The 57,671-nt window shown below is 34.3% G+C and carries 45 protein-coding genes and 1 tRNA gene (1 of these 46 running past the window's edge); 19 read left to right on the top strand and 27 right to left on the bottom strand.

The window, feature by feature from the left end; translation table 11 throughout:
• On the top strand, positions 1-1,674 hold the 3' portion of the coding sequence (locus BMW63_RS16650; RefSeq protein WP_074724594.1) for an OmpA family protein. Its footprint begins 456 nt before the window's first position; only the last 1,674 of its 2,130 coding nucleotides appear in the window; its start codon lies beyond the left edge, outside the window; the stop codon is at positions 1,672-1,674.
• Positions 1,675-1,760: 86 nt separating this feature from the next.
• Here BMW63_RS16650 and miaE read toward each other — a convergent pair whose 3' ends face one another.
• Positions 1,761-2,342, bottom strand: coding sequence for a MiaE family protein (miaE, locus tag BMW63_RS16645; RefSeq protein WP_016990606.1), 582 nt, complete (start codon positions 2,340-2,342; stop codon positions 1,761-1,763).
• A 110-nt stretch (positions 2,343-2,452) separates the two neighbouring features.
• Between miaE and BMW63_RS16640 the strand changes: the two genes are divergently transcribed.
• On the top strand, positions 2,453-3,700 hold the full coding sequence (locus BMW63_RS16640; RefSeq protein WP_074724588.1) for a glycosyltransferase: 1,248 nt from the start codon (positions 2,453-2,455) through the stop codon (positions 3,698-3,700).
• A 228-nt stretch (positions 3,701-3,928) separates the two neighbouring features.
• On the opposite strand, the gene BMW63_RS16635 is transcribed toward BMW63_RS16640, so the two are convergent.
• The 6 genes from BMW63_RS16635 to porU all read right to left on the bottom strand — a co-directional run bounded on the left by BMW63_RS16635 (position 3,929) and on the right by porU (position 13,644).
• Entirely contained in the window at positions 3,929-4,813 is an 885-nt protein-coding gene (locus tag BMW63_RS16635; RefSeq protein ID WP_074724587.1) for a hypothetical protein, read from the bottom strand.
• 430 nt (positions 4,814-5,243) lie between these two features.
• Positions 5,244-6,896, bottom strand: a complete 1,653-nt coding sequence (locus BMW63_RS16630; protein WP_074724586.1) for a pyruvate dehydrogenase complex dihydrolipoamide acetyltransferase — start codon at positions 6,894-6,896, stop codon at positions 5,244-5,246.
• A gap of 7 nt (positions 6,897-6,903) precedes the next feature.
• Entirely contained in the window at positions 6,904-7,902 is a 999-nt protein-coding gene (gene pdhA, locus BMW63_RS16625) for a pyruvate dehydrogenase (acetyl-transferring) E1 component subunit alpha (protein ID WP_074724585.1), read from the bottom strand.
• A gap of 144 nt (positions 7,903-8,046) precedes the next feature.
• Positions 8,047-8,529, bottom strand: a complete 483-nt coding sequence (cdd, locus tag BMW63_RS16620; RefSeq protein WP_074724584.1) for a cytidine deaminase — start codon at positions 8,527-8,529, stop codon at positions 8,047-8,049.
• Between the two features lie 73 nt (positions 8,530-8,602).
• Entirely contained in the window at positions 8,603-9,766 is a 1,164-nt protein-coding gene (gene porV / locus BMW63_RS16615) for a type IX secretion system outer membrane channel protein PorV (protein ID WP_074724593.1), read from the bottom strand.
• Positions 9,767-9,804: 38 nt separating this feature from the next.
• Positions 9,805-13,644 (bottom strand): type IX secretion system sortase PorU, encoded by a 3,840-nt coding sequence (porU, locus tag BMW63_RS16610; RefSeq protein ID WP_074724583.1) that lies wholly within the window; start codon positions 13,642-13,644, stop codon positions 9,805-9,807.
• Positions 13,645-13,835: 191 nt separating this feature from the next.
• On the opposite strand from porU, the gene gldJ reads away from it, so the two are divergent.
• The 3 genes from gldJ to BMW63_RS16595 all read left to right on the top strand — a co-directional run bounded on the left by gldJ (position 13,836) and on the right by BMW63_RS16595 (position 18,490).
• Positions 13,836-15,521 carry a gliding motility lipoprotein GldJ gene (gene gldJ, locus BMW63_RS16605; protein ID WP_074724582.1) on the top strand — a complete coding sequence of 562 codons (1,686 nt, stop codon included), beginning with the start codon at positions 13,836-13,838 and terminating at the stop codon, positions 15,519-15,521.
• A gap of 61 nt (positions 15,522-15,582) precedes the next feature.
• Entirely contained in the window at positions 15,583-16,869 is a 1,287-nt protein-coding gene (locus BMW63_RS16600) for a UDP-N-acetylmuramoyl-tripeptide--D-alanyl-D-alanine ligase (protein ID WP_074724581.1), read from the top strand.
• Between the two features lie 160 nt (positions 16,870-17,029).
• Complete coding sequence (locus BMW63_RS16595; protein WP_074724580.1) at positions 17,030-18,490, top strand: glycoside hydrolase family 30 protein; 1,461 nt, start codon at positions 17,030-17,032, stop codon at positions 18,488-18,490.
• Between the two features lie 836 nt (positions 18,491-19,326).
• On the opposite strand, the gene BMW63_RS16590 is transcribed toward BMW63_RS16595, so the two are convergent.
• The 8 genes from BMW63_RS16590 to BMW63_RS16555 form a co-directional block, all read right to left on the bottom strand.
• Positions 19,327-19,401, bottom strand: a tRNA-Val gene (locus BMW63_RS16590).
• 86 nt (positions 19,402-19,487) lie between these two features.
• Complete coding sequence (locus BMW63_RS16585) at positions 19,488-20,708, bottom strand: bifunctional folylpolyglutamate synthase/dihydrofolate synthase (RefSeq protein WP_074724579.1); 1,221 nt, start codon at positions 20,706-20,708, stop codon at positions 19,488-19,490.
• A gap of 173 nt (positions 20,709-20,881) precedes the next feature.
• Entirely contained in the window at positions 20,882-21,679 is a 798-nt protein-coding gene (locus tag BMW63_RS16580) for an energy transducer TonB (RefSeq protein ID WP_074724578.1), read from the bottom strand.
• Positions 21,680-21,713: 34 nt separating this feature from the next.
• Positions 21,714-22,106 carry an ExbD/TolR family protein gene (locus BMW63_RS16575; protein WP_074724577.1) on the bottom strand — a complete coding sequence of 131 codons (393 nt, stop codon included), beginning with the start codon at positions 22,104-22,106 and terminating at the stop codon, positions 21,714-21,716.
• A 2-nt stretch (positions 22,107-22,108) separates the two neighbouring features.
• On the bottom strand, positions 22,109-22,813 hold the full coding sequence (locus BMW63_RS16570; RefSeq protein WP_074724576.1) for a MotA/TolQ/ExbB proton channel family protein: 705 nt from the start codon (positions 22,811-22,813) through the stop codon (positions 22,109-22,111).
• A gap of 239 nt (positions 22,814-23,052) precedes the next feature.
• On the bottom strand, positions 23,053-24,279 hold the full coding sequence (locus BMW63_RS16565; protein WP_074724575.1) for a Glu/Leu/Phe/Val dehydrogenase dimerization domain-containing protein: 1,227 nt from the start codon (positions 24,277-24,279) through the stop codon (positions 23,053-23,055).
• An 89-nt stretch (positions 24,280-24,368) separates the two neighbouring features.
• Positions 24,369-24,953, bottom strand: a complete 585-nt coding sequence (locus tag BMW63_RS16560) for a chalcone isomerase family protein (protein ID WP_074724574.1) — start codon at positions 24,951-24,953, stop codon at positions 24,369-24,371.
• Between the two features lie 145 nt (positions 24,954-25,098).
• Positions 25,099-26,166 (bottom strand): anhydro-N-acetylmuramic acid kinase, encoded by a 1,068-nt coding sequence (locus BMW63_RS16555; RefSeq protein ID WP_074724573.1) that lies wholly within the window; start codon positions 26,164-26,166, stop codon positions 25,099-25,101.
• A gap of 221 nt (positions 26,167-26,387) precedes the next feature.
• Here BMW63_RS16555 and BMW63_RS16550 point away from each other — a divergent pair, with 221 nt between their 5' ends.
• The 7 genes from BMW63_RS16550 (at position 26,388) to BMW63_RS16515 (ending at position 32,047) form a co-directional block, all read left to right on the top strand.
• Positions 26,388-27,527: an acyl-CoA dehydrogenase family protein gene (locus tag BMW63_RS16550; protein ID WP_074724592.1), complete on the top strand. Its 1,140-nt coding sequence runs from the start codon at positions 26,388-26,390 to the stop codon at positions 27,525-27,527.
• 135 nt (positions 27,528-27,662) lie between these two features.
• Positions 27,663-28,340, top strand: coding sequence for a Crp/Fnr family transcriptional regulator (locus BMW63_RS16545; protein ID WP_074724572.1), 678 nt, complete (start codon positions 27,663-27,665; stop codon positions 28,338-28,340).
• 80 nt (positions 28,341-28,420) lie between these two features.
• Entirely contained in the window at positions 28,421-29,017 is a 597-nt protein-coding gene (locus BMW63_RS16540; protein WP_074724571.1) for a peroxiredoxin-like family protein, read from the top strand.
• A gap of 162 nt (positions 29,018-29,179) precedes the next feature.
• On the top strand, positions 29,180-29,668 hold the full coding sequence (locus BMW63_RS16530; protein WP_074724570.1) for a hypothetical protein: 489 nt from the start codon (positions 29,180-29,182) through the stop codon (positions 29,666-29,668).
• Positions 29,656-30,366: an NRDE family protein gene (locus BMW63_RS16525; protein WP_074724569.1), complete on the top strand. Its 711-nt coding sequence runs from the start codon at positions 29,656-29,658 to the stop codon at positions 30,364-30,366. Before BMW63_RS16530 ends, BMW63_RS16525 begins: the two co-directional genes overlap by 13 nt.
• A gap of 9 nt (positions 30,367-30,375) precedes the next feature.
• Positions 30,376-31,410 (top strand): D-alanine--D-alanine ligase, encoded by a 1,035-nt coding sequence (locus BMW63_RS16520; RefSeq protein ID WP_074724568.1) that lies wholly within the window; start codon positions 30,376-30,378, stop codon positions 31,408-31,410.
• 4 nt (positions 31,411-31,414) lie between these two features.
• Positions 31,415-32,047 (top strand): hypothetical protein, encoded by a 633-nt coding sequence (locus BMW63_RS16515; protein WP_074724567.1) that lies wholly within the window; start codon positions 31,415-31,417, stop codon positions 32,045-32,047.
• Here the strand turns inward: BMW63_RS16515 and BMW63_RS16510 are convergent.
• On the bottom strand, positions 32,040-32,609 hold the full coding sequence (locus BMW63_RS16510) for a GNAT family N-acetyltransferase (protein ID WP_083380542.1): 570 nt from the start codon (positions 32,607-32,609) through the stop codon (positions 32,040-32,042). The genes BMW63_RS16515 and BMW63_RS16510 overlap by 8 nt on opposite strands.
• 132 nt (positions 32,610-32,741) lie before the next feature.
• Here BMW63_RS16510 and BMW63_RS16505 point away from each other — a divergent pair, with 132 nt between their 5' ends.
• From BMW63_RS16505 to BMW63_RS16490, 4 genes are all read left to right on the top strand, one after another.
• Positions 32,742-33,419 (top strand): SDR family NAD(P)-dependent oxidoreductase, encoded by a 678-nt coding sequence (locus BMW63_RS16505; RefSeq protein ID WP_074724566.1) that lies wholly within the window; start codon positions 32,742-32,744, stop codon positions 33,417-33,419.
• Between the two features lie 47 nt (positions 33,420-33,466).
• Positions 33,467-34,078, top strand: coding sequence for a SprT-like domain-containing protein (locus BMW63_RS16500; RefSeq protein ID WP_074724565.1), 612 nt, complete (start codon positions 33,467-33,469; stop codon positions 34,076-34,078).
• A 171-nt stretch (positions 34,079-34,249) separates the two neighbouring features.
• Positions 34,250-34,612 carry a hypothetical protein gene (locus BMW63_RS16495; RefSeq protein WP_074724564.1) on the top strand — a complete coding sequence of 121 codons (363 nt, stop codon included), beginning with the start codon at positions 34,250-34,252 and terminating at the stop codon, positions 34,610-34,612.
• A gap of 799 nt (positions 34,613-35,411) precedes the next feature.
• The gene (locus BMW63_RS16490) at positions 35,412-36,179 is read left to right on the top strand and encodes a lipocalin family protein (RefSeq protein ID WP_074724563.1); all 768 of its coding nucleotides are present in this window, start codon (positions 35,412-35,414) and stop codon (positions 36,177-36,179) included.
• A 364-nt stretch (positions 36,180-36,543) separates the two neighbouring features.
• Here the strand turns inward: BMW63_RS16490 and BMW63_RS16485 are convergent, their stop codons facing one another.
• The 8 genes from BMW63_RS16485 to gcvP form a co-directional block, all read right to left on the bottom strand.
• Complete coding sequence (locus BMW63_RS16485) at positions 36,544-37,305, bottom strand: ABC transporter ATP-binding protein (protein WP_074724562.1); 762 nt, start codon at positions 37,303-37,305, stop codon at positions 36,544-36,546.
• Entirely contained in the window at positions 37,302-38,051 is a 750-nt protein-coding gene (locus BMW63_RS16480) for an MlaE family ABC transporter permease (protein WP_074724561.1), read from the bottom strand. The genes BMW63_RS16485 and BMW63_RS16480 overlap by 4 nt, the downstream gene beginning before the upstream one ends.
• A gap of 87 nt (positions 38,052-38,138) precedes the next feature.
• The gene (locus tag BMW63_RS16475; RefSeq protein ID WP_074724560.1) at positions 38,139-38,990 is read right to left on the bottom strand and encodes a glycosyltransferase family 2 protein; all 852 of its coding nucleotides are present in this window, start codon (positions 38,988-38,990) and stop codon (positions 38,139-38,141) included.
• Positions 38,991-39,102: 112 nt separating this feature from the next.
• Positions 39,103-39,624, bottom strand: a complete 522-nt coding sequence (locus BMW63_RS16470; RefSeq protein ID WP_074724559.1) for a methyltransferase domain-containing protein — start codon at positions 39,622-39,624, stop codon at positions 39,103-39,105.
• Positions 39,625-39,806: 182 nt separating this feature from the next.
• Complete coding sequence (locus BMW63_RS16465; RefSeq protein WP_074724558.1) at positions 39,807-40,865, bottom strand: 3-oxoacyl-ACP synthase III family protein; 1,059 nt, start codon at positions 40,863-40,865, stop codon at positions 39,807-39,809.
• A 436-nt stretch (positions 40,866-41,301) separates the two neighbouring features.
• Positions 41,302-42,843, bottom strand: a complete 1,542-nt coding sequence (locus tag BMW63_RS16460) for a DUF6770 family protein (RefSeq protein WP_074724557.1) — start codon at positions 42,841-42,843, stop codon at positions 41,302-41,304.
• A gap of 19 nt (positions 42,844-42,862) precedes the next feature.
• On the bottom strand, positions 42,863-44,209 hold the full coding sequence (locus BMW63_RS16455) for a M48 family metallopeptidase (protein ID WP_175460305.1): 1,347 nt from the start codon (positions 44,207-44,209) through the stop codon (positions 42,863-42,865).
• A gap of 100 nt (positions 44,210-44,309) precedes the next feature.
• Entirely contained in the window at positions 44,310-47,153 is a 2,844-nt protein-coding gene (gene gcvP / locus BMW63_RS16450) for an aminomethyl-transferring glycine dehydrogenase (protein ID WP_074724555.1), read from the bottom strand.
• Between the two features lie 135 nt (positions 47,154-47,288).
• Between gcvP and BMW63_RS16445 the strand changes: the two genes are divergently transcribed.
• On the top strand, positions 47,289-48,101 hold the full coding sequence (locus tag BMW63_RS16445; RefSeq protein WP_074724554.1) for a hypothetical protein: 813 nt from the start codon (positions 47,289-47,291) through the stop codon (positions 48,099-48,101).
• Between the two features lie 109 nt (positions 48,102-48,210).
• On the opposite strand, the gene BMW63_RS16440 is transcribed toward BMW63_RS16445, so the two are convergent.
• Positions 48,211-50,238 (bottom strand): M3 family metallopeptidase, encoded by a 2,028-nt coding sequence (locus BMW63_RS16440; RefSeq protein WP_074724553.1) that lies wholly within the window; start codon positions 50,236-50,238, stop codon positions 48,211-48,213.
• Between the two features lie 223 nt (positions 50,239-50,461).
• Between BMW63_RS16440 and BMW63_RS16435 the strand changes: the two genes are divergently transcribed.
• Positions 50,462-51,130: a hypothetical protein gene (locus BMW63_RS16435; protein WP_074724552.1), complete on the top strand. Its 669-nt coding sequence runs from the start codon at positions 50,462-50,464 to the stop codon at positions 51,128-51,130.
• Between the two features lie 77 nt (positions 51,131-51,207).
• Here BMW63_RS16435 and purE read toward each other — a convergent pair whose 3' ends face one another.
• Entirely contained in the window at positions 51,208-51,696 is a 489-nt protein-coding gene (purE, locus tag BMW63_RS16430) for a 5-(carboxyamino)imidazole ribonucleotide mutase (RefSeq protein ID WP_074724551.1), read from the bottom strand.
• 49 nt (positions 51,697-51,745) lie between these two features.
• Complete coding sequence (locus BMW63_RS16425) at positions 51,746-52,903, bottom strand: 5-(carboxyamino)imidazole ribonucleotide synthase (protein WP_074724550.1); 1,158 nt, start codon at positions 52,901-52,903, stop codon at positions 51,746-51,748.
• 1,263 nt (positions 52,904-54,166) lie between these two features.
• Here BMW63_RS16425 and BMW63_RS16420 point away from each other — a divergent pair.
• Positions 54,167-57,577, top strand: coding sequence for a T9SS type A sorting domain-containing protein (locus BMW63_RS16420; protein WP_083380539.1), 3,411 nt, complete (start codon positions 54,167-54,169; stop codon positions 57,575-57,577).
• Positions 57,578-57,671: the final 94 nt, after the last annotated feature.

Raw genomic sequence — 57,671 nt, 5'->3', positions numbered from 1 at the left:
ACGGTTAATTCTGAATTTGGAGCTGTTGAACAAGGTGAAAGCTTAATTTTTTCTGGGGTCAAAACGAAGCATGGTTTGTTTGATAAAGTATACAAGTGGAATAACGAACAGTACCTTGAGTTGATGAAAATCCCTTTAATTAATATCAATTCTAGTGATTCTATTGTAGATTATTTTTCTAAGGAATTAAATACCTCTATGCATGAATCAAATCCTGTTTTTACTAAAGATGGAAATACAATATATTTTACTAGAAATAATTATAAAAAAGGGAGAAGAGGTAAAAACAAAGATAAAGTATCAAATCTTCAAATTTTTAAGGCTGAACTGGTGGATAATAAATGGACAAATGTAGTTTCACTTCCTTTTAATAGTGATGATTATTCGGTGGAACATCCAGCACTTAGTAGTGACGAAAAAATATTGTATTTTGCTTCAGATATGCCTGGTACGTTAGGCTCTTTTGATATTTTTAGCGTTGCTATCAATGGTGAGGACTATGGAGTTCCAATAAACTTGGGGGTTAAAATTAATACCAGTAAAAAAGAGCAGTTTCCTTTCATATCAAAAGATAGCAAATTGTATTTTTCTTCTAATGGACATGCTGGATTTGGATCATTGGATGTCTTTGTGTCGGAAATACAGTCGAATGAGTTTTCTAAACCATTAAATGTAGGTTTGCCGGTAAATTCCGGTTATGATGATTTTTCTTTTACTATTGATTCCGATAATAAAGAGGGTTATTTCTCTTCTAACAGGATTGGTGGAAAAGGGAACGATGATATATATCAGCTGAAAGAAATAAAACCACTACTTATCGAAGATTGTATGCAGTTTATTGCAGGAATTATAACTGATGTGGATACAAATCTTCCTTTAGGCAATACTTTAGTTCGTTTACAAAATGGCGATAAGATCGAAATTGAATACTTTACAACAGCAAAAGACGGAAAATTCAGTTTCACGGTGACTTGTGAAACAGCCTACTTTGTATTAGCATCTAAAGAAGATTATACAAAGGATTCAAAGTTTTTTCAACTTCAAAAAGAACGAAAGAAAACAAATGATGCTTCGATGTCTTTAAAATCTATGGAAGCGATAAGAAAAGAGGAGCATTTTGCGCTTGAAGAGAAGGAAAAGCAGCATCTAGTTTTGCTTGAGCAAAAGAAAAAAGAAGAAGTAGCGTTAGTTGAAAAAGTTAAGAAAGACAAACAAATTGCAGCTGAAAAAGCAATTGTAGATGCCCAAAATAAGAAGAAAGAAAAACTGGATAATATAATTGCGACCGAAAAAGATGTGGTAAAAGATAATGGTCGTTTAATAGTGAAAACGGATCCCATCTATTTCGATTATGATTTATGGTATATTCGTAGAGAATCAAAACCAATCTTAAATCGCGTGATTGAATTAATGAAGAAATATCCTGATATGGTTATAGAGATTGGTTCGCATACGGATAACCGCGGAAATAATCATTATAACTTGAAGCTTTCATCCAATAGAGCGCAATCAACAAAAGAATATTTCGTAAGCCAAGGAATTTCCAGTAAGAGAATTATTGCCAAAGGATACGGTGAAAGTGTTCAAATTAATAAATGCGAGCCGAGTGAATCTTGTACGGAAGAACAGCATGAGTTGAATAGGCGCAGTGAATTTGTAATTAAAAATTTATAGGAGTTTATAATAAAGAAAACAAATCATAAAATTATGATCGAACAAAAAAAAGGGATTATCGATAGATATCCCTTTTTTTATATTGACTATCCGTGAACAGATTCGTTTTTGCCGTAGTTTACAATAATAGATGTTTCAAAATCAATCCATTCTTGCCAACGTTTGTCTACATCAACATTGTCAGCATATTTTCGGGCAAAGCCTAAGAAAGTGGTGTAATGCCCTGCTTCAGAAATCATTAAATCTCTATAGAATTTTGCTAATTCAGGGTCTTTTATATTTTCTGACAGTACCTTGAATCGCTCACAGCTTCGGGCTTCAATCATCGCCGAAAATAGTAAACGGTCGCATAAAGCATCTTTTCTACTGCCGTCTTTTTTCATAAATTTAAAAAGTTCATTTACATAATGGTCTTTGCGCTCTCTACCTAGCGTCAGACCTTTGCTTTTTATTAAATCATGTACCATTTGGAGATGTTCTAGCTCTTCACGGGCAATAACTAATAGCTCGGTTACTAACTCTTCTAATTCTGAATTATAAGTAACAAGGCTTATTGCATTTGAAGCTGCTTTTTGTTCACACCAGGCATGGTCTGTCAATATCTCTTCAATATTTGATTCGACTATATTTACCCATCTCGGGTCTGTTGCTAATTTTAATCCTAACATGGTATATTATTTAATTAATACAAAATTAGTGTTTTCTTTCTGATTTCTTGGTTAAATGATAGTTTAGAGCTCTAAATTGTATTATTTTGTAACTGAAATTAAATACAAAGATGGATAAGGTTAAAAAGCTCTTAATAATAGGCAGTGTGTGGCCAGAACCTAATTCTTCTGCCGCGGGAACTAGAATGTTACAGTTGATTTCTCTTTTTAAAGTGGAGGAATATGCTATAACATTTGCAAGTCCTGCGATGGATAGTGATTTTATGGTTAACCTTGAATTAGTAGGAGTAGATAAAAAAACGATTACTTTAAATTGCTCGAGTTTTGATGGCTTCGTAAAAGACCTAAATCCATCGGTGGTGTTGTTTGATCGGTTTATGATGGAAGAGCAGTTTGGTTGGCGTGTAAACGAAAACTGTCCAGAAGCCTTACGCTTATTAGATACTGAAGATTTTCATTGTTTACGAGTAGCACGTCAGAAAGCATTTAAAGAGAAAAGACCTTTTGTGGAAGCTGATTTGTTTGTGGAAGCTGTAGCCAAAAGAGAAATAGCTAGTATATTGCGTTGCGATTTGTCTTTGATTATTTCAGAATATGAAATGCAATTGCTTACAGAAATATTTAAAATTGATAGTTCGCTATTGTTGTATTTGCCTTTTTTATTGGAAGAAATATCTAATGCTGACATAGATAAATTGCCTTTATTTGATGAAAGGAATAATTTTGTTTTCATTGGTAATTTTCTCCATGAACCTAATTGGAATGCGGTTCAATATTTAAAAGAAACGATATGGCCTCTTATAAAAAAGCAGTTGCCTGAGGCTGTTGTACATATTTATGGCGCTTATCCGTCGCAAAAAGTGTTGCAACTCAATAATGTCAAGGAAGGTTTTTTAGTAAAGGGGCGCGCTGCTAATGCGAGTGCCGTGGTACAAGAAGCTCGAGTAGTGCTGGCGCCTTTGCGTTTTGGGGCTGGTATAAAGGGAAAACTATTAGAAGCGATGCACTGTGGAACTCCTAGCGTTACTACCTTTATTGGAGCAGAATCGATGCATGGCGATTTGGATTGGAATGGTTTTATAGCGGATAATCCTGAAATTTTTGCAAATGAAGCGGTACTGTTATATCAAGATGAAAAACTTTGGCTTCAAGCTCAAAAAAACGGAGTTGAAATAATAAATCACCGGTATTTAAGAGGATTGTTTGAGGGTGATTTTATGAAGAAAATAAAATGGCTACAAGCTAATTTACAAGAGCATCGTGTGAATAATTTTATGGGGTCATTGCTGCAACATCATACTCTGAAAAGTACGATGTACATGTCCAAGTGGATTGAGGAGAAGAATAGAAAGAAATAATTATAAATTTGCCACCACGATTAGTGCAAATAATAGCCCGTTTTAACGATTTGTATTCTTCGAATAACTCCTTCACTTAGATAAGCAAATTTTGATTGATTGTTGTAATAATTTTGTTTGTCGCAGAGCCTAGGAGTCGATGAGTCCCAGTCAGTAGTACTTCCTTGCAATTGCGTCTATAACTATTGACCTGTATTAGTTACTAAAGGTTAATAAGTTTAGTGAGTATTAATGATCCGGAACGGCGCTGTTTTTATAGGAGTTATGTATGATGAGGATGAGTAACCCAAAAAGTACGGCGCCAACGATTAATACGTTATTTACTAGTCCTTCCATCGAAAAGGATAATTTTATTAACATAGTAGAAATTACAAATCCCGAATTTCTTATGATTTGGTGAAACTTGTCAGAGTGAAAGAATGAGAATAACAGTAGTAGTACATCAATCATGATTAATAACATGAAAAAATTATCAAAGAATATATTATTGATGTTTTTAAAGGAGTTTACTGGAGCGACGTTCTGTTCCATTGAAGCGATCAACCAGTTACTAAACGAGTACAAAGCCATAATAATCAATACGGGAATAAGAGTAGTTGCTATGGTTTTTTTTAATTTGATGAATTTTTCCATTCGGATTTTCTCTTTAGCCGTTCTTGTAGTGTCATCGCTTTCTTGTTTTTTTATTTTTTTATAAAATAGTTGAATTAAAAAAAACAAAAGTATTGTGGTAATAACGTCATAAAGGAACTGCAAGTCATTTTCGAGCTTAAACCATCCTGTGGACACTTCGATGTGACCAATATCTTTGAAGATTCTTCGTATTACAATCAGTGTTATGATTTCATACTGCTTCCCTATGTATTTTGAGGTGGAACTTGGTAGGTAAAAAACAAGTAAAAACACTTCATAAACTAGAATGAACGAAAATGGTGTATAAACGGCAGAGATGGGATTTTTTGTCAGTTTGCTAGCAATGTGAATAATGTCTTGGTTTACTAGAAAAATAATCAGTAGATGTATTAAATAGCTGATTATCGCAATGCCTATTATTATACGTTCTGTTTGTTCCCTGAACGTTTCGGATAAAAACTTGTCAAATAACTTTTTCATAAGTTTTGTAATTGAGTATAGTTAATATGCATTAAAATCAACAACATGGATTGTAGATTGTTTTACATTCAATCAGTAGCGGCAGTGTGATGAATGTAAGAGGACTCGCAATCTTCAGCATTTATAGTTTTACAAAAAAGCACAAAAGAGAATTCTTGAAAAGAACCGTTTCGTAAAGAAAAGGATATTTTAATAGCCTATTTTTGGTTGTATTTTTTTGTAGTTTTTCTTATTCCTATTTAAATTCAAATTTACATAAAAAATGATTTAATCCTACTTTTATTATTATAACTAACATATTTTCAGTTAATTAAGCTGCTGTTTTGGGTGTTTAATGTGATCGGTCATGGGTTTTACTTTGGTGTTATAAAAACAAAAAACCCGTCAAGTGCTAAACTAGACGGGTTTTGGTTTTATATAAAATCAGTAATTAGGCAAGCATCGTAACTGGGTTTTCTATGTATTGTTTTAATGTTTGTAAGAACTGTGCTCCAGTTGCTCCATCGATAGTACGGTGGTCACAAGCTAGAGATAACATCATGGTGTTTCCTACGACGATTTGGCCATTTTTAACCACTGGTTTCTCTACAATAGCTCCTACTGATAGGATAGCAGAATTAGGTTGGTTGATGATAGAATTGAATTCTACAATACCAAACATTCCTAAGTTAGAAACAGTAAAAGTACTTCCTTCCATTTCGGTTGGTAGTAGTTTTTTGTTTTTGGCTCTTCCGGCAAGATCTCTTACGCTTCCGCCAATTTGAGATAAACTCATTGCATCTGTAAATTTCAATACAGGAACAACTAATCCATCTTCTACAGCTACAGCAACACCAATATTAACATGATGGTTGATTGTAATTGCTTCTTCTTTCCACTGAGAGTTCACCTTTGGATGTTTTTTTAATGCCATAGCACATGCTTTGATGACCATGTCATTAAAAGAAACTTTTGTATCAGGAATACTATTGATTATAGCTCTAGATTTCATTGCATCATCCATTGTAACTTCGATAGTTAAGTTGTAATGAGGCGCTGTAAATAAAGACTCTGCCAATCGCTTGGCTATGATTTTTCGCATTTGCGAATTCTTAATCTCTTCTGTAAATACTTCTCCCGCAGGAACAAATACTTTTGGCGCAGCGGCAACGGTAGTTGGTGCTTTTGCAGTCACAGAAGTTTCAGCAGTTACTGTGCTAGTTGGTGCAGCTGGAGTGAAATTTTCAATATCACTTTTCACGATACGTCCGTTTTCACCTGAACCTTTCACTTGATTTAATTGAATTCCTTTGTCACTTGCAATTTTCTTTGCTAATGGCGATGCTAAAATTCGTTGTCCATCAGTTGAAGCTTCTTGAGTAACTGTTGTTACCGCATCAGCTGGTGCCGATTTAGTTTCTTCAGTTGGTTCTGTAGATTTAGCCTGACCTTCATTACTGTAGTTTTCAGCAATACCGGTTATGTCTGTTCCTTCAGGGCCTATAATAGCCAGTAAACTGTCTACAGGAGCTGCGTTTCCTTCTTGAATACCTATATATAATAAAGTACCTTCATTGAAAGATTCAAATTCCATAGTTGCTTTATCGGTCTCGATTTCAGCAAGGATATCACCTTCACTAACTTTGTCGCCCACCTTTTTTAACCAAGTAGCTACAGTACCTTCGGTCATGGTATCGCTTAAACGTGGCATGGTAACAACAACAACTCCTTTTGGTAAAGAGGCTGTTACTGGGGGGGTATCTTTTTCTTCCTTTATAGTTTCAGTGGGAGCTGAATCATTTTCAGTTTTAACTACTTCTGTGTTAGGGGCTGATTGTTCTGCTATTAAAGCAGCGACATCTTCACCTTCTTTTCCTATAATAGCAAGTAAAGAATCTACGGGTGCTGATTCTCCTGCTGGGATTCCTATATATAATAGAGTACCTTCATTAAAGGATTCAAATTCCATTGTTGCTTTGTCGGTTTCAATTTCAGCTAGGATATCTCCTTCACTAATTTTATCTCCTACTTTTTTAAGCCAAGTCGCTACCGTTCCTTCCGTCATAGTATCGCTCAAACGAGGCATTGTAATAATTGTTGCCATAATTGATTTATAGTTTATGAGGTATGAATGGATAATTTTCTTGTTCGTATACTACATCGTAAAGTTGTTGCACTGGTGGGTAATCAGATTCTTCAGCAAAATCAACACACTCTTGAACTAAATCTTTTACCCTTTGATCAATTGCTGCAATTTCTTCTTCTGTAGCATAATTTTGATCTTTTATTAAGTCTAAAACTTGGGTAATTGGATCAATTTTTTTATACTCTTCTACTTCGTCTTTAGAACGGTATAGTTGAGCGTCAGACATTGAGTGTCCTCTGTAACGATATGTTTTCATTTCTAGAAATGTTGGTCCATCTCCACGTCTTGCTCGATCGATAGCTTCTGTCATTGCTTCCGCTACTTTTACAGGATTCATTCCGTCAACAGGACCGCAAGGCATCTCGTAGCCTAAGCCTAGTTTCCATATATCCGTGTGGTTGGCTGTTCTTTCTACAGAAGTTCCCATTGCATAACCGTTATTTTCAACGATAAAAACAACTGGTAATTTCCACAACATGGCCATGTTAAAAGCTTCGTGAAGTGACCCTTGTCGAGCAGCTCCATCACCAAAATAGGTCATGGTTACTCCGCCTGTTTCAAAATATTTATCTGCAAAAGCTAATCCTGCTCCTACAGGAATTTGTCCACCTACAATTCCGTGTCCACCATAAAAACGGTGTTCTTTTGAAAAAATGTGCATAGAGCCACCCATTCCTTTAGATGTTCCAGTAACTTTTCCTAAAAGTTCAGCCATTACACGTCTTGGGTCTACACCCATTCCGATTGGTTGAACGTGATTTCTGTATGCAGTAATCATTTTATCTTTTGTCAAGTCCATTGCGTGCAATGCACCAGCAAGTACGGCTTCTTGACCGTTGTATAGATGCAAAAATCCTCTGACTTTTTGTTGTATGTATAATGCTGCGAGTTTGTCTTCAAACTTTCTCCAAAGGAGCATATCTTCATACCACTTTAAATAAACCTCTTTTGTAACTTCTTTCATCTCAATTGTTCTTTTGCTAAAGTTTTTATTGTGTTATCAACTAGTACCTATAACGCAAAATAGTCTCCTCACACGAATTTGCGAATCGCAAAAATAAGACATTCCATCTAAGGAGTAAAATTAAAAGGCTTCTTTTTGTTTTTTTTACAAGAATTTTTTGTCGAACATAAAAGGTAGCAAGTTTTTTAGCGAGTCTGATTTGTAGATATCACCTGTTTCTCCCATAAAATAAATTTCTATTGGATTTTCTTGCCGAATTTCATACTCTGCTATTGATTGCCTGCAAGCACCACAAGGAGGTATTGGGGCTATTGTTTTATTTGAATCTGAAGCTGCGGTAATCGCCATTTTTAAAATTTTTGCTTCAGGATAAATGGCTCCTGCATGAAAAATAGCAACACGTTCAGCGCATAGGCCTGACGGGTAGGCTGCATTCTCTTGGTTTGAACCTAAAACAGTTTGTCCATTGTCTAATAATAGCGCGGCACCGACGCGAAATTTTGAATAGGGCGCATAGGCATTTTTTCTAACGCCCACCGCTTGTTCCATTAAATTCTGGATGTCACTTGGTAATTCTTGAAGTGAGTTATAAGCCGAAAATTGGCTGGTAATAGTAATTTTTTTCATTGTTTTTTGAGGAAAAAAAATCCAAATTTCATGGTTTTGAAGTTTGGATTGTTAATTTAGATTTTATATATAGCTAATATTCATCGTATTTATCTCCAAAATTAAAAGTTAGAGAGAAACGTAATGTATTTTCTAAAGGATTTTTAACTTTTGAAGCTGAAAACAGGTAAGAGACATCTACTTTAACGACATTGTATTTAAAGCCTGCTCCCATAGAGAAATATTTTCTAGCACCTTTTAGGGGACTTTCATGGAAGTAACCTAAACGCATAGCAAAAGAGTCCTGATATGAATATTCAGCTCCTACAGCATAAGTCACTTCTTTGGTTTCTTCGCTAAGACCGTCTGGCGCATCTCCAAATGATTTAAACACACCGGAAACCCAGCCAATAGAACGATAATTATCTGTGTTTTGCGCTCTTTCTTCAGGAGTAATCGTACCGTCCCCATTTAAATCTGGGTTTTGAGGAGTAGGAACTAATAGTTTATTGAATTCAACATTGACTGCTACTTTATTGTAGTCGTCCAAAATAAAGTCAAATCCCGTTCCGAGTTTTAAATTTGCCGGCAAAAAATTAGTGCTTATATTGTCGTTGTCATAACTAATTTTTGGGCCTAAATTCTGAATGTTAAATCCAGCTCTCCATCTTCCATTAAACTCACTGTATGCTATTTCTTCTGATTGATAAAATCCTGCCACATCGATTGCAAATGAACTCGCTGCTGAGGCATCTGCGTTATCGGTAGCCACTTTTAAATTTGAACGAATATATCTTCCGGCAACTGCCATTGAGAATTTTTCGCTTAATTTCAAGGAATAAGAACCGTCAATAGCAAATTCGTTTGGAGAAACTATTCTCGCAGGGTCATTTGGATTGTCACGTAATTCGATTTCACCAAAACCAAAATAGCGAATACTTGCTGCAAAAGCATTTCGATCACTTATTTTATTGTAATATGTTAATTGACCTAAAGAGATGTCATTTGCTAGATCTGTAAGATAGGGAGTAAAACTTACGGAAACTCCTTGTTTGTCAGTTGCAAAGGCATACTTTGCTGGATTCCATTGTTGCGAAAAAGCATCTGCCGAAGTTGCGACTCCTATATCTGCCATACCTGCGGCTCTCGCATCGGCCGAGACTAATAGAAAGGGAACAGCAGTGGTAATTACCCTATCTTGAGCGTTTGCATAAGAAAAAACGAGTATGCAGCTTGTGAAAAGTATTAATTTTTTCATTTTTTCATTAAAATTCATTGAACAAATATAGTATTTTATTAAAGTATTACAAGTTTTTCAAACTTTTCTGCTCTTTTATTGGTCATGGTAGATTTGACGGTTAGTTTGTAGATATATACTCCTTTTCCGATTTTATTTCCAAAATCATCTTTACCATCCCATGTAATCTCTTTTGACAAAAAACCTTCGGTTGAAATGATTTGATTTTTTGTCCAAACTACTTTACCTGTTATTGTCATAACTTGTATTTGCACCATTAAAGGTTCATAAGGCCTGTTATGTGTAAACCAAAATTCAGTATAATTAACAAATGGATTAGGATAATTTAGTACATGTGTTAAAGTTATTGTTTCGTCGCCAACAACCACGAACTGGATTTCAATAGTTATAGGATTGTTATATACGTCCCATGCCTTAAATGTAATAGTATGCAGGCCAATGGCTAAATTACGAAGAGGAAAGCGAAGGCTTCCCTTAGTATAATCGTCAAGATTGGTTTGATAATAATCATTTAAAACATACGGATTGCTTATATTTCCGTCTAAAATTGCTACAATATCATGTCCTATTCCGCTAGCTGTATTGATTCCATTTTCATCTTCGAGAAAAGCAAGTAGAAACGGGGATGCATTTGTTGTTCCGCCAGAAACAAATGTTTCGTCATTCATATATAACTTCACTTTTGGGCTAATATTGTCTTGCGCCGCATTTTCATTAATTCCGCCTATTTGAATGGTACTATCAAAGCCGGTTTCATTTTCTAATGTCTGCTCCTTTTTAGCATAAAAACTTATTTTTCCATTAGCTACAGGAATTCGAATATCTCGAGGGACTACAAAACTGAATTCAAACAAACCGTTTGTTATAGAAGCATTTCCTCTAAAAATAGTTTCGCCAATGGTGTTAAAATTTATTGAGGGACTATTATTGTCATTATTTAATGTTGTCCTTGGAATAATTTTATCAAATATGGTAGAGGACAGTGTGCCATTATAATTAGCTAGAAGCACATCATTTTCATCGGTTATTTCACCACTCACTTTCATGCGAGCCAATGATTTGAATTCATCTGTAGTTTGCGACACTGGAATGTCATTTACTTTTGTAAGTTTTATTTTTGGCTTTGGTATCGCTAGAATTAATGCGGGATCACCTAAATAGAAAACCACATTTGTGGCGCTATTTGGATTGCTGTTTTTTGATATCCGTAGAGCCTCGGCGATTGAGGTGTATTGGCTTGAGCCAAATGAGAATAGCTTCTCAGATAATACATCATTGAAATTTTCAGCGCTAAATTGACCTATTGATCGAATTGTTGTGATCATAGCAATAGCACCACCTTTTGGATTCCAATAGGTATATTCACCGGCTGTAGGTCTCGACGGATTGTCAAAACGGGAGAATTCGCAGGTGATTGTTATGAATAAGGGGTATTTGTATTGGTTGTTTAAATTTTGTCCATCCGATTTTTCCCAAATTCTTTCAGATGATAAACCGTCTTCGCCTCCATGTCCCAAATAATTGAAAACCAAAGCGCCTTTTTCGAATGCATTAAATAGATCTGTTCTTGCTTTTGGATATCGGAAACCTCCTGCAGATGCTTCTTGAACATAGGAATCCAAAAGGATTTTATTAATGTTAAAAAAGGGTTTTTGAGTTGTGATTATATCGGCTAATTTATTTTGTCTACTTTGTAAATTGGAATCAGAGGTTATGTCTGAATCATCGCTAATCATTACGAAATTGTTTCTCCAACTTCCAAATGATTTTATATCATGGTATTCAATGACTTTGTTTACCATTTCTTCTGCCTGCTGCGGATTGTTTACAATCATTCTTCCAACAGCAATATCAATACCGCCAAAAAAAGAGATGATATTTCCTTCGGTACTATCCATCAAGCCGTAAAAATCATCGGATGCAAATGAAGCTTCTCCTGTTGTTTGGCTATTAAGGGCATGATATATAGGTATAATGTTAGTGTTGTTTGCGATTCGGTTTTTATAATCATAGGAAGCGTCCCCAAACAAATTCACGTACTTTATTCTTTTTTCCGTGGTAGAGGCATTTTCATAAATATATTTGATGCAGTTTCTAATGGCTGCTATATCTTGCTTTCCAGAGGAAAATTCGGGGTATATTGATTCGGTCGTAATTACTTTGACATTCAGTTTGGAGTAGATTCGGTGGAAATTGGCTAATTTTTCAGCTTGAATGTATAAAGAATTAGGAGTGATAATTACATAGTCAATATCTTCAAATTGAGCTTGTTTGTTTTTGAAAATAGAACCTTTAATGTTTTGATTAGCGACTTTAGGTTTGCTATCTTTTAATGGTGTGTAATAATCTGAGGCATCGATTGCGACATATTTTCGGAGTTCGCCTAAATTTGCTTTGAAAGAAAAAGTGGGTTGATTTGTGTTCTCAAATTTGCTTACATTATATAGGTCTGTAATATCCCACACCTGACTAATTTTTTCTGCGCTAGACAGAATGTAATTTACAATGCCGAAGTTAGCAATTGAAGCATCATATTGAAAGTTAAATTGTTTTCCATATCCTTGAAGTTTTCTTTTGGCTATGAGTTCGATTTTGTCCAAAAAACCCTTTGAACCCGGTACGCCATTGTTATTATAGCTTAATTTTATTTTTACAGTTTCGGATCCATTAAAGGAGGTGTTGCCAGGTAGAGAGCCAACATTAAATTCAGTGTCTGAATTAGTATTTATTGCAGGAAAGGATATGGAGCCAATAGTTTGGCCGTTAGAAGTAATCTGAAAAGAAGTTAAGGTGTAAGCTGCAGAAGCGGCTGTCGCTTTTATTTTGACAGGTGTTGTGATGTCTATGTTTGGAAAATTAAATTCAAATTCTTGATCTTGGCTGATGTTAAATGATTCTCCAAACCACTGTCTGCCTAGGTTTGCAATATTTTTTAAATCTTTTTCATGGAACTGATGGTCGTCAAAAGTATTTAAATTTAATGTGCTGCTGCCCTTGGGCTCACTCAGTTCTGTAATTCTTTTTCCGTCTACTCCTGAAGTATTGATGTAGTAAAACGACTTAGTATCGTATAGATTATTATAGGTCTGACTTTCGATATTATAGGTATCAAGACCTTCAGCGTAGAATAAAATATAATCTTCGTTGTCAAAGTTTCCGTCGTTTTCTCCAATAATTTGTATTGCATTTTCGGTTAAATCGGAAGGATAATAAATATTGTTTGACAGGGGGAGCATTTTCCCTCCATTTCCATAAATTTTTATTTTTTTAGGATCGATGGCATTCAAGTTAATGCCTAAGTCTTGTAAAAAACTTTTGGATATTTTATAAACGCCAGATTTTTCAATGTAAAAACGATACCAATCTCCTATGGCTAAAACGGAGTTGGAAATAGAAGTTGTGGCTTTATTTGATTTTAATATCTTTGAGGTTGAGTTAATGATGTTATAAGAAAAGGATTTTATTCTTTTATAACCGAATTCATCTTTGACTATAGGAGACAAGCTGAGAAACGATTGAGAGATGCCTCTTGATTGCGTATTTCTTAGTGAGGATTCTATTTTTTTTGGTATGTTTTTAATGGCTAAATCCCCAAGTTGAGACGGAGCGATTGATTCATAGGTTACATTGGTAATTTGGATACTGGTTTGGTCGTTTAGAGCAGGCGTTGTTAGTTCTTGGGTGTATGTTATTTTTTTTTCGGACGGGTCATAATGGTAATTGTTGCCAGTAAAGTGCGGGATATTGATTTTATATGTTCCAAAAGAAACTGCCGTTTTTTCAATCCAGTCAATAGTTACGTCACCTGCAGTCTGTGCATTTGATAGATAAGGAAGTAGTAATAAACTATAAAATAGTAGTTTTTGCTTAAATTGCATGAATAGTAAATGTTTTATAAAGTAAAAATATATCTTTTAGTATGAAAATAAATAATAAATAGTATAAATTTGCGTTTGATTTGTATAATTCATTTTATATGAATCATCACAATAAATTTATTCAAAACGGTGTTGCGGGTTAATTGTTAATTATTATATTGCGTCACTTAAATTATTACCTTTAAACGAGTATGAAAGTAAATAAAATTATAGCCTTGCGATTGATGCTATCAGTAACAATGATTGTGGGTTTTGCTAGTTGTAGTAAAAAATCTAGTTCAAAAAATGCATCAAGGGCCACGGGTTGGAATGTAGATAGTAAAAATGCTTCTAGTAGTAAAAAACAAGTTGCAGGACCTGGATTAGTTTTTGTTGAGGGTGGAACTTTTACTATGGGTAAAGTGCAAGATGATGTTATGCATGATTGGAACAATACTCCAACACAACAGCATGTACAGTCGTTTTATATGGATGAAACTGAGGTTACCAACTTCATGTATTTGGAATATTTAGATTGGTTGAAAAATGTGTTTCCACCTAGTGAAGAAAGTTACAAATATATTTATGAAGGGGCTTCGCCTGATACTTTGGTCTGGAGAAATAGATTAGGTTATAATGAAACGATGACCAATAACTATCTAAGACACCCTGCTTATGCAAATTATCCAGTAGTTGGTGTAAATTGGATTCAAGCTGTAGAGTTTAGTCAGTGGAGAACAGATCGTGTAAATGAAGCTATTCTAGAGCAAAACGGATATTTGAAGAAGAATGCTAAAACAAATGATGTTTCTGCAGAAAGTTCTTTCAGCACTGAGACATATTTGAAAGCTCCAACAATGACTTACGGAGGAAACGAAGAAATCGTTTTAAAAGGAGGAAAAGGAGCTAGAAAAAGTCCTAAAGCTGGAAAAGATGGAATCGTAGCTGAACAAAAAAATGTATATGCACAACGTTCATCAGGCCTTATATTGCCAGAATATAGACTGCCTACAGAGGCAGAATGGGAATACGCAGCTGCAGCTGATGTGGGGCAGAGAGAGTACAATATTTACAAAGGGCAGAAAAAATATCCTTGGTCTGGTAGTTATACTCGTTCAGGGAAAAGACAAAGTAAGGGAGATCAATTAGCTAACTTTAAGCAAGGTAATGGAGATTACGGTGGAATTGCAGGCTGGTCTGATGATGGAGCTGACATAACTAATGCAGTTAAGAAATATCCAGCAAATGATTTTGGATTGTATGATATGGCAGGAAATGTAGCCGAATGGGTAGCCGATGTTTATAGACCTATTATAGATAATGAAGCAAATGATTTTAATTATTTTAGAGGAAACCGATACACTAAAAATAAAATTGGTCCAGATGGTAAAGTAGAAATTGTCACTTTAGAGACAATGAAAAAAGATACTCTAAGTAATGGAAAAGTTATAGTAAGAAGTTTTCCAGGTCAAATTGCTCAGGTTCCTGTTGATGAGAATGAGACTTATTTAAGACAAAATTTTGATAAGAGTAATAATATTAATTATAGAGATGGTGATAAACAATCTTCTAAATATTATGATTTTGGATCTTCTGAGTCTGATACCGACAAAGAAAAAGGAGATAAATCAATGTATAATTCGCCTAAGCACAATGTAACAACAGATAGTTTGGGATCGATGGTTAGAAAATATGATAGGTCAAGTAAAAGAACAACTTTGATAAATGATGACGTAAGAGTTTATAAAGGGGGTTCTTGGAGAGATAGAGCATACTGGTTAGATCCTGCTCAAAGAAGATATTTTCCACAAGATATGGCGACTGATTATATCGGATTTAGATGTGCAATGTCTAGAGTTGGTCCAAAATCAGATAAAAAGAAATCTGTAAGAAATTAAATTTTATATAAAATAGTAATCAAAGCCCTTTCATTAGGGCTTTTTTTTTAATCGTTTTTAAATGGATATAGCTGGAATTCATAGGTTATTTTTGAAATGTAAATCAGTTTCAATTGACACGCGTAAAATAGAGTCAAATTCATTTTTTATTGCCATAAAAGGAGATCGCTTCGATGCCAATATATTTGCAAAAGAGGCTTTAGAAAAAGGAGCGTCTTATGTAATAATTGACAATAAAAATTATTTTATCGATGAAAGGACAATCTTGGTTGAAGACAGTCTGGATGCTTTGCAAGAATTAGCAAAGTTTCATAGAAAATATCTGAATCTGCCTATTATTGCACTTACTGGAAGTAACGGAAAAACAACAACAAAAGAGTTGATTCAAGTCGTTCTGTCAAAGAAATACAAGACAAAAGCTACGATTGGGAATCTTAATAATCATATTGGAGTTCCGCTGACGTTGCTGTCCTTTAGTACCGGTACGGAAATAGGTATTGTTGAAATGGGAGCTAATCATAAAAAAGAAATTGAATTTCTTTGTGAAATCGCAAAACCTGATTATGGTTATATAACGAATTTTGGCAAAGCGCATTTGGAAGGTTTCGGAGGCGTCGCAGGTGTGATAGAGGGTAAAAGTGAAATGTATCACTATTTGTTCCAAAATGACAAATTAGCTTTTGTGAACCTAGAAGATCCAATTCAAATTGAAAAAACAAAAAAGATAAAATTGTTTTCTTTTGGAATAAATAGAGATAATGCGGACGTGTGTATTACTTCTGTTAAAGCTAATCCGTTTGTCGAAATACGATATTCAAATATTGTCATATCATCTCATTTAATTGGGCTTTACAATGCTAATAATTTAAATGCTGCAATTACTATAGGAAGATACTTTGAAGTTGATGATTTGTCCATTAAAGAGGCTTTGGAAGGTTATGTCCCAGAGAATAATAGGTCGCAATTATTGACTATTGGTACAAATCAGATTATTTTGGATGCTTATAATGCGAATCCAAGTAGTATGGCGGTAGCGATTGAAAACTTCCTTCAATTAGATAATTCTAATAAAATTGCTGTTCTTGGCGATATGTTTGAGTTGGGGATTGAAAGTTTAGCAGAGCATAAAGCTATTGTCGATTTGCTAATAAAAGAGGATAATATGGCGTGCTACTTTATAGGGAAAGATTTTTATCAGAACCAAATAGATAAAGAGAACTTTCATTTTTATGACACTTTTGGAGATTTTTCGGATTCTATAAAAGGAGTAGGCTTTGATAATAAAATGATTCTTATAAAGGGCTCAAGAGGTATGGCTTTGGAACGAACTTTGGATTATTTGGTATAAGGAAGCGTATGATTTTTGAATATGAGTTGTCTTAATAGTGCATTTCAGCAGTTTTATTAGTTGATTTTTAATAATACAATTCCGCAGAAAATGGGTTGGTACTTTGATAGAAATAGAATCTGTATTAACTTGCATTTGGCAAATTTTAAAAAAAAAGATAATGAAAAAAATTATAACAACTCTACTTTTAGTGGTGACTTTTTTTGCTTTTTCGCAAGAAAAAAAGCAAAATAAAGCGATTCCTTTTTCTATAAGTGACAGGAATGTGACCATTTATACATCGGCAAATAATACAGATTTGAGATTAACAAAGACAGATGTAAATGTACAATTTACAGATCTAAAACAACCACTTGAGACACAGCTTTGTGTTTTTGTAAACCCAAACAAAACATTTCAAACATTTCTAGGCATTGGTGGAGCGATTACTGATGCAAGTGCCGAAGTTTTTGCAAAGTTATCTAAGGAAAGTCAGGAAGAGTTTTTAAAGGCTTACTATAGTAAAGATAAAGGAATAGGGTACTCTATAATTAGAACTAATATTCACAGTTGTGATTTTAGTTCAGGAAGTTATACTTATGTTGATGAGGGCGATGCTGCATTAAAAAGTTTTAGCGTTTTGCACGATATGGAATTCAGGATTCCATTAATAAAAAGTGCAATTGCGACCGCAGGAGGTAAGGTCGCAGTATATGCCAGTCCATGGAGTCCGCCAGCTTTTATGAAGGATACGAAGAACATGTTACAAGGAGGTAGATTGCTGCCAGAGTTTTACCAATCGTGGGCAAATTATTATGTAAAATTCATTAACAGCTATGAGAAAGAGGGAGTTCCTATTTGGGGTTTAACTGTTCAGAACGAACCAATGGCAAAACAAACATGGGAATCTTGTATTTATACAGCTGAAGAAGAACGTGATTTTGTAAAGAATTACTTAGGACCAACATTGCTAAAGGCTGGACTTTCCGATATAAAGCTTACTGTTTGGGATCATAACAGAGATTTATTATCACAAAGAGCAAGCGCTATTCTGGATGATCCTGAGGCTAGTAAATTTGTTTGGGGAATTGGTTTCCATTGGTATGAAAGCTGGAGCGGAGGAGATTCTATGTTTGAAAATGTTGGAAAAGTACATGAGATGTACCCCGATAAAAACTTACTTTTTACAGAAGGTTGTGTTGAAAAGTTTGATTATAAAAAACTACAGCTTTGGGCAAATGGAGAACGTTATGGTGAATCTATGATTCGTGATTTTAATAATGGAACCGTTGGTTGGACTGATTGGAATATACTTTTAGACGAAAATGGAGGGCCGAATCATGTAGGTAATTTTTGTTTTTCTCCGATACATGGTGATACAAAAACCGGAGCTTTGATCTATACGCCTTCTTATTATTTTATTGGGCATTTTTCTAAATTTATCAGCGCAAAGGCAAAAAGAATCAGTAGTGTTGCTAGTAGAAGTCAATTGCAAACAACTTCATTCTTGAACGAAGATGGACAGGTAGTAACGATCGTTATGAATAAAACAGATGAAAAACTGAAATATAATTTGTGTATTGGCACAAATTCTGCTGAAGTTTTTATTTTACCACGCGCTATTCAAACTTTACTATATTAATTTAAAATTAAATAGGAACATTTGCCTAAATCGTATTTGGATGCATCGGTATTACGAGAATGGTTTTCTGAATCGTTTTTAACGGGATTCAATTTTAGTTTTTTCTCCACTGAAAATAATTGATTAAAAGATGGAGGTTTTGCTATAGCAAGTGATGCTTAATTAAAAAAGAAAATAGGTAAATTTATATACTGGCGACAAGTCAAATAATCAGAAATCCAAACATAGATTAATTGTCTAGTTGTCATAAAATACGGCTTGATTTTGAAATAGCTAGTTATATGTTTAGCTCAAAAGTTGCATTTGTATCTTGATACAGCCTTTAATTACATTTATAAATTAAAATAGATTCTAGACCTAATGTTTGTATTGCTATCGCCATATTCTATGGGGTTGCAGCTAAAATATGTTTAAGATCATTGCAATGCCTTTTAAGTAATTCTAAAACTTTGAGTGAAGAATCTCATGCTAAATAGTGCCTGCTTTATCCTAAAATTATAGGTAAGCGTTTGTCAATAGTTGAAGCTTCGTCTCCAATGGAGAACTTTACACCATTGTGACTAACAAAGCAGGTATAGGAAAAAAAAGGTTCGATAGTGGCAATGATTGCTGGTGCTGTAATAGCCCGGTAATGGCTGCACTTGATAGAATAGCTCTTAAGTACATGAATTTAGTTACTGAAATAACGCTCGATATGGCAGCTAATATGGGTCTGATTGCCAAGAAATGTTTCCCAAATGCCATACGGGCTAAGGATTGTTCTTGCCTCTTGATTCTTATTTTTTTTTTGAAAATAAAAATAAAAAAAACCCCATTATTTATAATGGAGTTTTTTGTGGGCGATGAGGGGTTCGAACCCCCGACCCCCTCGGTGTAAACGAGGTGCTCTGAACCAGCTGAGCTAATCGCCCTAGTGCAATTTGTTAATTTTCATTTCCTTATTGCGAGTGCAAATATAAGTCTCTTTTTTAGATATACAAGTAAAAAATAAAAAAAATTATAATATTTCTGCAACCACAAAGGTACTGCCACCAATGTATATTAAGTCAGTATCTTCAGCAGATTGCAGCGCTTTTTTATAAGCTTCTGTAATTGAATTAAATACTGTTCCTGTTAAGCCATGTTGGTTTGCTTTGTCCGCTAAAATGGTCGCGTCTAATCCACGTGGATTATTTGGCTTCGAAAAATAATAAATAGCATTTTTTGGAAATAGGGGGAGTATTTGATCTAAATCTTTATCATTGACCACGCCTAAAACGATATGCAATTTTTTAAATGTCTCTTTTTTGATTTGATTCAAGGCAATCTCTAGTCCGTTTTTATTGTGTGCAGTATCACAAATGATTTTTGGCGATTCACCCAGTTGCTGCCACCTTCCTTGAAGACCAGTGTTTTTTACCACATTAAAAAGTCCAGTTTTAATATCATCTTTGGTAACTTTAAACTCTGATTGGGAGTTTAGTATTGCAATAGCCTGCAAAACAGCTTTTTTATTATGAATTTGGTAGTCGCCCATTAAATCGGAAGGATAACTTTCCGAAATCAATTCGGAAGCAAAATAGATTTCTGAGTTATTTTCTTTGGCTTTAGCCAAAAAAACGGTTTTGGTTTCAGAAGTGTATTCTCCAATAACAACAGGAATGTTTGGTTTTATAATACCAGCTTTTTCAACAGCTATAGATTTAATAGTGTTTCCGAGAAACTGCGTGTGATCTAAGCCAATATTTGTAATTATTGATATTAATGGAGTGATGATGTTTGTAGCGTCTAATCGCCCGCCCATTCCAACTTCGATAATAGCGATATCTACTTTCTCTTTGGCAAAGTAATCAAACGCCATACCAACGCTCATTTCGAAAAAGCTGATGTCATTCGATTCAAAAAAAGATTTGTTTTCGTTTATAAAATTACAAACGAAATTTTCTGTGATATCAGCTCCGTTTATTTTAATACGTTCTCTGAAATCTTTAAGGTGTGGAGATGTGTATAACCCGACTTTATAGTCTGCTTCTTGAAGTATGGATGCGAGCATATGGGAAGTGGATCCTTTACCATTTGTGCCAGCAACATGTATGCATCGTACTTTCTTATGGGGATTACCAAGATGATTGATTAGTAAGTGCGTATTTGTTAAATCCTTTTTATAGGCAGACGCACCCTGAAGTTGGTACATAGGGAGTTGGTTAAACATCCAATCTGTAGTTTCTTGATACTTCATTTTGTTTTATTATTGGTTGGAGTCGTAGGGCAAACACTTTTCAAATTTAGAAAAATATATTTTTAAAAATCTTTAAGAAGTTAAGTTTTATTGCTTCTTAATTTTGTTAAGTCTAAAAATCTTGAAAGTGTCGGCTCTGATTGTATAAGTGGATCTGTAAACATCAAAAGAAATTATTCTCCTAATTTGAAATTAACGGTAATAAAGCCAATTTGTGTTGCAGGTGCATTGTCATCAGGTTGCCATCTGTATTTTCTGGCTGTTGCCAATGCTGGTTCTACTAGGCAAGGATTTGTGTTTGTTGTTCCTTTAGTGTATTTGGCAGCAATAACGTTTCCACTTCTGTTTACCGTTATTTGTACAACAACAGTACCAAATTCATTACATTTTTGTACTTCTTTCCCTCTTGAACTTATGCTTCTGCCATTTAAGCCCCATCCACTACCATTTCCGGTACCGCTTCCAGATCCATAATAGCTGTTGGCGTAAGGATCGCCATTTAAACTTCCTTTATCTCCTGCAACATTGTCGTTTCCTTCTCCGCCTTTTGCTTTTCCATCTGATTTGGGTCCGTTTAAGATGCTTGATAGTGCATCAGAGGTACTTTTTGAAGGTTGAGGGTTTTTTTTCGGTTTTGGTTTAATCTCTTCTTTTGCAGTTTCTTTTGATGGTTGTACTTTTTTGGTTTGCTTCATCACGACAGCATCTTCAATATCCTGCGAAAGAATATCGTCATTACTTGATGCAGCTTGCTTTGCAGCAGTTGCTATTGGTGCAGATTGAATTGGTTCTGTCGGTTGAATATTTCCAGATCCGAACTCAGAAGTTCCAAAGTTTATCGCAATTCCGTTCTCAGGAGGTGGGTCTAAAGAAGTTAATCCTAAATAAAAGAACAAAACAAATAGAATCACAAAAATGACTGATGTGATTGTAAATGATTTTTTTTCTTCTTTTGTTTCTATATATTTCATGTAGAATAAATCTATTTTTGAAGGATAGCTGCGATTATTTAGGTCTTACCGCTAAGACAACTTTGATTTGGTTTCGATTTGCAATATCCAAAACATTTACTGCTTTTTCAATTGGCACTCCTTCTTCAGCTCTTAAAATAATTGCCTTGTCCTGATCAGCCGTAAATAGGGATAATAATCTTGATTCCAATTCAGCTTCTGAAACTTGTTCTTTATCAATGAAAAATTCTAATTTTTTATTGATACTTACTGCGATGTTTTTATTACTGTCTGTTTTTCCTTTTGCTTTTGGTAGTACCAAGTCTAAAGCATTGGTGGTGACCATAGTTGATGTTAGCATAAAGAATATCAGCAATAAGAAAACAATATCGGTCATAGACGACATATTGAATTCTGCACTAACTTTATTTCTTCCTCTTAAATTCATAATTATGCTGGGTCGTTTAATAAGTCTAAAAAGTCAACTGCATTGGCTTCCATCTGATGTACAATTTTATCTGTTTTTACAACCAGATGATTGTATCCAACGTAGGCTATAATTCCTACCACCAAACCAACAACTGTTGTAGTCATTGCGGTGTAAATACCTTCGGATAGTGCACCAACTTCTATTTGTCCGCCAGAACTGGCCATCTTGTGAAAAGCTTGAATCATCCCAACTACGGTTCCTAAGAAACCGGTCATAGGTCCTGCTCCTGAAATGGTAGCTAACATGCTCACGTTCTTTTCAAGTTTGTAAATTTCGAGTTTCCCAGCGTTTTCAATTGCGGTATTAATATCTTCAAGTGGCTTGCCAATTCTTGAGATTCCTTTCTCAATTAATCTGGCAACAGGTGAATTGGAATGCGCGCAAGCAATTTTTGCATTGTCAATACGGCCATTTTTAATATTTTCTCTAATTTGTCCCATGAAGTTAACGTCGATTTTTGAGGCAGCATTAATAGCCATTAAGCGCTCAAAATATAAATAAAGCGCAACAAAAAACATTAGAAATAGCGATGCCATGATAATGTTACCTGCTAATCCTCCGCTTGTTAGTAATTCGATAATGGATAACGTTTTTTCAACTGGAACCGCTTCGGCTAAATTTTCTTGTGCAACAGATAGGGTATCTGCTTGTAGAAATATACTCATACAAATTTTCTTTATTATGGAAACGCTAATATATTATAAAAATTGTTAGTTTTTTAGATTAATATACTAAACAAATATTAAAAAAGTAGGAGGGAATGAAGTGGTAAAAAAGAATTTTTGTGAATGGAATAAAAAAAATCAGTTCGACGAATTCGCTTTTTTGGGCGGTTTTGTCGAACTGACTAAATAGTATGCTTTCAAACTAATCAGGATGAAAGATTTTAAATATATTTATGTGCTTACACTAACTGTTTTAAAGCTATTTCAAAAGCAGTAGCACTAATATTGGTTTTAGAACTGTTTAAAGCGTGTGCTTTTTCAATTGCTTTTTTTATGATTTCTGAGGTGTCTTGGAAAACAGCCTCGTCTGTCATTTGCACTTTTTTCTCCATGAAATAAGCAAATACACGAGCCATACCACAATTGGATATAAAGTCTGGAATCAAACTTACCTTGTGATCTACATCTTCCATTATCGGACCAAAAAAGATTTCTTTATCTGCAAAAGGAACGTTGGCACCACAAGAAATTACTTCTAGTCCATTAGCGATTAGGCTGTCAATTTGCGATTGAGCAACTAATCTTGATGCTGCACAAGGAGTAAATATTTCAGCACCGATTGTCCATATTTTTTCATTGATTTCTTCAAAAGGAATCATGTTTTGTGCAACCAGTTTGTTTCCGTCTTTGGCAAGGAATAAGGCTTTTATTTCTTCGAAAGTAAAACCATTTTCATTTATTAAACCTCCATCTCTGTCGATTATACCAATAATTTTCGCACCCATTTCAGCCAAATAGAAAGCAGCGGCTGAACCTACATTTCCAAAACCTTGTACAATAGCTTTCTTACCTTTCACGTCACCTCCATAAGTAGCGTAATAATGACGTACCGCTTCAGCAACACCATACCCAGTAATCATGTCTGCAATGGTATATTTTCTGGAAACATCAGGTGAGAATTTCGAGTTTTCGATTACTTTAACCACACCTTGGCGCAATTGACCAATTCTGTTAATTTTGTCCGCTTCAGTAGGTTTGAAATGACCATTAAATACTCCTTCTTGTGGATGCCAAACGCCGCATTCTTCGGTCATTGGGATAACTTCATGGATCTCATCCACATTTAAATCACCACCAGTTCCATAATAACTTTTCAATAATGGAGATACCGCTTTGTACCAACGTTGTAAAACGCCTTTTTTTCTAGGATCATTTGGATCGAAATTAATTCCAGATTTGGCACCGCCAATAGCCGGACCAGAAACCGTGAATTTTACTTCCATTGTTTTTGCTAAAGACAGAACTTCGTTCATGTCTAAACCTTTTCTCATCCTTGTTCCACCACCAGCTGCGCCACCGCGAAGAGAGTTGATAACTGTCCACCCTTCGGCTTCGGTTTCGGCATCTTTCCAATTAAAAACTATTACAGGCTCTTTATTTTCGAATTTCTTTAATAAATCTTTCATTTATTGCGATATGTTTATTTTTGACAAATATAAAAAAAGAAATTATGCGGATTGTTTATTCTTCTAATAATATGAAAAAGATTGATTTATTAATATTTTCCTAATAAATCTTCTTTTAATCCTTTGTCAACCGGATTGTCTGACAACCAGATTCCGTAGAAGGCTTTTTTAAACTCATAACCTTTAATTTTTCCTTTATAATCTTTGTTTTTAGTAATCCAAAGTGATTCGTCTAAAGGGTTAAATGTTAATTCAAAAACGTCTCCCGTTTTGGTTTCCTCTGTACTTAATAAAACTTCCAGTTCTTCCAGTTCTTTACTAAATTTTTGTATTCCGTCTTCTCCTACAGATTTCTCCATCCCTTTTGCTAACGCTTTAGATAACTTTTTTGAGCTAATTAATCCTGATGTAATGTGCAAGGATATTGCCATCTCTGTGTTGCTGTCTAATATTTCTTTTGCGTCTTCAGATAATATCGTTAAATATAAAGCTTGAACATAAAGTTCTGTCCAGAATTTTGAACGCTGACCAACACCGTTTAGCGACATTGTTTTTCCTTTAAATTCCAATGTTCTTGGGATTTCTACGCCGTTAACAATAAATTGTTGTTGCGCCGTTGCGGTATTGAACTGCAAGGCTATGATAAGAGTAAGTAATGATAATAGTTTTTTCATACTAATTTTTTTTAATTGTTTAATTATAAGATAAGTGTAACGCACAAAATTAAACGAATCTTGTTAAATAATCGTAGAATTTTTGTGATACCTATAGAATTATCGATTTTATTTGATTTTAGCTTAAAAACAGATAAAAACGAATTTAAAATTCACAAATTACTCCTGAACTATGATTTTTTGAAGCTCCTGTTACGCTTTTTAAAACGTTGACTTTATTTTTTAATCTTAAAATGCCTAAAAGACCGAAGATTAACGCCTCTTTAAATTCTAAAATTTCGTTGTCTGGAATGATAATATTTATTTCGGGCAGGTAAAATTGTATACGAGATATAAGGTGTTGATTGTAAGCGCCTCCACCTGTAATAAATAAGCTACCTTTTCTTGATGGAAGCGCCTCTGAGATTTGTTTTGCGATATGCTCAGTGAAGGTATTTAGTTTGTCTTTTATGGTTATTTCATAGGATTCGATAATTGGTAAAACCGTTTCTTTTACAAATTCAAAACCTAATGATTTGGGATGTGCTTTTTTATAAAATTCTAATTCATTCAGCTGTTTAAACAAATCAATATTTGTATTGCCTTGTTTTGCAATTTGGCCTTTGTCATCATAATCTAAACCCAGCTGATTTGCATAATAATTCAAAACCGTATTTACTGGCGAAATATCAAAGGCAATTCTGTTGCTGTTTTCTTCAAATGATACATTTGAAAAACCACCTAGATTCATGCAATAATCATATTCTGAAAATAAGATTTGATCACCAATAGGAACTAAAGGAGCACCTTGTCCTCCTAACTGCACATCTTGAATTCTAAAATCGCAAACTACCTTTTGGTGTATTAAAGATGCAATAATAGGTAGATTACCTATTTGTAAGGTTATGCCTTTTTGTGGTTGATGCAAAATTGTATGTCCGTGAGAGCATACCGCATCTAAGTTTGTTATAGCATGCTTTTCTATAAACACATTAATTATATTGGCTAATAATAAAGTGTATTGCTTATTTAGATTTGCTAAAGCTATTTCAGAAAAATTAACAGCTGATTTTAAGGTGTTAATCCAGTCCTTACTGTAAGGTATAGTAGCTGTTTCTTTGATTTTAAAATGCCATACATCATTTAAAATATAAAATTCGATATGTGCCAAATCAACTCCGTCAAGAGAAGTTCCTGACATGACTCCGATAACGTTATAGTATTCTTCTTTCATTATCCAAAATTACAAATCAAAATTGATAATTTGACAAGAAAAAAGTATCTTTGACTACTTTTTTCAAACAAAAAGTAGGGCAAATTAAACAAGGTGTAATAATAATCTATTCTAAACCCAAAAATAATGTAAAACAAGGTCGGGTTTTATTTTAAACTCAATGTTTTGAACATTGTATTTTGCCTTTGGAATTAAATAAATTAATAAAAAGAAATACAGTTATGGATTTTAATCTAACAGAAGAGCAGTTAATGATTCAACAAGCCGCTAGAGATTTTGCTCAAAGCGAATTGTTGCCTGGAGTAATTGAAAGAGATGAATTCTCAAAATTCCCAACAGAGCAAGTTAAAAAAATGGCTGAACTTGGGTTTATGGGTATGATGGTTGATCCAAAATATGGTGGTTCTGGATTAGATAGTATTTCTTATGTTTTAGCCATTACTGAAATAGCTAAAATTGATGCTTCGTCAGCAGTTATAATGTCTGTTAATAATTCATTAGTGTGTGCAGGATTAGAAAAATACTGTAACGAAGAACAAAAAATGAAGTATTTAGTTCCTCTCGCTAAAGGAGACGTAATTGGTGCTTTTTGTTTGTCTGAGCCAGAAGCGGGATCAGATGCCACTTCTCAAAAAACAACTGCTATTGATAAAGGAGATCATTATTTATTGAATGGTACTAAAAACTGGATTACTAACGGTTCTTCGGCATCTACTTATATCGTAATTGCACAAACGGATGTTGAAAAGGGGCATAAAGGAATTAATGCTTTTATAGTTGAAAAAGGTTGGGCTGGTTTTGATATTGGAATAAAAGAAAAGAAAATGGGAATTCGTGGATCGGATACGCATTCTTTAATGTTTTCTGATGTGAAAGTACCAAAGGAAAATAGAATTGGAGCTGACGGTTTTGGTTTTGCATTTGCTATGGCCGTATTAAATGGTGGTAGAATAGGGATCGCTTCTCAGGCATTAGGGATCGCAACTGGATCTTATGAATTAGCATTAAAATATTCGCAAGAGCGTAAAGCTTTTGGAAAGGAAATTTTCAAACATCAAGCTATTGCATTTAAACTAGCTGATATGGCAACTCAAATCATGGCAGCTAAAATGTTATGTCTTAAAGCAGCTGCTGAAAAAGATCAAGGAATGGATATTTCTCAATCTGGTGCTATGGCAAAATTATTTGCTTCTCAAACGGCTATGGATACGACTATTGAAGCGGTTCAAATTCATGGAGGTAATGGATATGTAGCAGAATATCATGTAGAACGTATGATGCGTGATGCTAAGATTACTCAAATTTATGAAGGAACTTCAGAGATTCAAAGAATAGTTATTTCTAGAACATTGGTTTCGTAACATTCGAAATAAGTAATATTTTTTTTAAACCATTAAGAGATTAAGAAGTTAAGTAATAAAATGCTTAATGACACTTAATTTCTTAATGGTTTTTAGTTATAAAATTGCGCTACATTTACCGTCAAACTGTGTTTCATGGATGAAGATTTAAAATATTGGTATTTACGAGATCATAAATTGTTTAGAACTTTAAGTTTTAAACAAATGAAGCAGTTGTGCATCATCATGGGGTTTAAAGAAGCAAAAAAAGGGGAGATTATTTATTTTTCCTCTTCGGATGTACCAAGAATTTTTGTCTTGAAAAAAGGAAATATAAAGATTGTGGCAGTTGATGAAGATGGAAATGAAACTATTAAAGACATTATTAAAAAAGGAGATTTGTTTGGGGAACTTACTTTAGAAACAGATGGCGAAAGCAATGAATATGCTAAAGTACTTTCTGATGATGTTGCAATTTGCAGTTTTCTGCTTTCGGATTTTGAAGAGGTGTTATTAAAGAACCCTGGATTAGCGTTGTCCTATACTAAAATTGTGGGATTGAAGATGAAGCGAATCAAGAATAGTTATTCCAATCTAATTTCTAAGGATGCTAAAACTAGATTGGTTTTATTTCTAAAAGATTGGGCAGAGAAAGAAGGGACCCAAACAGGAAATAAAGTAATCATTGAAAATTATCTAACGCAAACTGATATTGCCCAAATCATTTGTACCTCAAGACAAACAGCGACACAATTGCTCAACGAAATGGAAGCAAAAGGGACGTTACTCTATAATAGAAAAGAAATTATTATAGCAGATATTACCACATTATAAATTTTTTATGGGAATTGTAATCTAGCCGACATTTTAATTCAGAATTCAATAGTAGTTTTGTGATATAAAATTATAGAATCATGAAAAAAACACTAAGCTTCGTTTTATTAACAATTGGATTAATGGTAAATGCGCAAAATGACTTGCCAAAGTCAGCTACAGATGTAGCTCCATTGTTGATTGGAGAAAAAATTCCGAATATCACATTAAAAACAATCGACAATAATTCCGTTAGTTTAGAAACGCTTTTCAGCAAAAAGAAAACTGTTTTGGTTTTTTATCGTGGTGGTTGGTGTCCTTATTGTAACCTCCACTTGGCAGCATTGGCGGAAGCCGAAAAAGAATTATTAGATTTAGGATATCAGATTATTGCCATCAGTCCAGACTCGCCAAAGAACTTAAAAGCAACTGAAGAAAAGGATAAGATAAACTATCTTTTATTATCAGACAGTACTGGAGAATTAGCAAAAGCAATGGGTATTGCTTTTCAAGCTCCTGGAAACTATAAGACTATTTTGGCAAAAGGATCAGATGGCATGAACAGCACTTTTCTACCGATTCCATCTGTTTTTATTGTAAATTTAGCGGGGAAAATTGATTTTGAGCACATTACGCCTGATTATAAACATAGGATTTCTAATGATTTATTGGTTGCGGCGGCAAAGTCTTTAAAATAGAGCGTGACGCTATTTTGTCGTATCTTTTTGTTTTGGGAATTGAAGTGCAAAACGATGGAGGGACACTTTTTATGCTGGCATTAATTACCTTTCTTTGTTGTTCTATTTTAGTGTTTCAAAATAGGAATAAAATACCCAATTTATTAAAATTAAAAATATAAGATGCTTATTCCTTCCATAAAAAATAGTTTGAACGAATTGATTGATTTACTCGAGCAGCTGTCAAATGCCGAGTTTTCTAAACCTTGTCAACTGTTAAGTAATTCCACCATTGGGGAACACACCAGGCATATTGTCGAAATGTTTCAATGTCTCGAAAATAATTATTACTCTGGGATTGTTAACTATGATAAAAGACCAAGAAATATTCTAATTCAAACTGATACTACTTATGCAATTTCGCAAATTGTAGCGATTCAGCGTTTATTGGAAAAGGAAAATAAAAAAATCGAGTTGCAACAAATTATCGACAACGAAGAAGTTCGAATTGATAGCAATTACTTTAGAGAATTACTTTATAACTTGGAACATTGTATTCATCATCAGGCATTAATAAAGGTAGCCGTTTTACAAAGTGAAACTATATTTGTAAATGAAAATTTTGGTGTAGCACGTTCCACTATTGAATATAGAAATCAATGTGCACAGTAAGTTTTATAAAAACCGATACTAAAATTATCATTACGTCAAATCGGGACGAACAGTTAATGAGACCTAGTGCACTACCTCCAAAAAACTATACGGTAAATGGCAAGAATGTTATTTACCCGAAAGATCCCAAAGCGGGGGGGACTTGGTATGTCGTTGATGAAAATGGTACGGTGCTGGTTTTGTTGAATGGAGCTAATGAAAAGCATGTAGCGGGCTTTAACTACAGGAAAAGCCGTGGGTTGATTGTTTTAGATATTATTGGTACTAGATCGCCACGAGATTATTGGAATACAATTGATCTGGATCGTATAGAACCTTTTACCATAGTGTTATTTCAGGATCAGGAACTTTTTCAACTTCGCTGGAATGGAGCTGATAAAGAAGCAATAAAGTTAGATGTAAACGAAAAGCACATTTGGTCTTCTTCCACTTTGTATCCAAAGGAAATCAGAGAAGAACGCGCTGATTTATTTCAAACTTTTTTAGAAAAAAACAACATGTTATCAGAGGTCGAAATGTATGGTTTTCATCGGTATACTGAAGAGGGAGATCAAGAAAATGGCTTGGTTATTAATAGAAACGAAGAATTGAAAACCTTAAGTATTACCCAGACTATCATCGAAAAAAATAAAGCGACTATAGTACATCATGACTTGATTACCCAAGAAGATTTCAGTATCTCATTTATCACTATTTAATCTACGACATTGAAATTACTACTACATAAGGTGACGCATTGGGAATATTGGCCTTTTCAGGTTGTGTATATTCCTATTTATTTTCTTTGGGCTTTTTATGCTGTCAAAGCAAAATCCATTTTTTTCTTTAATGCATCCAATCCGACGATCAAAAACGGAGGATTTATTATGGAATCAAAAAAAGCAATTTATGATTTGATTCCGCAACAATATTATCCAAAAACGGAACTCATAAAAGAAGGAACTGCCTTAGTAGAAATTAAGGTAATAATCAAGAAATCGAATATCCACTATCCTTTCATTGCAAAGCCAGATATCGGTTTGCGAGGTTCAGGGGTGAAGAAAATAAATACGGTTCACGATTTAGAACAGTATGCTGCAAAGGCGAATTTTGATTTTGTGGTTCAGGATTTGATTCCGTTTCAAAATGAAGTTGGAATTTTTTATGTGCGTTATCCCAATGAAAAAAAAGGCAAAATAACGGGTGTCGTTTCTAAGGAGTTTTTAATTGTTACTGGAAATGGAGTTGCTACAGTTGAAGAATTGATAAAAGTAAATCCGCGTTACGAATTACAGTTAAAAGTATTGAAACAAGAATATGGCAGCAGCCTATTAGAGGTTTTGCCAAAAGGAGAAAAATTAAACCTTGTACCGTATGGCAATCACGCCAGAGGAGCAAAGTTTATAGATGGGAGCCACTGGATTACTGAAAAGCTAGAAAATACCATCAACGAAATGTGTTTGCAGATTCCCGGTTTTTATTTTGGTAGAATGGATGTAATGTATAATACTTTTGAAGAGTTAGAAAACGGAAAAAACTTCGCTATTGTAGAATTAAATGGTGCGGCAAGCGAACCAACGCATATTTATGACCCAAAGCATTCTTTGCTTTTTGCATGGAAAGAATTAGCGCGACACATTACGTATATGTATGAAATCAGTGTGGAGAACAATAAGAATGGCGTTCCTTATTTAGCACATAAAGCTGGTGTGAAACAATACCGATTGCATCTCGAGCAAAGCAATAAAATTGTAAATTTCTAATAAGATGAAGGCAATAAAGAATATTGTGGTCGGTTTTATAGTGAGTTTTATAGGCTCGATTCCGTTAGGGTATTTAAATATTATTGGATTTCAAATCTACGCTGAATTTGGAATTGAAAACGTAGTTCAGTATTTGTTAGGGGTTATTTTTGTTGAAGCTTTCGTAGTTTACTTCACGCTAATTTTTGCAAATCGGTTGGTGAACAATATCAAGTTAATGCGGGTAATTGATGTTTTTGGTGTTTTCTTTTTATTGTTTTTGGCGTACTCGTTTTACTCTTATTCGAATCAAACTGCAGCAAATTCTAATTATTTGCAAAAGTATATACTCTACTCACCTTTTTTAATTGGGTTATTGTTGAGTAGTATTAATTTTCTGCAAGTCCCATTTTGGACAGGATGGAATTTGTATTTGATCAATGGAAACTACATTACAACTACATTTAAATTTTATTACGTTGGCGGCACATTGGCGGGGACTTTTGCCGGAATGATGGGATTTGTCTTTTTTTTAAATACCATTGCTCAGAGCGGAGCTCATTTTTTTAAATACCTATTCGCAATAATAATACCTTTAGTTTTTATTGTTTTGGCTTGTTTGCAAGGGTATAAAGTGTACAAAAAGTATATTAGATAGCTTTATTCATATCGTAAGCCAGTATGTTGTATTCATTGTTGTTAAATTGAAATTCGCCTATAATTGTCCAATTCAATTTTTCGGTATGTGCTTTTAAGGAAGGAATATTCTTTTTGTTGATGAAAGTCAAACCCAGCGAGAATTTGGTGACCATATTACTTCTCATTAATTCAAATAGTGGCCGTATTAAACCCTTTCCTCTATAATCAGCATGAATGCAAATAGGACCATATTGAAAACTATTGGTTGTGGTGATGATTTTAAAATATTCAAAAGAAAGAGTTGGAAATAATGTACACATATAAGTAAAAATAGGCCATTGATTAAAAAAGGTCCAACTTTCGGCAAATATATAAGCGATCACTTTGTTACCGTCTTTGGCTATAAACAAGCCTTGGTTGGCCATTACTTCTGTTAATTGTGCAACAGTAAAAGGTGTAGTTACAAAACCAGCTTTTTTTTCTTCTTCCGTTAAATTAGAAACAAGATACAATTCTTGCAATAACAAAACACTTTCAATGTCTTGAAGTGTTGCGATTTCTAATGCTATGTTCTCTATCATTTTACGGTTATGGATCAAGGTTGGTTTGTTCGACAAAATTAAAAATAATTTAATACGTTTGTCTCTTTCGATAAAAATAATAATCCCAAGTTTTAAGTAGTGGGTTTTAATGGTTTTGTTTATTTTTGCTATATGAAAAAGATTATTATAACGGGAACAAGTAGAGGAATTGGCTATGAATTAGCATTGAAATTTGCTAATGCAGGATATCAAGTATTGGCCATTTCTAGAAAAACACCAAGGATACTAATAGAACATGAAAACATCAGCTGTATTTCAGTTGATTTATCAAGTGAATCCGATTTAGCGAAAGTCGAAAACGTGCTGTCTACATCATGGAAAACCGTAGATGCCATTGTACACAATGCAGGGAGTTTCTTGTCTAAACCATTTGCGGAGATCACGCAAGAAGATTTTGAAAATGTATATAAAGTCAACGTTTTTGCCGTTGCTAATCTAACCAGAATTTGCTTGCCTTACTTACAAAAAGGAAGTCATGTTGTAACTATAAGTTCAATGGGCGGGATTCAAGGCAGTTTGAAATTTCCCGGACTTGCTGCGTATAGCTCGAGCAAAGGAGCGGTAATCACCTTGTCAGAGTTGTTAGCCGAAGAATATAAAGAAAGAGGCATTTCATTTAATGTGTTGGCTTTGGGAGCAGTACAAACAGAAATGTTAGAAGAGGCTTTTCCAGGATACCAAGCGCCAATCAAAGCAAACGAAATGGCAGATTACATCTATGATTTTACGTTAACGGGGAATAAATATTTCAACGGAAAAGTATTGCAGGTGTCGTCTACGAATCCGTAATTTTAAAATAAGTTCCAAATTCCAAATTCCAAAAATAAAATAGAGAATTGAGCGAAACTTTAGCAAGATATATCCCAGAACATGCGGTAAAACCCGTTTTTGAACTCATCGTTGTCAATCAAGTCCATCTTAAGATTGTCAATGAGAGGCAAACGCGTCATGGTGATTATCGAAAAGGACTCAATGGAAAGCACGAAATAACGGTCAATTCAAGTCTCAATAAATATAAGTTTTTGATTACCCTGATTCATGAGATTTCACATTTGGTTGCATTTGAGAAATTTGGACGAAAAATCAAGCCGCATGGTAATGAATGGAAATATTCCTTTCAACGGTTGATGATTCCTTTTATACGCCCAGAAATTTTCCCAAGTCAATTGTTGCCTTTATTGGCGCGACATTTTAAAAACCCAACGGCCAGCAGTGATACGGATGCGACTTTATCGTTAGCGCTAAAGCAATTTGACGCGCAAAATGACAAAAATTATATATTTGAGATTCCGTACGGCAGCGTTTTCAGAATCGAAAACGGAAAAATTTTCAAGAAAATAGCGGTAAGAACCAAACGCTTTGAATGTCTCGAAATCAGCTCTGGAAAAATGTATCTTTTTAATCCAAATGCTGAGGTAGAGTTATTGCCCCAAAACGCCAAAGTTTAAAGCATTGCATATTATAAAGGCCAATTAGGAATGGGCTCAAAGTTGGGAGACTTTGCTCAGTACCAGCGTTAATTGGGGATACTTCGGGGAGCGGAGGGCCATTTTTGTGTATATTTGTAATAAACGTCGCTGAAATCTGCAACAGATGTAAGGAGGCAAAAAACCAAAGAAATGACGAAAAAAGCAAAATTTCACAAAGTAGCATCTAACTTTTCTGTTTGTATATGGACAGTTCTTGGACTTTTAACGATCGGAAGTATTATTAATGGAGATGTCGGATTGTTAATTAATATTTTTATAGGACTAATATTCATAGTTTTGGCATATTATTTATTTTTAAAAAAACAGAATATTAGTGTCTTAATTTCTCATGCGGAATATTGGAATGGAAAAGATCTGGTAATTGAGAAAACTTTTAACCGATTTTTAATTTTAGAAAACGTATTAGTTGTGATGCAAATTTTGGTTGGAATAATCTTGTTATCAGCAGTTATTTCAAGAGTTATTGGTGAAAAAGTTCCTGTTTTTGGTTAGATTTAGAAGGGCTAAAAGATTAATGAAATATTAAAAACAGCTAAGGCTTCGTTGGGCTTGAAAAGCCAACAATGAGCCGCGGCTGAACCGCCTGTCCCGATTTTCTGGAGAACCGCTCTACTTCCAACCTTGTCGAGTTATCGTAAAATAGTTTAGAGGAGGATTTCAAGAGGTTTTGAAGTTCTTTTTTGGATAATAATCGGTCTGGTTTTATCATGTTTTCCTTTTCAGGTTAGGGAATCACCTTGCTTGTACCCACAAAGATTTGTGCCTGTAAAAATCAAAAAGATAATCCGACAAGGTTTTGGAAACCTTGCAGGATTGTAGAGAGAATGAAATAATAAATACAATACTTTCGATTAACCAAGCTAGCCTTGGGCGAGTGCAAGCAGAATGTTATTAAGTTAAGGTTTTATTTTTTCAATATTGTCATTTCGACGAAGGAGAAATATCACTAGGCGCTCACATTGTGTGATTTATCCTTCGTCGAAATGACAAAACAGACGCAAATTACCTTGGCAATTTTCTTAACTTAACGACATTGAGCAAGAGCTTCCTGCGGTCGCTTTGCTACTCCCGAAAAAAAATAGCTTTTCTTCAGTCGAGGTTGTCGCTGCCGTCAGGGGTGTTGTGTTTAGTTCTCCGTCTTTAGATAAACGGTACCTAAAAACAAAATATCAGGAAAAAACGTAATATCATTTGCGCTAGACTTTAAAAATGATGTATATATTTGATGAAATCTGTTTAACTGGTATTAAACTTGATAGTAATCGATTAAATTAATCTCTAAATAAAATTTATGAAAAATATTAAAATTGGTTTACTAATCTTTGGATTGATCCTATTGAATTCTTGCAAAGATGCTCAAAAGAATAATATTGATAAAGAAACACAATCTGAATTAGAAGTCTCTGAAAAAAGTAATCTTCAAACTGATAAGGATCTAGTTATAGGATCTTGGAAAGATACTTCTGAATCCGCTCTTCATTTTACTTTGTTTGCGGATGGTACAGCCCAATCCGATAATATGGCAACTCTCTTATATAAGAATTGGCGGTTAGACGGTAATACAATAATTTTTACTATTGAGAGTATTGGAAACAAAACATCCTCTACTGATGAAGAAGTATATGAGATCCAAAAGTTGGATGAAAATGAACTGATTTTAAAGAAAGAAAATAGGTCATATAAATATATAAAATCGAATAAAAAAGATGATGATAATGAAAAATTCGTAATGATAGATACCGAAGAAGTTAACGAAATGGTGACAAAAGAAAAACAAAATTTATCTGCGCAAGATGTCATGAAATTATATTATCCCTTACAAGCAGAGGGAGTGGAAGGGAATGAGAAAATAGAAATCGCGGAAAAAATTTCGGACAATGGAAACGCGGTAGTAACTCTAATCCACGACAACCTATTGGATGACTCTGTAAAAGGAGAAAAACATATTATGGAGTTAAAAAGAGCAAAAGACAGATGGACGGTTGTTTCGATAAAAAAGAATTGGAAATGTCGAAAGGACAGAGGTCACACGGATTGGGGAATAAAAATGTGTAAGTAAATCATCTAGTGAAAACATATAAAATTGAAAAACGAAACGACAACAACGTCTATAAAATATAGTTAGTAAAGGTTTTTCGAGAGGTTTGTGTTTATTTGCGAAGACCCCAAGCTAGCGCAAGCATCTTGCTTGTGCCTCCAAAGATTAGTACCTATATATATCAAAAAGCACAGTCGTTTCTATTGCGCACTGTACTTTTTTATATTTTATTCTGGAAATGAAAAGTTGTTTTTAGCCCCGATAACAGTGAAAATCCTTTTATCCTGATAAATAATTCGGGAGTCTAATATCGTTCCGGATAAAAGATTGTATCGAATAGCGGGAGGGAAGTTCTTATGACTTTAATAACGTGCTGCTCCTAAACTTACTCCTTTAAATACGCTTCTCTTACTTTCTTGAATAAATTAGAAGAATAAACAAAGTCTACGACCGCTTGATTGTCTGTTCTAAAAATTTCTTCTTTGGTTCCTTCCCAGGCTTTTAGTCCGTCTTTAAGGAATAAGATGCGCTCGCCAATTTCCATCACAGAGTTCATATCGTGCGTGTTAATTACGGTCGTGATATCGTATTCTTCGGTGATTTCTTTGATCAAATTATCGATCAATATTGCGGTATTTGGATCTAAACCGGAGTTAGGTTCGTCACAAAACAAGTATTTAGGCTTGTTAACAATGGCACGAGCAATCGCGACACGTTTTTGCATTCCTCCAGATATTTGAGAAGGCAATTTATTATGAGCGTCTGTTAATGCCACTCTTTCTAATACAAAGTCCACTCGTTCTTTGATTATAGCTTTGTTGTCATTAGTGAACATCTTTAATGGGAATGCTACGTTTTCTTCGACGGTCATAGAATCAAATAAGGCGCTTCCTTGAAAAACCATTCCGATTTCAGTTCGCAGTTCTCTTTTTTCATCTGGTTCCAGTTCAGAATATACTCTGCCATCAAAACAGATTTTGCCAGATTCTGGAGTATGGATTCCTAAAAGACTTTTTAGTAAGACCGTTTTACCGGATCCACTTTGTCCAATGATTAGATTCGTTTTTCCAGTTTCAAAAACAGTTGAAATGCCTTTGAGAATCATGGTGTCTCCAAATGATTTTTCTATGTCTTTTATTTCTATCATGATCCCAGTAACAATTGCGTTAATATATAATTGAATAATATTATAGAAACCGATGTCCAAACAAAGGCTACTGTACTGGCTTTACCTACTTCTAGAGCGCCACCTTTCATATAATACCCATGAAAAGACGGGATGGTTGCTAGTAACATCGCAAAAATTAAGGTTTTCAGGAAAGCATAAACAATATGAAAGGGAATAAAATCCATTTGGGCTCCAGTGACAAATTCAGCACTAGAAGTAAAACCTCCATATACGCCTGCCATCCAGCCTCCTAAAATTCCTAAAAACATACTGATACCAATTACAAACGGATACAATAACAAGGCGATGATTTTTGGGAAAACCAAATAATTTAAGGAGTTAACACCCATTACTTCCAGGGCGTCGATTTGCTCTGTAACACGCATCGTACCAATACTAGAAGTGATAAAGGACCCCATTTTTCCTGCCATAATCACCGAGATAAATGTAGGCGCAAACTCCAATATCACCGATTGTCGTGTAGCAAAACCAATAAGATACTTCGGGATTAAGGGATTGGTAAGGTTTAGTGCAGTTTGAATCGCGACCACTCCTCCAACAAAGAAAGAAATGAAGGCTACGATCCCAAGGGAATCAATGATTAAGTCGTCTATTTCTTTGAAGATTAATTTTTTCATAACAGACCATTTAGTCTGTTTGATGAAAATTTCTCTAAGCATCAGGCAGTATCTACCTATTTGCGTTATGTATCTAATGAGCATCATATGTTTACAAATATGGGCTAAATTAATAATTAGTAGCCAATTTACAGTTTAGAGTTGGTAGTTTTTTACTAAAAACGAAAATTCAAATTACTTAAAAAGCTTTTCTTTCATTTTCTCAATGCGATAATCTCTTATGAATTTAGCTTGCGTTTGGGTAACTAATAAAGGAATGTTAGCTGCTTTAGCTTTTAGGAAGCCTTGTATATAGTCAAAAAACAACAGTGGTTTCTTTTTCATGAAAGCCAATTTAGCCGAAGCGATTGCCGTAATTGTAAATCCATAACCTAGGGTGTAAAAAGCTTCGCCTTGTTTGTAACGTGCTGTTTTGTTGTAATTGGCTCCGGTTGGTTTTAGGTGTTTTACAATTAGCGAAGGATCAGTAATTACTTTCCAGCCGTAGAATTTAGATAGTAATTCGTCTACAGTGTCCCAACCCATTGCCGCTTTTAATCCACCCATTTGTTTAAAGCACGCTTTGCGATATGCTTTAAAAGCACCACGAATATGGTCTTTGTCGGTTAAGTTTTCTAAGATCCACTCTCCATTTTTCTCAATGTAAGCAAATCCACCAGCCATTCCCGTTGTTGGATTTTCTTCGAAATGTTTCACAATAGTCTCAAAATAATTATTGGGTAAAATTAGATCGGCATCTAGTTTTACAATGATATCATAATTATCGTCTAGTGTTTCAAATCCTTTTTGAAAAGCCTGAATGACTTTACTTCCGGGTAAATGGATGGCACTTGATTTTTTTTCTACTAATGAGATAAACGGATTGTCTTTGGCGAAAGCCAGAACAATTTCGGAAGTTTTATCAGTAGAATTATCATTGACCACAACTACTTTTGAAGGTAAATGGGTCTGCGAAATCAAAGATTGTAGGGTTAATGAAATAAATGCCTCTTCATTGTGTGCTGGTATAACTATGTAGTAGTTCATGTTGTTTTGAATAAAATTCCAATTTTTAAAATTCTAAATTCCAAAATGGAGTTAGTTTCAAGTTGGAATTTGGAATTTATTTTTTGATATTCATCTATTGTGGAATTTGCCTTTAGGCTCTTTCCGCATATACGATGTAATACCTATTGGTAAAGTAACGTAATAAAGGACGAATACCAATTTTCTTAACGGGATTAGTCCATTTTTGGCGATTAATAATTTTCCAGCCTGCTTTTTCTAACAGCCAGTCTAATTGCCAATCTTCAAATTCATGATAATGTCTGTCCCACATGTCTGTTTTACTTCGGTAAGCAGGAGAAAACCACAAACGCATCGGAATAGAGATGAAAAGTTTGTCTGATTTTATTTCGCTTAAAATAGTGTAGGGATTCAATAAATGTTCGAAAATTTCAAAAGCGGTAACCACATCCGTTTTGGCTGTAGAAAATACGTTTTGATTTAGGTCTAAATCTTCACCGCTTGTATTTTTTACTGAGAACCCTTCTTCTTTCATGATTTTAGAAAAGGGGTTTTCGACACCTAAGTCTAAAATAGTTTCAGAGGTTGAAATGTGTTTGTTTAGAAATTCTAAAGTGTGTTTGAATCTTTTGTTAGGAAACGTTTTTTCGTACATAGTCATTGCTAGGAACGAAGTAACCCCTCGTTCATTATAGTTTATAAAGGTACAAAGATACAAACATATGGTTCTTATTTCACAGATTTATATGTAGATAGAAACGAAAAAACCACAGTTTAAAAAGGTGATTTTTTAACTGTGGTTTTATGCTGTAAAACTTGATTCTCTTGTCTAGAAACTTAGTGTCTGTAAACAAATGCATTGACATTCATTCCACCTCCAACAGAAGCAAATAGTAGAACATCGCCTTTACTGATTTTTTGATCTTTTATTTCGCCTCTAATTAATAGGTCAAAGAGAGTAGGTACTGTCGCGACGCTGCTGTTTCCTAACTCATGAATACTCATGGGCATAATGTCTTGAGGGACGGGTCTGTCATAAAGTTTATAAAAACGTTGTATGATTGCTTCGTCCATTTTCTCATTGGCTTGATGAATAAGAATTTTTTTGACATCGTCAATGGCAACACCACTTTTGTCCAAACAGCTTTTCATTGCGGCAGGAACTGTAGTTAATGCAAATTCATAAATTTTACGACCGTGCATTTTTATATATCTCGTATCGGTGTTTATTTCTGGGTTGTATGATTTTCCAAAAAATAAATAGTTAGCTTCCTCCATAGCATAAGTACCACTTTCATAGGAAAGCAATCCTGTTTCATCATCAGAAGCTTCTATAATGGAAGCACCAGCGCCATCTGAATAGATCATGGAATCTCTATCGTGGTCATCCACCACTCTTGATAAGGTTTCAGAACCAATAACCAAACAACGGCGTGCCATTCCTGATTTAATGTAGGCATTTGCTTGAAGCACACCTTCAATCCAGCCGGGGCATCCAAAAAGGATGTCATAGGCAACGCACTTTGGGTTTTTTATTTGTAATTTATTCTTAACTCGGGTAGCCAAGCTTGGAAGTGTGTCAGATTGGGAAGTACCATACTTTACGTCGCCAAAATTATGCGCAAAAATAATGTAATCGATAGTTTCAGGGTCGATAGCTGCGTTTTCGATTGCTTTTTTGGATGCCAAAAACGCTAAGTCAGACGAGTTCAAATTGTCGTTGGCATACCGCCTGTGCTCAATTCCAGTTATGCTTTTAAATTTTTTTATGACCACGTCATTCGGATAACCAAAAGGTGTACCATCTTCATTCAAAAAAACGTGATTACTAAAGTCTGTATTACTTACTTTTTTCTCAGGAATGTAACTTCCTATTCCAGTTATTTTTATTTTCATCGGTTTGTTTTCCAAAAAATTTATGCTAATTTAATGATAAAAAAATGATTATAGGCATGTTATTTACTATGCATGCATATAATTATAGAATAATAATTATTTGGCTAAAATACTGATGATTTTTTAATAATTATTCGAAAATACCATAGTTTTTTTAGTATTGATTTAGGGTCGGTTGATTACTGTTTTTTTTGATAGAAAAAACATGTGATATTTATAGGCGGAAAAATAAAAAAATAAAATGCCTCGATAGTCTCGAGGCATTTTATAGTTATTGGTAATGCTTGATACTACATATACGCTTCAATAGGAGCGCAGCTGCAAACTAAATTTCTATCTCCGTATGTTTCGTCTACTCGACGAACACTTGGCCAGAATTTAGTATTGGCTACATAGACTATTTGGAAATAACATAAATATAGTTCCTAAAGTACTATTATTTTATATTCAGCTTTTCTAAATGTAATAGTATTTCTTTAGATTTTTTATTGTATTCCAATAGCAATACATTTCCGATTTTAGCAGGCAAAATGCGAAAATTAGAATCGTTATTGCTTAAATATATTTTGTCTTCGGTTAATTTTCCTTCATCATAAATAATTGTTTTAAATGCATTTTTATTTTTTTCGCCTTTCAATCTTTCATAATCGATGAAACACGCGTAAAAACGATCGTTTTTTTTGTCTAATTGAGTGTATTCATAATCAAATGCACCGTAAGCTTTTAATGCGTGTGCGTTTAATTGAGGACTTCCAAAATCAGATAAACTAGGAGCTCTTGATTTTCCTTTTTCGAATTCTTGAATTCCAGTAAGTTTAAAATCGACATTAAATTTAAATATTACAGAGTTAGTTATAGTCAATTGTGTAACTGATGCTCCACCACCGCCACCACCTAAAACGGATAGCGCGGTAAGTGCTATACCACCAGCGCTTGCTGTTCTTTTGTAGAATTCTCCAATGGCATAATAATCGTTGCTTTTTGTTCTTACAATATTATGAAAATAGACATATCCTTTATCATCAATGTAATTACCATCTACCTTTGCGATTTTTGCAACATCTTCTTTCCAGCTAGTGAAGTTTTCTTTTAATGTTTGTCCTGAGGAATTTATAACTTCTGTAAATAATCCTAAACTTTTATCGTCAAAAATATTATCACCTTCTTTGAAGTACTCACCCATTAAAACAATATTACTGTCTTTGTCTAGAAATGCATTGTTTATTATCCTAGGCTTGCTAATTTTACTGTACTCTTTTTCGAATAATAATTTACCTGTTTTTACATCTATTACTTTAGTTTTTATTGTAAATTTCCTTGATAAAATACCTGGTTTGGATGCTTCTAAAGCAACAATTACTTTATCGTTTACTTCGATAGGATTTATGGATAAAATTTCTTTTGAGTCTTTTGGGGAACTATACTCCCATGACTGTCCGCCATCAGTAGGGTAGTATGCTAAAGAATAACCTATTTTTTTATTGTCGATAACTCTATTGAAAATGAATCCTTTATTTTCTACAGGAAATAATACGTTAAAATCTCCAGATTGCTGCATCGCTAGAATGTAGCGAATTTCTATAGATTCGAGAGGAATTTCAATGGTTGGCTTTTGTTCTGCTTTTTTGTCAAAGGTCAACAAGGTTATTTTTTTTTCTTTGATATTTGCCATAGCAAATATCATTGCTTGATTGTTAAAAACACTTTTCATTAAAAAAGTGTTTTTATTGTCAATGTATTTCTTTTTAGCAACTTCAACTAGATTTTTGTCTAAAATTTGAATTGCAAATTCGCGGTCTCCTTTTTTTAGTTTATCTAATTCATAGAAGAAATAATAACCATCAACATCTTTTTCTTTATCTAAAATTGAACCTGAATTTTTGACGATAAATGTATTGACCTGTTCTATTTTGCTGGTCTGCGAAAATGTTAAATTAGCCAAAATGCCTGTTAACAGTAGAGTAAGGGTTCTTTTCATAATTTGTTTGTTGATTGTATTAGTTTTGATTTAAATTTTTGAAGAAATTATAACTGTCCTGAAATTCAGGGTCGTTTTTAGATAGCAACTCGTTTTTTTTGCAAAAATAGTAGCCTATTTTTTTTATGTTTTTAAGTTCAAGATTGTTTAAAAATAGTCGTATTTCATTAATAGAATTTTCTTCAGAGAAAGAGTTTAATGGACTAATATATTTGCCAAAAAGATGCTTTTCTTTTAGATCATATAATTTTTTTAACAAGTTGGCCACCTCATTAATGTATTTTTTGTCATCTAGTAGGCCTTTTTCGTGAAGTGACAATAATTGGTATAAAGTGAAATCTAATTTTAAGTCGTCAGAAAATATTTGGATACTATTCTCATACGTTCTTTTTTGAATTGATTCGATTTCATTTGTATTGGAATTAGATGCAACAATTATATTATTCCGATTCAGTTTTTCAATTCTTAGGGGAATGTCGGGATGTGTTTTTATGGAATCTTTATCTATTTGTAAATCATTTGCACTTTCAGAGAGGTTAAATATCTTATCCTCCTTTTCTATCCAGGATTCTTTAAATGGGTATTGTTCAAAAGAAAAGTGAGTCGTTAAATTAGTTGGGTTATTAAAAATCATTTCGTCAGAAAGATCTAGCTTTTTAAGGATATCTACTGAAGCATGTTTATTGTATTTGGTCTTGTTAAACAAAATATATCCGAGAGAATCAGCTTGGGTCTCTGCAATTCTACTTCGCTTCATGAAATTAAATTTTAAGTCTTTCAGTAGCGATGTTATAGCTGATCTCCGACCGTATTTTTTATTGGAGGCCGTATTGATTTGTTGTTTGACGTCCTTAGAGCTGAATGTTTTGATGTAATTCTCAAGGGATTTGTCATTATGTTTCAAAATATGATGTGATAATTCATGACAAATAATATAAGCCATCTCGTCATCAGTTTTAATAAGATTGAACATACCTAGGTTAACAGTGTAGATGCCATTCCCATAACATGCAGCATTAGGAATTAGGGATTTGTTAATCAAGAAATAAAAATCCTGGGTTTGTATTTGGGGGTTAGAATGGTATATTTCTGCAAGAATTTTATTTAAATAGGTATGGATTTTTTCGTCAAAAATAAATGTACTGTCTTTAATGCTTTTTAAAAAATGAGTTTTTCTTTCTAGAAGTATTTCCTTTACCCTCTTTTGTTGCTTAATTTCGAAACTAAGTATTTTATTATTAGTTACCTTATTAAGGTAGTTTTCTATTGAGTCAACATTATTTGGGGAGTAACTAAAATCTTTTTTCTGCCCTTGAATGGAGCAAAACCATAAGATAAATAATAAGCAGCTTAGATTTTTTTTCACAGCGTTTTGTAAGAATTGATTTGCCAATGCAAGTGTAATAAAAAAGTCCCGATTTCTCGGGACTTTTTTAATTATTTATTTTGGGAATGTTAATTTAGTTTTACATATACGCTTCAATAGGAGCGCAGCTGCAAACTAAATTTCTATCTCCGTATGTTTCGTCTACTCGACGAACACTTGGCCAGAATTTGTTATCTGAAACATAGTCTAGTGGATAAGCTGCTTTTTCTCTTGAATACGGTAATGTCCAAGAATCAGCAGTTAACATCGATAAAGTATGAGGTGCATTTTTCAACACATTATTTGGTTCGTCTGCTGATGCTGCTTCAATTTCTTGACGAATTGAAATCATAGCGTCACAAAAACGATCTAATTCAGCTACATCTTCAGATTCAGTTGGTTCAATCATTAAAGTTCCTGCAACTGGGAAAGAAACGGTTGGCGCGTGGAAACCATAATCCATTAAACGTTTTGCAATATCCGACACTTCAATACCATTTTCTTTGAAACTTCTACAGTCTAATATCATTTCGTGGGCTGCTCTTCCTTTTTCTCCAGAGTACAAAATTGGATAATGTGCTTCTAAACGTGCTTTCATATAATTTGCATTTAGAATCGCGTATTTAGTAGCGTTTGTAATCCCTTCAGATCCTAGCATACAAATGTACCCGTAAGAAATTAAACATACTAAAGCAGAACCATAAGGAGCGCCAGAAACAGCAGTAATCGCTTTTTCTCCACCTACATGAACTAATGGATTACTTGGTAAAAACGGAACTAATTTTTCGTTTACGCAAATTGGCCCAACTCCCGGTCCACCACCACCATGAGGGATAGCAAAAGTTTTGTGTAAGTTTAAGTGACAGACATCAGCGCCAATAGTCGCTGGATTTGTTAATCCTACTTGCGCATTCATGTTTGCACCATCCATATACACTAAACCACCATTATCATGAATGATTTGTGTGATTTCTCTAATAGCACTTTCAAAAACACCATGTGTAGATGGGTAAGTTACCATTAAGCAGGACAGTTGATCTTTATATTGAAGGGCTTTTTCTCTTACGTCTTCTACATCAATATTACCGTTTTCCATCGTTTTGGTAACGATTATCGTCATTCCAGCCATCGCAGCCGAAGCAGGGTTTGTTCCGTGAGCCGAAGCGGGAATTAAACAGATTTTTCTTTGGTCATCCCCTCTTGAAAGGTGATACGCCCTAATAGTCATTAATCCGGTATATTCTCCTTGCGCACCAGAGTTTGGTTGTAATGTAGTGCCGGCAAAACCTGTAATTACATTCAATTGATGCTCTAGTTTTTTAAGCATTTTAGTGTACCCTTGCACTTGATCTAATGGAGCAAATGGATGGATAGTATTCCAGTAAGGCATACTTAAAGGCAGCATTTCAGCAGCTGCATTTAACTTCATGGTACAAGAACCCAAAGCAATCATTGAATGGGTTAACGACAAATCTTTACGTTCTAATCTTTTGATATAACGCATCAAACTAGTTTCAGAATGATGATTATTGAAAACATCGTGTTTTAAAAACTCGGTTGTTCTGTTTAAGCTCGTTGGATAGTTATTTTCAATTGTGTATTCACTTACTTCAAAAGCTTCTTTCCCTAATGCTTCAGCAAAAACAGTAATTACTTCGTTAATATCTTCAAACAAAACCGTTTCGTTTAGCGAAATAGAAATCGTTTCGTCATCTATATAAAAGAAATTGATTTCGTTTTTTTCTGCAATTGCTTTAACTTTTTTAGCATCGGCTTTTACCACAATGGTATCGAAGAAATAGGTGTTCGTTTGTTGAACGCCTAATTTATTTAGCGCATCAGCCAAAGTCACTGCCATTGAGTTGACTTTGTTTGCAATGTATCGCAATCCTTTTGGTCCGTGATAAACAGCAAACATTCCTGCCATTACAGATAGTAAAACCTGAGCAGTACAAATGTTAGACGTTGCTTTTTCACGTTTGATGTGTTGTTCACGGGTTTGTAATGCCATACGTAAGGCACGATTTCCGTCAGCATCTTGTGATACACCAATGATTCTTCCTGGCATAGAGCGTTTGTACTCGTCTTTTGTAGCAAAATAAGCAGCGTGTGGTCCACCGTAACCCATTGGTACTCCAAAACGTTGCGTGGTTCCAACTACTACTGCAGCTCCCATTTCACCTGGAGGGGTTAACTTTACTAATGATAAAATATCAGCAGCAACAGCCACTTTTATGTCATTTTCAGCCGCTTTTTTGATAAAGTCAGCATAATCGTAAACTTGACCGTATTTTCCAGGATATTGAAGGATTGCTCCAAAAAATTCATTTGAAAAATCAAATTCCTGGTGATTCCCAACTACTAATTCTACGCCGATAGGTGCAGAACGGGTTTGTAAGACGGATAAAGTTTGAGGTAATATTTCTTCAGAAACGAAGAATCTATTAACATTTTTTTTCTTTTGATCTCTTGAACGAACATCAAATAATAAAGCCATTGCCTCAGCAGCGGCAGTACTCTCATCTAATAAAGATGCATTGGCTATTTCCATTCCAGTTAACTCAATAACTGTAGTTTGAAAATTTAAAATTGCTTCCAGTCTTCCTTGAGCAATTTCTGCCTGATACGGTGTATAAGCAGTGTACCATCCCGGGTTTTCAAAAATATTTCTTTGAATTGCCGGTGGGACAATTGTGGGGTGATAGCCTAAACCTATGTACGATTTGTAAACCTTGTTGGTGCGACCTAATAATCTAATATGATTAGCATATTCGTATTCAGTCATAATATGCTCCAAATCCAAAGGTTTTTTCAAACGAATATCAGATGGAATAGTTTCGTTAATTAGTTGATCTAAAGTTTCAACACCTATGGTTTCTAACATTTTAGGTAAATCGTGATCTCTTGGTCCTAAGTGTCTTAAAGCAAATGAGTCTGTTTTCATGTAAGTGTAGTAATGTTGTGTTTTCAGTAGTGCAAAAATAAGTATTATAAACAATCTAAATCAGGTTTTGGACTGATTTTTTATGAAATTTTCAACTAAATGGTGTATTTGTTCATAATTGATTAATTTTGTTTAATGATCAGTTTTAAAAAAGTATTTGATTTTTATATCAGGAGTAGCATTCATGTGGCTTTATCCGTGTATGCACTAGTGCGAATGACATATTTTATGTTCCACATTTCTGCTGATCAAGGCATGGCTAATTTTGCTTTTTTTGGAACCATAGTGGGTTATAATTTTGTGAAGTACGATGCTTTGGCAAGAGCCCAAAAAAAACAAATGCGAAATGAGTTAAAAATCATTGCCGGATTGAGTTTCTTTTCTTTAACGGCTGTAGGGTATTATTTTTTCCAATTGCAACTAATAACACAATTGGTTTCCGTAGGCGTTTTAGCGTTGACACTGCTGTATACGCTGCCTTTTTTTCCGAATAGAAGGAACGCCCGAAATTGGGCAGGAGTGAAGATTTATATTGTGGCTTTGTGTTGGGTAGGGGTTACATTGGTTTTGCCTTTGGTTAATGCACATAGTGATTTAGGACTCGATTTCTATCTCAAATGCATCCAACGTTTTATTCTCGTTTTTGTGCTGATTCTAATTTTTGAAATTCTTGATTTAGCTAATGATGATCCGCATTTACAAACGGTACCACAGCAAATAGGAGTGAGAAAAACAAAGATGGTTGGTTTGTTATTACTGATTCCTTTCTATTTTTTAGAGTTTTTGAAAACTAATTTTATAAAAGAGCAATTAATCGTAAATGCAATTCTGGTTCTAATACTTTCTTTGTTTTTGGCTTTCGCCAATGAAAAAAGGTCTAGGTATTATTCTACTTTTTGGGTCGAAAGTATTCCTATTTTTTGGTGGTTGATGGTGGTGTTTTTTTAAGAAAATTGATTTGGTAGAGAATGATCTGTTTCATGACGTTTTTGAAATAAAAAACCGAAGCATTTCTACTTCGGTTTGTATTAAAAAAAAATAACCTACTTGCTTAAATCTATAAAAGACCCGCTCTTTTCAACAAAGCGTCTGGACTTGGTTCATGACCTCTAAAGCGTTTGTATAAAATCATAGGATGTTCAGTTCCTCCTTTAGAGAGGATATTGTCTTTAAATTTATCAGCAACTTCTTTATTGAAAATTCCTTTTTCTTGGAAGAACTCAAAAGCGTCAGCATCGAGAACTTCAGCCCATTTGTAGCTGTAATAACCAGCGGAATATCCTCCTTGGAAAATATGAGAAAAAGAGGTGCTCATTGCATTTTCTTTTACCTCAGGATATAATTTAGTATCTGCAAATTGTTCTGTTTCAAAAGCTTTAATATCTGTTATAGACGAAGGATCCTGTCCATGCCATCCCATGTCTAACAAGCCAAAACTCAACTGACGCATGGTTGCCATCCCTTCTTGAAAATTGGAGCTTTCCTTGATTTTTTGAACTAATTCAATAGGTATGATTTCGCCTGTTTGATAATGTGTGGCAAACAAAGCCAAAGCTTCTGGTTCGTAGCACCAGTTTTCCATTACTTGGCTTGGTAGTTCTACAAAATCCCAATAAACAGAAGTTCCGGATAAACTTGGATACTTAGTGTTGGCTAACATACCGTGTAATCCATGTCCAAATTCATGGAACAAAGTCAGTACCTCATTAAAAGTCAATAAGGAAGGCTTCGTTTCTGTAGGTTTCGTGAAATTACATACGTTTGAAATGTGGGGTCTTTCGTTGATTCCGTTTTTTACAAATTGTGATTTGTACGAAGTCATCCAAGCACCATTACGTTTTCCTTTTCGAGGGAAAAAATCGGCATAAAAAATAGCAACTAATTCGTTTTTTTCATCCGTTACTTCATAAGTAGTCACTTCTTCGTGGTACTTGTCGATATCAAAAACTTCGGTAAATGTTAAGCCGTATAATTTACCAGCGATAGCAAAAGCACCATTAAGCACTTTTTCCAGTTGGAAATATGGTTTTAATTTTTCATCATCTAAGCTGAACAGTTCTTGTTTTAGTTTTTCGGAGTAATATGCGCCATCCCATTTCTCTAGTTCTTCTAATCCATCTAATTTTTTGGCGAAAGCCGTTAAATCAGCAAATTCTTTTACCGCAGCGGGTTTTGCTTTTTCCAATAAATCCAAAGAGAATTTTTTTACTTTCTCCGGACTTTCAGCCATTCTTTCTTCTAGTACAAAATCAGCGTGAGTAGCATATCCTAAAAGTTGTGCTCTGTCGAAACGCAATTTGGCAATTTTAAAAACATTTTGTTGGTTGTCTAATTCATTGTTTTGAAAACCTTTGGCTCCAAAAGCAATCGCCATTTTTTTACGCAACTCCCTGTTATCAGCATAAGTCACAAATGGAACATAGCTAGGGTAATCTAAAGTGAAAATCCAACCTTCTTTTTCTTGGCTTTTCGCCAAAGAACGAGCGGCTTCTATGGTTCCTTCTGGTAAGCCGGATAAGTCTTTTTCATCAGTAAGATGCATTTGAAAAGCTTGGGTTTCGGCTAATACATTTTCACCAAACTGCAAACTTGTCTTTGATAGTTCCTTGTCAATTGCACGTAGTTTGATTTTTTTGTCTTCGGTTAGATTGGCTCCATTTCGAGAAAAACTTTTATATTTTTCGTCCAATAAAGTAGTTTGCTCCGGGTTGAGGTTCAAAGTTGCTTTTTGTTCGTGTACAGCTTTAACTTTAGCAAATAACTCCGCATTCAATCGGATATCGTTCCCGAAATCGGATAATAACGGAGAAACTTCTTGAGCGATTTTTTGAATTTCGTCATTGGTTTCTGCTGAATTCAAATTGAAGAAAATGCTTGAAAGACGATCTAGTGTGTAGCCACTAAAATCTAAGGCTTCAATGGTGTTTGTAAAAGTAGGGACATCTTCGTTTTGTACAATCGCATCGATTTCGGCTTTTGCCAAGGCTATTCCTTCGGTAAAAGCGGGAAGAAAGTCCTCGTTTTTTATTTTAGAAAAAGGTGCTGTATCGTATTTGGTATTAAATTTCGTCGTTAATATTTTCATTAGGTAGTCATTAATTTAATTCGTTGAAACGGAATGTTTCTAATTGCAAAGGTAGCGATTTATTAAAAAAAGGAGATTACAAAGCAGCAGTGTTTTCAAGCTTTAAGCTACAAAGGTTATGTTATAGAAATGTTATTTATTTTTCTAGGCACTTTAAAAAGCCTAAATTGTAAAATTAGATAAGGTTTTGAATAAGCTAATTAGTAACAATAATATATAAGTAATGAATTATCAAATTATAATAAAGCGCATTGATACTGTAAACGAAGTGGAAGGGTATTGGTCAGATGAAGATTATATCCAGTTATTAGAGAAATTTAATTTTCCAGATGCAGCTACAGCCGAAAAAAAGAATTTACCAGAATTACTAGAAATGGCCATATCTGATTATGAGCCAAATGAAGCTGCCGAAATTTTACTTGCTTACAAACTGGGGGAAGAATTAAATGAGGGGCAAATTGAGCAAATTTCGCATAATATGTTAATTGATAAAGTATGTGAAGAATATCCTGAAATTCATATGCAAGCAAGATTGTTTCATATCAATCAATTGCTTTATAAAGCCTATAACGGAAAATTTCCTAACACCAAAGCGTCTGTTGTTCATTTCTCAATGACACCAACTGATGGTGAAGTCAAAGAACTAACGGCTGAAAACGTATTGAAATTATTGAATAAAGGGTTATCTGATAGAAATTTAATCAAAAGATTATTTGAAGACCAGATGACTAAAAACATTCCTTTTCCTACTGCCGAAGGTATTGTTTGGGAATTAAGTACAAAGGATAATGTAAACTTCAGCTTGGTTACTTCAGAGAATTGGATTAATAATGAAGATATAATAGCATCTGAATTTGAAAGTGTTCTTGAAGAAATTGAAGAAGAGGACTAATTTGAGGCAAAATATAAAACGCTTTAGAAACAACAAAGGCTTCCATAATAGGAAGCCTTTGTTTATATAAGGAAGTGTTATTTTTTTAGTAAACTTTCGGATGCAATAATTACAGATTCTTTTAGTCCTAATTTATATTGTATCACTTTTTCTAAGATTGCTTTATCATGGCTTCCTATGATCTGGGCGGCTAGTATTCCAGCATTTTTAGCGCCGTTTAAGGCGACAGTAGCTACGGGAACGCCTCCAGGCATTTGAAGGATTGATAAAATACTGTCCCAACCATCAATAGAATTACTTGATTTTACAGGAACCCCAATTACGGGTAATGGTGACATTGAGGCGACCATTCCAGGTAAATGAGCTGCTCCTCCAGCGCCGGCAATCACAACCGAAATTCCTCGAAGATGTGCGTTTTGACTAAAATCGAATAACTTTTCGGGTGTTCTATGTGCCGAAACAATATCTACTTCGATTTCGATTCCGAAGCCTTTTAATACTTCGATGGCGTCTTGCATTACGGGCATATCAGAGATACTTCCCATTATTATGGCTACTTTGCTCATTGTGTTTTTTGTTTGTAGTTTATTGTGTTTAACCGCTGCTGTAAATTGATTACTGCAAACTAATCACTCTAATTGTATTCTTTACCTCTTCGGCAATTCTTCTTGCTTCTTTAATATCGCTATTTACGATAGTTACATGTCCCATTTTTCTAAAAGGGCGTGTTTGTTTCTTACCGTAGATATGTGGTGTAACCCCATTCCAACCTAATATTTTTTCGATGTTTTCGTAAATAACATTTCCAGAGAATCCTTCCGCACCCACTAAATTAACCATAATTCCGGCTACTTTACTATCTGTGTTACCCAAAGGTAAATCAAGAATCGCTCTAAGGTGATTTTCAAACTGTGAAGTGTAGCTAGCTTCAATGGAATAATGTCCTGAATTATGAGGTCGTGGTGCGACTTCGTTTATTAAAATTTCATCATCTTCTGTTTGAAACATTTCAACAGCCAATAAACCTACATGATTGAATTTCTCAGAAACTTGCAAGGCGATTGCTCTCGCTTTTTCAGCTACTTTGTCATCAATTCGTGCGGGACAAATCACATATTCTACTTGATTGGCTTCTGGGTGAAATTCCATTTCGACCACCGGATACGTTCTGATTTCCCCTGAAGGATTTCGACAAACAATAACAGCCAATTCATTTTTGAACGGAACCATATCTTCGGCAATACATTGTACATTGGGGAGCTGGTCTATATCTGAGATTTGTCGGATTACTTTTACTCCGTTTCCGTCATAGCCAAATTCAGTACATTTCCATACAAAAGGCATTCTTAATTTAGAATCTAATATTTCAACAACTAGGCTTTTTAAATCATTAAAACGCTTATAATTTGCTGTTGGGATTGCATGTTCGGCATAAAAATCTTTCTGAGTCCCTTTATTCTGGATTAGTTTTAGTGTTTTTGGCGAAGGATATACTTTCAACCCTTCGTTTTCTAATTTTACTAAAGCGTCTAGATTAACGAGTTCAATTTCGAACGTTAAAACATCGACTTTTTTTCCAAAATTGTAAACGGTATCAAAATCCATCAAATCTCCTTTGAAGAATTGATCACAGGCAATTTTGCAAGGCGCTTCATCACTTGGATCCAAAACATAGGTTTGTATATCAAATTTTCGGGTATCAAACAAAAGCATTTTGCCCAGTTGACCACCACCTAATATTCCTAGTTTAAAATTAGAAGAAAAATAATTCATTTGTTTTAGTTATTGTTTGTTAACGGTCAAATGCAGTCGCTACGCTCGTGTCATTGTGTAGTTGTTTTTTACTGGCAAAGATACTTTATATACACCAAATGCGAAAATCCTATTTTATTTTCTTTAGTATTCTAGTTTTATCAATTATAGCCAGCGGATTGTTTATGGTAGGTCATAGATCATAGGCTTTTTCATTTTTAAGTTAATTAAATAGCTTATGGAGTTTAAAAACAGGTATTTATATCTGATTTAAATGAGTAGGTAGTTACTACTTTTATTCGAAAGTCTAAACTAGTAGTTGTATTGAAAATTTTGGTACACCTAAGAAATGATTGTTTTAAAAAGTGTGAATTTTAGTGTTTAAAAAGAATAGCAGTGCAATAATAAAGTTTTTACTGTTTTGGTAAGACGTTTGATGATACGATTAGTTTCATGACAATAAATAGCCGTTTCGTAACATTTTTTTCCTAGTCCCTCGATTGTGGTTTAATTTTGACTCATAAAATAAGACAAAAGTTCTTTTTTACAATAATTAAGCGTGTTTGATTTAAGAATACACTAACTACATTATTGTCAAGGTGATTTAATAGGTAAAAAAATATAATTTTTGAATTGAAGTATTTGATAAAAAGTTCTGTTTTGAAAGGGTTTTACACCAAAAAGATGTGTGTTTTGTGAGAGGGTAATAGTGTCGGTGAAATAGGACTATGAAACTTCGAATAGTTGCCGCATTTTTAATAAAAGACAAACGCTACAATACGATAAGATGTCGGTGGTGAGGTTGTACTTGAAAAAGCAAGTATTAGCATGTCAGACTACTATAATTTAATAAACTTAAATTCATCTATTTAACAATAAGTTAACACAAAAGGTATTTAATCAGTTTTATAGGTACTTTAACGATAATGTAGTTAAGTTAGGATAAGTTTTATATTATATGTAACGAATTGGTATAAAAACAAGAAAAAAATTACATATTTTTGTTATTCGAGATTTGTAAATTCATAAAATAAAAAGCTATGGCGCTACTAAGTTGTAAAAGTTTTTACTTTAAATACTATTCATTATTGATAGAAGTTAGAAGGCTGTTTTCTTTGAAAAAATTAGAAGAATGTTAAGCACATTCTCTTTTTGACAATTTTAATCTGTAATGGAGTGCGCGAATCTGGCTTACATATTTAAAAACAACAACAAAAAAAGTGTTATTCCTTTTTGTTGCTTGAAACAAAGAAGGAATGACAAAAAATAACTAAAAAAATTACTATGAAAAAAAAATTACTCAAAAAATTATTGATTGTATTACTGCTATTTATGGGAATGCCTGACATAGATGCTCACGGAGTACAAGTGGTTTATCGCGAATTAAGCAATGGGTATGTTCGACTTTACATCGAACATTGGCATGGACCTTTGGATTTCAGTATGTTAAGTGCTGCTGATGGTATGAATATTACTACAATGTATGGGTCTAATTCGAGTACTGCAGATGTTGCTCCTTCAGGTGTTGCTAATAACACGCCTTTTGCTAGTTTACCGGGTACAGGTACTGCGCTTACTGTATTAAGTTCTTGCGCCGTTGAAGCAAATAGTAATAACAATTGGGTTTATTACGATTTTGCTCCAGCTGTTTGTGGAGTTCAAATCACGATCACTTTAAATTATGGACTTAGTGCGACTTTACAAGAAGCGTGTGCTAATTTGTATCCAGTTTCTTTCAGTAAAACTTTTGTTGACGTGCTTCCTCCGGTAATAACTAGTCCAGATGTAATAGTGGATAGTTGTATCCCTGCAAGTGCGGTCTATACTGCAAGTGCGATTGACGCTTGTGATGGAAGTCCAATTATAACATACGATTTACCTTCAAGTTCGATATTTCCATTGGGAATAACTCCTGTTACAGTAACGGCTGAAGATAATCTCGGTCATAGATCTTCTAGTATCTTTAATGTTGTTGTTGGTGATATATCTGCTCCAGTGGCAAATTTAGTTACTTTAGGAGACATAAAAGCAGAATGTAGTGTAACAAGTTTAGTTTCACCAACAGCCACAGACAACTGTTCAACAGCTACCATATTAGTAACAAACGACGCTGTTTTCCCAATTACAGGAGAAGGAACAACGACAGTTGTAACATGGACTTACGATGATGGAAACGGTAATAGGAGTACACAAACTCAAAATGTTATTATTAATGATATTACAGCTCCAGCTCCAATTTTGCTTTCTGGAAGTGTTACACTTACACCAACTCCTGGATCAACATCTGGTTGGTCACCATATGTTTGGAGTTTTGTAGATCCATTACCTGTTGGGGCAGTAGTTGTAGGAATTGATATTGACTATACTGCGGTAGACCAAGGGTGGGGAGGTACTGGTTTGTATAGCAATTTGAATGTTGCTGGACAATATATTGGTGGCGGACAACTTTTTCATACCGCTAATAGTTTTAATTTAAGTTATTCGGGTTCCGTTAGTGCGTATAATTATGGAGGGACAAATTCTTTAGAAATGTACTTTGTTGGTTGGGGAGGCTGGAGAGCAGATTGGTTAAGTGGAACAATAACGATTCACTATATTTATAGTCAATTACCTACAATATTATCAGAATGTAGTGTTGTAAGTTTAGTAGCTCCAATACCTACAGATAATTGTACTGCGGATGTAATAGTTACGAATAATGCTGTTTTTCCAATTACGGCACAAGGAACGACTGCTGTAACTTGGACTTATGATGACGGAAACGGAAATACAAGCACACAAGTTCAAAATGTTGTTATTAATGATGTTACTGCTCCAGTTGCGGATGTTATGATATTAGGAGATGTTATCGCAGAATGTAGTGTGACAAGTTTAGTGGCGCCAACAGCAACTGATAACTGCTCTGGGATTGTGTCGGTATCCCACAATGCGGTTCTGCCTATGACATTGCAAGGATCAACAGTTGTAACTTGGACTTATGATGACGGAAACGGAAATACAAGTACACAAGTTCAAAATGTTGTTATTAATGATGTTACTGCTCCAGTTGCTGATGTTACGATATTAGCAGATGTTATCGCAGAATGTAGTGTAATAAGCTTAGTTGCTCCAACAGCAACTGATAACTGCTCTGGCATTGTTTCGGTATCGCACAATGCGGTTCTGCCTATTACATTGCAAGGATCAACGGCTGTAACTTGGACTTATGATGACGGAAACGGAAATACAAGTACACAAGTTCAAAATGTTGTTATTAATGATGTTACTGCTCCAGTTGCGGATGTTACAATTTTAGCAGATGTTACCGCAGAATGTAGTGTTACAAGCTTAGTTGCTCCAACAGCATCTGATAACTGCTCTAGCAATGTGATGGTATCACACAATGCAGTTCTGCCTATCACATTGCAAGGAACAACGGTTGTAACTTGGACTTATGATGATGGCAATGGTAATACAAGTTCACAAACACAAAATGTTGTTATCGATGATATAACTCTTCCTTCAGTACTGGGACAGAGTATCACTGTAGCTTTAGATGCTACAGGAAATGTGACGATTGCCGTAGCAGATATTGATAATGGTTCAACGGATAATTGTGGAATCAGCCGAATTGAACTTGATAAAACTGCTTTTACATGCGCTAATATTGGAGATAACACCGTTACTTTAACTGTTACCGATAATAGCGGAAACGTTTCTTCTAAAACAGCGATTGTAACTGTTGAAGATAAAGTAGCGCCAGTTGTAGTTACTAAAAATAAGACTATTCAATTAAATGCAGCTGGTACTGCTTCAATTGTCCTTGCTGATATAAACAATGGCTCATCTGATGCTTGCGGCATTACTACTTTGACATTAGATAAAACAACTTTTACTTGTGCTAATGTTGGCGCTAATACAGTTATATTAACGGTTACCGATAAAAACGGAAACGTTGCTACTCAAACAGCAATTGTAACGGTTGAAGATAAAATCGCTCCAGTAGTGTTTACTAAAAATATTACAGTTCAACTAGATGCTTCATCAAATGTATTGGTAGCTGCTGCCGCAGTAAACAATGGTTCAACAGACAATTGTGGTATAGCTTTATTAGAACTTGATAAGTCTTTATTTAGTTGTGCCGATGTTGGAGTGAATACGGTTACTTTAAAAGTTACTGATAACAGCGGGAATATTTCTTATGGAACAGCTACGATAACAGTTGTAAATAGCCAACCTAATTTAATTAGAAAACATTTTGATGATGTTATCTTTTTTGATAATAGTTCTAATAGTTTTAAAGCGTATAGCTGGTATAAAAATGGAGTTTTAGTTTCGGGTCAAACGGCTCAATATTTTAAAGATAACGGAGTTTTAAGCGGAACATATTATGCCATGGCTACAAAAGTTGATGGTACAGTAGTTACTACTTGTCCTTTGACATTCTCTCCTTCAGTAGAAGTAGAATATTTAAAGATTGCACCTAACCCTGTTAGAAGTAATTCAGTGTACCAACTTATTACTAACGTTGAGGCGGCTAAATTGCAAAATGCGCGTGTTACGGTGTTTAATATACTTGGAACGCTAATGATAGATACTGTTGTTGATAATAACACAGTAGAGATGGTAGCGCCAAGTGTTGAGGGGATTTATATTGTAAAACTAACCTTAGCAAATGGTAAATATTTTACAAAAAACCTTTTAGTTAAAAATTAAAAAAAATCAAGTTATTAAGAGTAAGAAATCCTCATTTTATAAGAATGGGGATGGATTATTCTAATAGTAAAAATAGAAAAACATATGAAATTTG

This window comes from Flavobacterium frigoris (genome assembly GCF_900111075.1).
In the GTDB taxonomy this organism is placed as follows: domain Bacteria; phylum Bacteroidota; class Bacteroidia; order Flavobacteriales; family Flavobacteriaceae; genus Flavobacterium; species Flavobacterium frigoris.
This window is presented reverse-complemented; position numbering and strand designations above follow the sequence as displayed.

Bases quoted from the DNA above. Each gene is read 5' to 3' on its own strand.
- BMW63_RS16445 (WP_074724554.1), top strand. From the start codon at position 47,289: ATGATCAGTTTTAAAAAAGTATTTGATTTTTATATCAGGAGTAGCATT.
- BMW63_RS16545 (WP_074724572.1), top strand. From the start codon at position 27,663: ATGGATGAAGATTTAAAATATTGGTATTTACGAGATCATAAATTGTTT.
- BMW63_RS16420 (WP_083380539.1), top strand. From the start codon at position 54,167: ATGAAAAAAAAATTACTCAAAAAATTATTGATTGTATTACTGCTATTT.
- BMW63_RS16555 (WP_074724573.1), bottom strand. From the start codon at position 26,166: ATGAAAGAAGAATACTATAACGTTATCGGAGTCATGTCAGGAACTTCT.
- BMW63_RS16470 (WP_074724559.1), bottom strand. From the start codon at position 39,624: ATGTACGAAAAAACGTTTCCTAACAAAAGATTCAAACACACTTTAGAA.
- BMW63_RS16530 (WP_074724570.1), top strand. From the start codon at position 29,180: ATGCTTATTCCTTCCATAAAAAATAGTTTGAACGAATTGATTGATTTA.
- BMW63_RS16585 (WP_074724579.1), bottom strand. From the start codon at position 20,708: ATGAAGTATCAAGAAACTACAGATTGGATGTTTAACCAACTCCCTATG.
- BMW63_RS16640 (WP_074724588.1), top strand. From the start codon at position 2,453: ATGGATAAGGTTAAAAAGCTCTTAATAATAGGCAGTGTGTGGCCAGAA.
- BMW63_RS16495 (WP_074724564.1), top strand. From the start codon at position 34,250: ATGACGAAAAAAGCAAAATTTCACAAAGTAGCATCTAACTTTTCTGTT.
- BMW63_RS16635 (WP_074724587.1), bottom strand. From the start codon at position 4,813: ATGAAAAAGTTATTTGACAAGTTTTTATCCGAAACGTTCAGGGAACAA.
- BMW63_RS16630 (WP_074724586.1), bottom strand. From the start codon at position 6,896: ATGGCAACAATTATTACAATGCCTCGTTTGAGCGATACTATGACGGAA.
- BMW63_RS16465 (WP_074724558.1), bottom strand. From the start codon at position 40,865: ATGAAAATAAAAATAACTGGAATAGGAAGTTACATTCCTGAGAAAAAA.
- BMW63_RS16485 (WP_074724562.1), bottom strand. From the start codon at position 37,305: ATGATAGAAATAAAAGACATAGAAAAATCATTTGGAGACACCATGATT.
- gcvP (WP_074724555.1), bottom strand. From the start codon at position 47,153: ATGAAAACAGACTCATTTGCTTTAAGACACTTAGGACCAAGAGATCAC.
- BMW63_RS16490 (WP_074724563.1), top strand. From the start codon at position 35,412: ATGAAAAATATTAAAATTGGTTTACTAATCTTTGGATTGATCCTATTG.
- BMW63_RS16435 (WP_074724552.1), top strand. From the start codon at position 50,462: ATGAATTATCAAATTATAATAAAGCGCATTGATACTGTAAACGAAGTG.
- BMW63_RS16560 (WP_074724574.1), bottom strand. From the start codon at position 24,953: ATGAAAAAACTATTATCATTACTTACTCTTATCATAGCCTTGCAGTTC.
- cdd (WP_074724584.1), bottom strand. From the start codon at position 8,529: ATGAAAAAAATTACTATTACCAGCCAATTTTCGGCTTATAACTCACTT.
- pdhA (WP_074724585.1), bottom strand. From the start codon at position 7,902: ATGAAAGAAGTTACAAAAGAGGTTTATTTAAAGTGGTATGAAGATATG.
- BMW63_RS16575 (WP_074724577.1), bottom strand. From the start codon at position 22,106: ATGAATTTAAGAGGAAGAAATAAAGTTAGTGCAGAATTCAATATGTCG.
- BMW63_RS16505 (WP_074724566.1), top strand. From the start codon at position 32,742: ATGAAAAAGATTATTATAACGGGAACAAGTAGAGGAATTGGCTATGAA.
- BMW63_RS16525 (WP_074724569.1), top strand. From the start codon at position 29,656: ATGTGCACAGTAAGTTTTATAAAAACCGATACTAAAATTATCATTACG.
- BMW63_RS16460 (WP_074724557.1), bottom strand. From the start codon at position 42,843: ATGAAAAGAACCCTTACTCTACTGTTAACAGGCATTTTGGCTAATTTA.
- miaE (WP_016990606.1), bottom strand. From the start codon at position 2,342: ATGTTAGGATTAAAATTAGCAACAGACCCGAGATGGGTAAATATAGTC.
- porV (WP_074724593.1), bottom strand. From the start codon at position 9,766: ATGAAAAAATTAATACTTTTCACAAGCTGCATACTCGTTTTTTCTTAT.
- purE (WP_074724551.1), bottom strand. From the start codon at position 51,696: ATGAGCAAAGTAGCCATAATAATGGGAAGTATCTCTGATATGCCCGTA.
- porU (WP_074724583.1), bottom strand. From the start codon at position 13,644: ATGCAATTTAAGCAAAAACTACTATTTTATAGTTTATTACTACTTCCT.
- BMW63_RS16550 (WP_074724592.1), top strand. From the start codon at position 26,388: ATGGATTTTAATCTAACAGAAGAGCAGTTAATGATTCAACAAGCCGCT.
- BMW63_RS16515 (WP_074724567.1), top strand. From the start codon at position 31,415: ATGAAGGCAATAAAGAATATTGTGGTCGGTTTTATAGTGAGTTTTATA.
- BMW63_RS16440 (WP_074724553.1), bottom strand. From the start codon at position 50,238: ATGAAAATATTAACGACGAAATTTAATACCAAATACGATACAGCACCT.
- BMW63_RS16540 (WP_074724571.1), top strand. From the start codon at position 28,421: ATGAAAAAAACACTAAGCTTCGTTTTATTAACAATTGGATTAATGGTA.
- BMW63_RS16570 (WP_074724576.1), bottom strand. From the start codon at position 22,813: ATGAGTATATTTCTACAAGCAGATACCCTATCTGTTGCACAAGAAAAT.
- BMW63_RS16580 (WP_074724578.1), bottom strand. From the start codon at position 21,679: ATGAAATATATAGAAACAAAAGAAGAAAAAAAATCATTTACAATCACA.
- BMW63_RS16480 (WP_074724561.1), bottom strand. From the start codon at position 38,051: ATGATGCTCATTAGATACATAACGCAAATAGGTAGATACTGCCTGATG.
- gldJ (WP_074724582.1), top strand. From the start codon at position 13,836: ATGAAAGTAAATAAAATTATAGCCTTGCGATTGATGCTATCAGTAACA.
- BMW63_RS16425 (WP_074724550.1), bottom strand. From the start codon at position 52,903: ATGAATTATTTTTCTTCTAATTTTAAACTAGGAATATTAGGTGGTGGT.
- BMW63_RS16510 (WP_083380542.1), bottom strand. From the start codon at position 32,609: ATGATAGAGAACATAGCATTAGAAATCGCAACACTTCAAGACATTGAA.
- BMW63_RS16600 (WP_074724581.1), top strand. From the start codon at position 15,583: ATGGATATAGCTGGAATTCATAGGTTATTTTTGAAATGTAAATCAGTT.
- BMW63_RS16565 (WP_074724575.1), bottom strand. From the start codon at position 24,279: ATGAAAGATTTATTAAAGAAATTCGAAAATAAAGAGCCTGTAATAGTT.
- BMW63_RS16475 (WP_074724560.1), bottom strand. From the start codon at position 38,990: ATGAACTACTACATAGTTATACCAGCACACAATGAAGAGGCATTTATT.
- BMW63_RS16595 (WP_074724580.1), top strand. From the start codon at position 17,030: ATGAAAAAAATTATAACAACTCTACTTTTAGTGGTGACTTTTTTTGCT.